Raw genomic sequence first — 41,224 nt, 5'->3', positions numbered from 1 at the left:
TTCTTTGCACAGCAATATCGCATGTCACCTCCGGTGGTTTCTTACAAGGCAGGTGTTTTGTTGGACATGGTGGGCGATCGAGAGTTGCAGTTGCTCTATGAACGCAACAGTCTGCGGTACGCACGCGATGTAACGAAGTCGATTTGGCGTACCGCACGTCGTTTGGGCGTGCGTGCGTTTGTGCCTCGGACTCGGATGCAAGACATTCGCGACGATCATTTGCCGCTCAATCAGATTGCGGGGATTCCGACAACGGACTTGATCGACTTTGATTACCCACGACCGGGGTTCCGCGCACCGCAGTATTGGCACACGACCAAGGATGTCCCCGAAAATTGTAGCGGGACGAGTCTCGCTGCGGTAACTTGGACGGTGCACGAGTGGATTCTGGAGCAGTCGGAAAAGTAGACACTGTCGCTGATATCGGGGTCGATAAGTTTTGCGACTGGCTCTTTTGCAGAAGGATTATTGGCATGTTTGCCGGCGGACTGATTATTGCGGCGACCCTTATGTTCTTCTCGGTTTGGTTGTTTCGAACCGAGCAAATCGGTTGGCCCAACGATTCTTTTGATGATCCTGTCGATGAGATCTATCTGCGTCGGCGTACCCGTTCGCGTCGCCGAGTCAATGCACTGTTCTTTCTGTGCGGTCTGTTGATTCTAGTGGCGACGCTGGCCACCCCGGAGCGTCGGGTGTGGTGGATTGCGTGTTGGATGAGTGCGATGTTGGTGCTGTGCACGATCGTCGCGCTCGCGGGAATCGATGTGGTGCGGACGATGTTGCATCATCGCCGGCGGTTGGAGCAGATGCGGAAGAGGTGACCGGCGACAGGTTGCGGATTGCCAATGCGTTATGCGGACGGTTCTTCTGTCCAGCAACGGACGTAGAAGCCCGCGTCGAGTTTTCTGCCGTCGAGATCGGTGAGTGTCATGCGTCCGGTTTTGAGTTGCGGTTGCATTCGGCCGAGACGACTGTTGGCTAGCTTTCGTCGCATCCATTGCCGGACGTCGGATTCATCCATCTCGGCGGAGTGGCCCGTGACGAGGATGCGGAACGACTTGCCAGAGATAAGGTCGAAGCAGTTGTCGAGCAGGAGAGGTAGGTCGCGTTGGATCCGCCACGCTTTGGCTTGCCGGGCGGGGCGTTTTCCTGATGAGCGATTTTTTTCCGATGAACGTGGGGCCCGTTTGCTTTTGGGGCCGTGTCCGTACGCAGGCGGGTCTAACACGATGGTGTGATAGCGATTGCCGCGGCGGATCTCGCGCTGAACAAACGCCGCCGCATCGTCGACCAGATAGCGAATCGGTGCTTCATCCAAACCGTTTGCGGCGGCGACTCGTTTAGCTGCTTCCACGTTGGGTTTGGCCGCGTCGACGTGGGCGACCTTCATTCCATCGCCGGCAATGGTCATCGTCGAAGCGCCGGTATAGGCGAAAAGGTTCAGAGCCTGGCCGGATTTCAAACGTGTTATTGAATCCGCATCGGGGGCGGTCCGGTGCAGCCACCGCCAGTTTCCGATCTGTTCGGGAAAAATCCCAATGTGTCCGAATGGAGTCGGCTGAACAGGGACACGCAATAGAACGTTGTCGGTCGAGGAGTTGGGGGCAGGCTCGGGCGATGATGGATGGCGAGCTTTCGGAATTTCGACTTGCAGTTGTTCAGGCCACGGTGTGCGATGCGTCCAGGTTTTCGATTCCAGGTCGAAGTAGCTGTCTGGGTTTCGCCAAAGGGATCGGTTGTGGGGCGGAATATTGTCAGCCGCGGGGCAAGGCCGATCGACGACTCTGCCCGCTAGCGACTCGAGTTTGCGTCCGTTGCCGAAGTCGAGAAGTTGGTAACGGCGAGACAAAACAGAACCGAATGATGAGGCGGAATGAAAGGGAACGCAGTCGCATGTTATCTCGCAAAGCCGTCGATTGGTAGCGGCACGTGATGCCGTTTCGTGTGATGCCGATGCGGTCTCGTGCGGGAAATTGTCGCAGAGTGCAAAAGGAAAAGACTATAAAAAGTCCGCGGCGCGCAGAATCTACCGCCGAGGGGCACTATGAAGGTTACGTTGATTCAATCGTACCTGCGTGTCTCCACCGAGGCGGTTCAGATGTCTGCACTCTTTTTCATCCTAGTGGTTTGGGCGTTCGTTACCGCGTTTGGACACCTTTCGTGGGTGGTTGCTCGAGCGGTTTTGCGATTTCTCACGGGGCATTCGGACCCCGTAGCGAACCTGTTGGACACGTCGGGGCACCGAGAAGCGGACGAAAGAACGCGACCGACGGGACAGCAACCGCAGCCGACGGGTGAGAGCATGACGCGACTCCCTGATCCTGCGGACGACATCGCGGCGTTCGAACGGATGATGGATGCACTCGCCTCGACCGACAAGGTGTCGGTGGAGACTGCGAAGTCGCTGAAGGTGGAGGCTCGCGACTTTGCGGGTATCGCTGCGGCGACTGAGAGCGGTGCTGATAGGTCTGCGTTTGCGGAGCTCGACGAGCTTACGCCGTTCGCAAACGAGGAGCCGCTCGCGGTAAAGGATGTGATTGCCGAGAAAGACGCAGTGGCCGGATCGGTTGTCGGCAGTGAGGTTGGGAAGGGGGCAGCGGCGGATGTGGCGGCAAGCGACGTTGCCACGAGCGAGTCGGCGGCATCGGGGCAACGGGTGACTCTTGGGGAGACGGATGGCGAGTCGATCGCGCCGCGTGAGGCTTCGTTAGCCGCAAAGGTCGAAGCGGCGGTTCCGCCGGCAGGGCCCAAGCGTGCGTTGTCGGACGTCATTTCCTCGTTCTTGGCCGACCACAATATTCGGTGGGGCGAATTGGTGGCCGGGTTAATGATCGTAATTTGTTCGATCGGGTTGGTTGTCAGTTTGTGGAGCACACTCACGTCGACGCACCGGGTGGTTCCATCGATTATTTTCATGTCCGCCGATGCCGCAATTTTTGCCGCGGGCTTGTACACGATGCGTCGTTGGAAGTTGGAGCATACGTCGCGAGCCATTTTGATTATCGCAACCCTGTTGGTACCGCTCTCGGTGTTGGCGGGGATGTCGGCGGCGGGAGCGAATGTGGATACGGTTTCTCTCGCCTCGCCGATGAATCTCGGTGTGATTGCATTGGCATCGGTCGGTGTTGGTTGGCTGTTGTGGCAATCATCGATTGCCTTGGTGGGACCGAGCGGGGCGACCGCATTGACCGCGAGTGTGATGGCGCCGTCGATCTGTTTGCCGCTATTGCCCGCGGTGGGGAGATGGTTGGAAGGAAACGCGGGAGGTTTCCTGATCGTTCCGGCGCTCGTCAGCGCGTTGTCGCTGCTCATTCCGGCGCGGAGGCAATTTCGATCGCGGGAGATCGGAAAGCCGGTGCGTGTGAAAGGTGGCGTCCGGTTTGGGGAGAACCATTGGTTGCGTTTGGGAGTGGCGGTAGCTGCTCTTGCTAGTGTCATCGCGTACGCCGCGTTCTTGTATCGAGCCGATGGAAGGGAGGCGTGGATTCAAATTGCGATCGTGATCGTGCCTGTTTGGGTTGCGATCGCGATGCTGCACGCTGGATTCGCGGGGCTGTTATCGGGGCGGACTACGTTTTCGGGGCAGGCTACGCACGCGACCAATCGCTTTCTATGCGTCGTCTTTGGTGTGATCGCTCTGGGGTGCGCTTTGTTGGTGTTGCCTGCATCGATCGAGCGTGTGAGTTGGGTTTGGGCGCATGCAGCCGCGATCGCGGGGGCCGTCTCGATCACGGGCTTTGTTTTGCACAGACGCTCGCGATTCGCCGAGGCGAGCGTGCCTCTTGGGATCGCGGCGTTGCTGACCGCGCCGGTTTGGATCAGCGGTGCGAGTTGGAGTGGTGTATCAATTTGGCACGCATTGATCGGTGGTGATCAGTTGATTGTGGCAATTGGTTTGATGGTCGTTTCGGGCATCGTTTGGGCGGTTCAGTCTTGGCGGGCAGGCGATGGATTTTGGTTGAGCAAGCGGGAGGGTGGGCAAACGAGCACTGTCAGTTGGATGATGGTTGGTGCGATTTGGGCAACCGTGGTGTGCGTTCAATCGGTCGTGCTCAGCGTGGCACCGCTGAGTTGGCTGGGATGGGTTCCTGTGTGGGTGTTGGCGTTTGTGTTGCTGAGCATGATGTTGGTCGCCTTCCGGATCGCGATCACGTACCCGCGGTTTGGTTGGAGTGTGGCGGGGGCAGGCGTGTTTTTCTGGACGGTGTGTTTTGGCCTGGTGCGTTGGGAGGCTGGTCGGCCTTTCATCGCGTACGAGTCCGGTGGTTTCGCGTTGATCGGCTTGGCGGGATCGCTGTTGGTTTTGGCGATAGTGGGGGCGTTGATCTGGCAGAAAGAGGCTCGGCAAACTGTCGCGTTGTTGCTGGATCACTCTGCCGGAGCAGCGTGCGGAATCGTTGCCTTCCTCTGCGTCCAGTATTCGGTGGCTCGTTGGAATGAGGCTGTTGCATTTCCGACGTGGGGGATGGCCGGTTGGCAAGCGGCCGTGGCAAGTGGGGTGATTGCGGGCGGGGTATTGGTCGTGCCAAGGCGGTGGTATCTGCAAATTGCGATGTTGATGTCGTGCGTTGCGGTTCTCGGCGGGGTAACACACTACGGTGGAGTCGAACTGTGGCAGCGTTCCGACTCGTCGAATTCCATCCTTTTGTGGAACGCGGCGATGGTGTTGATCGGGACAGCTTTCGTTTGGTCGGTTGCGCGAGAAGCAGTGCGTTGGCTGCCTAGGCGACGTCACATTTTGCTCAGCGACGATCGCGAATGGTCTCGTATCGCGATGCCAGATGGTTGGTTTGTGTTGTTGGCAACGGTGCTTTTGTTCGTCGGTGTGCTGTGGCAATACCTCGATGTGCTGCGTGCTCCGTTGATGCATCCTGATGCGTTGGTCGATTTTTCTGAAGACACAGCCAAGGTGGCAGAGCGATGGATCCGGCGGGGTTTGCTGCTCATTGGGCTAGCCGGATTGGTCGGTGCGAATTGCGTTCGAGAGCCGAATCGTACGTGGCAGATTGCTTGCCAGGCGATCGGTGTGGCGATCGCGAGCTTTTTGGCAGTGGTCGTTTCTAATGAATGGTTTGTGTCCCCTTCGACACGTTTAATCAGCGCGACCTCGATGGCAAGCGTCGGTGTTCTTGGTTTTTGGTTGCTGAGTTCGCGTTATCAGCGCCGGTTCAAAGACACGATGCAGTGGAACGCGGATGTCGATCAGTGGAGTGAACTGACGCTCGGTGTGTTGTTGTTGCTCGCCTCCGTTGTGCTCGTGCGAGCCGATTGGTGGTACCCGCTAATGCATCGTTCGCAACCGGTGATGTTGAGCACCCTGGCGGTTGCAATTTGGTGGGTGTTGGCGTCGATGGGGTTGCTTTACCGCAGCGGACAAAGTCGTGTCCATCGGATCGATGAATCGAGGGCAGACTCCTGTTACAGGTCTGGCTCATCTAGGCGGTCTGATGATGGAGTCGGTTGGGCTGATCCACGCCGGATTCTGTCGGCGATGTTGCTTCCTGCAGCGGTGGGACTGTGCGTGTCGGTGCTGTTTGAGACGCCGGTTGTGGTTTGGTGGCAGGCATCTGTTTTAGGGTCGTTGGCGTGGTTGGGTATCGTTGTGTTTTCGCGGAAGGGGGACTCGCAGGCGAGGCGCGAGCAAACGATCCGAACCAACGATATGGACCGGGGTGCCTTGTTTTCGTGGGGCTGGGTGACGCTCGTTGGGCTCGTTTCGGCCGGGGCGGTTTTCGTGGGCGTGTTGAACCGTTCGGGCTGGGTGGCGGAGTGGAGTTTGCCGATCGGCGCGGCAACCTCGATGCTCGCGGTTTGGGTTGGATCGCGGAAGGACTCATTCCTGTCGCCACGTTGGCGGGGTGAGGGAACGTTCGCATCGCGGTTCGGGCCGTTTGTCTTGCCGATGATGAGCGGCCATGTCGCTGTGGTGGCAATCTTCATGGGCTGGATTGATGCGAGCAGCGCGTTGTTGGTCGTCATGCTTTGTGGCGTCGTCGGTTGCCTCGCGTCTGCGATCCTGGTTTGGCGCCAGACCAGTTCGTTGCAGACCAGTTCGTTGCAGACCAGTCCGTTGCAGACCAGTCCGTTGCAGGCTTGGCATGTGGCGGTGCAGGCGGTAGCGATCTTCGTGCTCGGGTTGATGGGCCTCGAGGGAGATCTGTCATTGTCGACGAGTGAGGAATACGGGGTGCTGTGGTTGATGCTGATTGCACTTGCGATTTCCGCGGTGGGACTGATGCGTTTTGTGAAGTCCGATTCGGTTCAGCCGATGCATCCGGTCACTGTGTTGCCGTATCTGCTCGGTTGGTTTGTCGCCTTGGGAGGAGCGTTCGTGCTTCTTGTTCATCCGCAGATTTGGGAGCGAGATCTCGTTCGCGTCACCACTACCGTCGTTTGGATAGGGGCTTGTGTGGTGTTATGGAGAAGTGATCGGCTGGCGACAGAAGGATTCCAGCAAGCGTTCCGAGCGGATGTTGGCGTGTCCGTTTTTCTAATGCCTCTCTTGGTGTACAGCATCATTCTGTTGGATGCCGACGTGGGGAGGGGGGCAGTAACCGGAGTTCCGCTGGCTGCGTCGATGGGAGCGTTGCAGTTGGTGGTGGCATGGGTTGTTGCGTGTTCCTGTTTGTTGCGCCCATCGGTGCGGTATTCTCGGGGCGCGTCCATTTGGAACGTCTCGGTTGGCTTGTTTGCCTTGGGGGCTGCCGTTGGTGCCGCGAGTCTATCTCGCATCTGCGAGTTGGAGAGCGGGCCGCACTGGGTGTTGCTTGTTTTCGCACCGACGTTCGCGACGACCGTTCTCGTGTGGGGGCTGCCGTCAATCGAGCGTTGGAGGACGAAATTGGAGGGAGTCGTTGCGCCGGATCAGGTCAATGGCCTCGTTAGGGCAGATCGTTTCGGGACCGCGGCGGTTCAGGTGATCGTTGGATTGTTTGGGGTGGGGAGTTTCGTCTCGGCTGGTTTGGCGTTAGCGGTTCAGTCGCGAGAGGGAACGAACTGGGGCATTGTCTGTCTATTCTCACTCGCCATGTTGGTCTGGGCGTTGTTCATGCTCGCCGAGCAGACTCGCCCGAGTGATTCGGAGTCTGCAAATCGTCGACGGAAACTGAGTGTCCTCGGCGGATTGTGGACGCTGGCTTTGATGGCGGTGCTGGGGCAACCGGGAGGCGACTGCTGGCTGCTGACTGCGACGATGCGATTGTTGATCGCGTTTGTTCTTACGACGGGGGTGATTGCTCTCGCCTTGCCACGATTGTTGGCTGGCCCTTTCTTTGATCGTTGGAAAGGGGCAATGAGAATCGGGAGTCTCGTCTCGGCGTGTGCCTCGGTTGGTTCTCTGGCCGCGATGCTGATCACCGAAATGGCTGTTCGTCAGACGGGCGTGGGAATTCCAGATGTCGCGACGTCGTTGGTCGTGGTCGTGGCGATCACTTTGGGTGGCCTCGCAGTGATGTTCGCGGTGGTGGTTGTCGTCAGCGGTCGCGCTTCGGCGCAGCCGGGGATGCTGACGCTAGCAGCGACGGATGATCTCGGTTCGGGTGAGGGGCCTGGGACGCGATCGCACTGGTTAGGGTTGGATGATGCGATGCGGAGGAGTTTGCTCTATGCCGCCCAGGTGATCGCCGCCGTCGCGTGGTTGCACTTGTATCTGTGTCGCAACGAGATCGCCTTTATGGGGCTTCGGGAGGTTTGGCCATACATCGTGATGGGGATCGCGTTCGTCAGTGTTGGAGTGACACAGTGGGCGATTCGCCGTGGCGACAATGTGGTGGCAGGCACGATGCGTAAGACGGCAATGTTTCTGCCGATGATTCCGATCGTCGGGTTCTGGTTGAGCGGTTCGTTCGCTACGAAGTGGCAGTCAGGTGTTGGGGGCTGGTCGTTCGGTGATGGAACGGTTCCGTATGAGGTGCTGCTGGTGATTGGGGCGATGTATTACGGTCTGATGTCGGTGATGTGGAAGCAGGGGCTGCCGCGAGTTGCGACCGTTGTGCTCGCCAACGCGGCGTTGTGGGTGACGTTGACTCAACTGCCCGGTTGGGATTTTCTGGCTCATCCGCAGGCCTGGCTGATTCCACCGGCGGCTTGCGTGCTCGCGGTCGCTCATTGGCAGCGTGGCAGTTTGGATCCGGCTTTGGGAGCGGCAATTCGATACGGTGCTACGTTGACGATCTATCTTAGTAGTACAGCCGACATGTTGCTCAGTGAGATCGGTACGTCATTGTGGGGGCCGATTGTTTTGGTCTGTTTGGCACTGCTTGGAATGCTCGCCGGTGTTGTGCTGCGGGTGAAACCGTTCTTGTTTCTCGGGGCGGTGTTTGTGTTCGTGGGCGTGACAAGCATGGTTTGGCACGCCGCTCAGTCGATCGACGCGGTGTGGCCGTGGTGGGTCTTCGGTATCACGACCGGAATGCTGCTGTTGACTGCCCTGGCGGGGATTGAGAGGCATCGCGAGCGGTTGCAGCAACTGGCGACGGAGTTGGCGAGGTGGGAGAGTTAGATGTTTGTTGATTTGGCGGCGGTGGTATTGGATCGTTGGAGACTCTGGTGCACGAGGATCTTTGACAAGTCCACTGCTTGAGAGTTGGGGTGGCAATGAAGGTGCTGGGAGCGCATAAAAAACGCCTCGACGGAATCGAGGCGTTTGGGTGAACTGTTTTTTCGAGGCAATCGCCTCACCGCGACCGGTTTAGGTGGTTGCGGTTTCTTCTTTTTGTTCTGGTGCTGCTTCGTTCGACTCGCTGTCTTCTGGAGTCGACTCGAAGGCAGGTTTCGACGAAGTGCGTTTGACTTTGTCGTTTTCGTTACCGACGAATTCGAGGACCGCACGAGTGCCGCCGTCACCGAGTCGTGGGGTGGCCAATCGCATGATGCGGGTGTACCCGCCAGGACGGTCAGCAAAACGAGGGGCGACTGTGTCGAAGAGGATCGCGACAGCTTCGCGGTCACCGATCAGTTGAACGGCGCGACGTTGAGCGTTCACGAACGGGGCGCGGGCGTTGGCCCATTTTTGCCACTGATCGCTCTTGCGCCATTGCTTGTAAGCATCCGTACCGCGTTCGGCATCGGTTGCGTATTGTTGAGATTCTTCGCGAGCGAGGTTGGCTTTCTTCGCCAAAGTGATGCACTTTTCAACCAGCGGGCGAACTTCTTTGGCCTTTTGCAAGGTCGTGATAATTCGGCCTGGAACTTTCGGTGCGTTATCGTCCAAGCTGGCGTCTCGTTCCGTCAGGAACAACGCGGCGGACAGATTCTTAAGCATTGCCTTGCGGTGTGCTGGAGATCGACCAAGCACGCGGCCTTTGCGACGGTGACGCATATCAGATGTCTATAAAACGGGTGGAATGAATTGGTACAGTTAATTTGGGCCGTACTCGTTCGTGTCCGGCCCGTTGTATTCGGTTGGCTCTCTTAGAAGAGAGGCTGGTTTGGCACTCGCATGCCGAGGTGAAGACCGTACTGGGAAAGTTTTTCGCGGACTTCGTTGAGCGTGGTGTCGCCGAAGTTGCGGACTTCCAAAAGGGAGTCTTCGTTGCGTTGAACGAGATCGCGAACGGTCATGATGTTCTCGCTCTCGAGGCAATTGTTGGCACGCACGGACAGACGCAAATCGGCGAGCGTCATGTTGAGCTTCGCTTCGAGTTGAGCTTCCGGAGACCCGGCACCACCACGGGCGGCCGAGAAGATGCTCGGTCCGAGTTCGCGGTATTGGACGAACGGGTTGAGGTGTTTGCGGAAGATCTTGGCCGATTCGGTCAACGCCATTTCTGGGTTGATCGTGCCGTCGGTCCAAATTTCGAGGTTCAGACGGTCGTAGTTTGTCTTTTGACCCACACGAGTGGCTTCGACTTCGTAGCGAACGCGAACGATCGGGCTGAAGACGGCATCGATCGGGATGATTCCGATTTCGTGGTCGACGCTGCTGTGTTCGGTGCTTGGGACGTAGCCGCGTCCGTTCTCGACAACCATTTCCATCATGAATGGTTTGTCGTCGGTCAGGGTTGCGATGACGTGGTCTTTGTTGATGACTTCCACATCGGCATCGGTTTCGATGTCGCCACCGGTGATCACGCCGGCGGAGTTGCTTTCGACAGTGATGACACGGGTGGCGTCACTGTTGTTGCGAACGATGAGTGCCTTCACGTTAAGCACGATGTCGGTGACATCTTCGAGAACACCAGGGATTGAGGTGAACTCATGCTGAGCGCCCCGAATTTTGATCTGGGTAACGGCGCTGCCCATAAGGCTGCTCAGGAGCACGCGACGCATGCTGTTTCCGATGCTCGCACCGAACCCGCGTTCGAACGGTTCGGCAGAGAATTTGCCATAGGTCTGAGTCAGCGTGTCGCGATCGACTTCGAGCGTGCTGGGCAGTTCCATGCCACGCCAACGGATATGCATCGACATGTTGAGGTGCTTTCGGCGTTGTGAGGTTGCGGGATTGAATTCGTTGAAGACAACGGGCGGCGGGAAGGATGCGGCGAATTAGACGCGGCGTTTCTTCCGTGGGCGGCAGCCGTTATGCGGGATCGGGGTCACTTCCTCGATCAATTTGACGTTCAAGCCAGCAGCCTGGAGGGCGGTGATCGCACTTTCGCGGCCCGAACCGGGGCCTTTAACACGGACTTCGACATCACGCATGCCGAACTTGGTTGCTTTTTCAGCAGCCTGTTGGGCGGCACATTGTCCGGCGAATGGGGTGCTCTTACGGCTGCCCTTAAATCCGCTGGTTCCGGCACTGGCCCAGCAAAGCGTGTCGCCTTTGGTGTCGGTGATGGTTACCGTGGTGTTGTTGAAGGTTGCGTGCACGTGCGCGACGCCATTGCTGACATTGCGACGGACTCGTTTTTTCTTGTTGGTCTTTGCCACCGGTGGGTCTCAAACGAACAGAGGTGAAAATAAATGGGAATGGGAACTGCGTGAGAAATTAGCGCAGATCCTTGACGCCCTTCTTACCGGCGACGGTCTTACGTGGACCTTTGCGGGTGCGGGCATTTGTTTTGGTGCGTTGACCGCGGACGGGGAGCCCGACGCGGTGCCGAATGCCGCGGTAAGCTTTGATCTCGCGCAGACGGCTGATGTTTTGGGTGACTTGGCGGCGAAGGGGCCCTTCGACCAAGTAGTCACGCTCGAGCAATGCGGCGATCTGACCGACTTCCTCGTCGCTGATTTCGCTCGCCGGCGTGGCCGGATCGATTCCTAGCTTTTCACATACTTCTCGCGCACGAAACAGGCCGAGTCCGTAGAGATAGGTCAGGGAATACTGAATCTGTTTGTCGTTGGGGATGTCAACGCCCATCAAGCGGGGCATGGCAAAACTCCGAGAGCAGCTGCGTGATTTTGAAATTTGAATCGCGGACTATAGCAGTCCAATCCCGTTTTACTCAAGTGGAAGCTTCATAAGGAATTTGGATTTTTTTCTCGAAGGCCCCAAATGTGCTCTCAGACGTTGACGAAATAGGCGATGGCTGTTTATTCTTCGCGATTGCTCGAAACAAAAACGGCATTTTCCCCCTCACATATCCCTATCCTGGACCCCTGTCATGGCAGTCCCTAAACGCAAACACAGTAACAGCCGCACCGGCAAACGGCGTAGTCACGACCGATTGAAGAAACGTTCGATCGGATATTGCCCACAGTGCAGTTCGGCTGTTCCGACCCATCACATTTGCCCAAAATGTGGTTATTACCAAGGCCGCACGGTCGTCCAGCAGGAAGAGTCCTGAATTGTCTTTTGATGTTGCCAGCCCCGGGATCCTGTTTCCCGGCCAAGGAGCTCAGGTGCCTGGAATGGGCACGTGGTTGTGCGAGAACTATCCGGTGGCGAACGATTTGTTCGAACGTGCCGGTGAAGTCCTCGGGTATGACCTGAAGCAGCTTTGTGCCGAAGGGCCTGCGGAAAAACTGAACGAGACGGTGCATTGCCAGCCTGCGTTGTTTGTCACGGGAGTGGCGGCGGCGGAGGTCTACGCGCAGTTGCATGAAGACGTGGCATCGAAAATTCGTGCTGCGGCGGGCCTGAGTCTTGGCGAGTACACGGCGGTGTGTTTCGCGGGCGGTCTGTCGTTCGAGGACGGCGTGCGCTTGGTGCAAAAACGCGGCGAGGCGATGCAGGCGTGTGCCGACGCGATCCCTTCGGGGATGTCGAGCGTTTTGGGCCTCGATCTGGAAAAGCTCGACGAGGTTTGTGCGGAATGCCGCCAAGACGATGAAATTCTGAAGCCGGCCAACCTTCTGTGCCCAGGCAATATTGCGGTTTCAGGACATCAGACTGCACTCGATCGGTTGGAACCGATTGCGACGGCTGCGGGGGCGATGAAGGTCGTGCCGCTGAGCGTTGCGGGCGCGTTCCACACGCCGCTCATGCAGGACGCGGTAGCGACGCTTTCGGAAGCCTTGGAGACGGTGGAGATCAAGTCGACCCGCATTCCGGTCTACAGCAACGTCGATGCGTTGCCACACACCGAGCCCGGCGAGATTCGCGATTTGCTGTCACGTCAGGTGGTGAACCCGGTTTTGTGGGAGGCATCGATTCGTGGCATGCTCGAGGACGGCGTGGAGGGCTTCCTTGAAGCCGGAACCGGCCGCGTTCTTCGTGGCACGATCAAGCGGATCGCTCGGAAGACTCCCACGGATGGTTTTGGCGACCAGCCTTAGAGTTGGCGTCAGTGATGCGAATGAGCCTGTTCTCGGTTGGCTCTCGCCTGTTTTCATCCGCGGCCAGTCGGCTGTGTTTCAACCTCGACGCGGCGGACGGTTTGCTCTGCCGGAATCAGAAAAATTTTCGCTCGGAATGGTCGGGCGAGTTCATTGCCGGCGTGGTGGTCACCCCGAGGTAGAACAGCCCGTGTTGTGATACCTTTTTCGGCTGCTGGTTGTTTCTTAGTTTTCTTTAGCCCCACATATATCTGAAATGAATTTATCTCTATCGGTCGACCTCAAGGGCCAAGTTGCGATTGTTACCGGTGCGAGTCAGGGGCTCGGCCAGGCGGTGGCGGTTGCATTGGGGCAAAACGGTGCTCACGTGGTGTGTTTGGCTCGGAATGCGGAAAAGTTGGCCAAGACGGTAGCGGAAATCGAAGCAGTCGGCGGTTCGGCCGAGGCAATGCCATGCGACGTCACCGATCGTACCGCTGCGGCGGAAGCGATTGAGAAGACGAACAAGACCCATGGCCGGTTGGATATCCTGGTAAATAACGCAGGAATCACCCGCGACAAATTGATGCGTGGGATGTCCGATGAAGAGTGGGATTCGGTAATTGCGACGAACCTGACGAGTTGTTTCGTTTGCTGCCGTGCAGCGGCCGGCGTGATGCGGCGTAAGAAATATGGCCGGATCATCAACATGGCCAGCATCTCCGGGCTGATCGGCAATCCCGGCCAAGCCAACTACTCCGCCAGCAAGGCGGGGATGATCGGAATGACGCGGACGATGAGCAAGGAACTGGTCTCTCGCGGCGTGACGGTCAACGCGGTCGCTCCTGGGTTTATTGCCAGCGAAATGACTGCTGAACTCGGCGACGTCGTGATGGAAGAAGTCAAGAAACGGATTCCCGCCAAGCGTGTGGGGCAGCCCGAGGACGTTGCCGCTGCGGTTCTGTTCTTGGCTAGCAAAGACGCGAGTTACATCTCCGGTCAGACCCTGGTCGTCGACGGCGGCATGGTCGGCTAGATGGCTGTTTGGGTCGGCGGGGAGTTTGGTCTCGTCCGTCGGCTGCAATCGGTGCCGTGTTTCGGGTAGATTTTCGAATGTATCTGATGTCACGGGATATTGACGGGTTTTAGCCGTTTCCCCTATCTTCACGCCCCGGCGAGAAGGGAATCTCGGCAATACCTGTTGTGAGGAGCCTGGGCCACCACGCTTTCGCGAAACAACACCAAGTTCATCGAAGCTTTCGATCCTGGCGTTTTTCCCGTCCTATCGACCAACACAAGTTTACTCTCAACCCCCATCCATTTTGGAGTTACGCCCGTGGCGTCTATTGAAGAACGCGTTATCGACATTGTTTCAGAACAACTCGGTGTCGACAAAGATAAAATCACACGCGAAACCTCTTTTGTGAACGATCTCGGTGCCGACTCGCTCGACACGGTCGAGTTGGTCATGGAGCTCGAAGAAGAGTTCGATATCAGCATCCCAGACGATTCCGCTGAGAAGATCCAGAAGGTTGGTGAAGCGGTTGACTTCATCGAGAAGGAAAAAGGCGACGACGCTTAGTTTTCTAAGCTGTCTGCTTTTTCAGTAACCGATTCTTAGGCGTCAGTCACCGTCCCCTGCAATGCGCACGGTGGTTGACACCCTTTTGCGAAGATAAACCGGCCCACGTATGACGGTCTCAACGGAACCTTTTCGACTCGTTCCCAACAACGGAAATCCACGACGTGTGGTGATCACTGGAATCGGTGTCGTTACATCGTTAGCAAACGACGTCGATTTGTTTTGGGAACGATTGACCGCCGGCCAAAGCGGTGTCCACGAACTGTCGATCATGGACACGAGCCGCTACAAAGTTCACTTTGGCGGCGATATCCCTGACTTCGACGTGACTGAACACGTGGAGGCGAAAGAGGCCAAACGGCTCGATCGCTTCACACAGTTCGCAGTTCACGCCGGTGCGCAAGCGGTCGCCGACAGTGGTATCGATTTCGACCAAGTCGATCGTCATCGCTGTGGCGTTGTGCTCGGGTCCGGGATTGGCGGCCTCAACGAGATTGAGGACCAGATCGAACGGATGCTCAATAAGGGCCCGGCGCGTGTCAGTCCGTTCACCGTTCCGAAAATGATGGTCAACGCGGCGGGCGGAAACCTGTCGATCCGTTATGGTCTGAAAGGACCGAACTTTGCCGTTGCAACGGCTTGTGCCAGTGCGACCAATGCGATGGGAGATGCCGTTCGGAGCATTCGTAGCGGCGAGACGGATTTGATGATCACCGGCGGCAGTGAAGCCGCGATCACTCGCATGGGCCTCGCTGCGTTCCAAAACATGAAGGCGTTGTCGACTCGCAATGACGAGCCGCAGCGTGCCAGTCGCCCGTTCGACACCGATCGCGATGGCTTCGTTCTCGCTGAGGGTGCGGGGTTGATGATTTTCGAAGAATACGAGCAAGCGAAGGCTCGTGGAGCGAAGATCTACGCCGAGGTGCTCGGGTACGGGACCACGAGCGATGCCGGGCACATCACCGCACCGGACCCCGAAGGCAACGGTGCTGCCCAAGCGATGCGGCTCGCAATTTCTGATTCAGGCCACGCGGTCGAAGAAATCGACTACATTAATGCTCACGGAACCAGTACGCCGCTCGGCGACAAAGCGGAAACCCGGGCGATCAAAGCAGTGCTCGGCGATCACGCAAAGAACGTCGCGATCAGCAGCACGAAGAGTGCTCTGGGGCACTCGCTCGGAGCGAGCGGTGGGATTGAGGCCGTGATTTTGTGCAAGACGATTCAGACTGGAACGATTGCTCCGACAATCAACCTCGAGTCGCCTGATCCAGAATGTGATCTTGATTACGTGCCCCTCAAGGCGCGCAGTCAAAAGGTCGATATCGCCATGAGTAACAGTTTTGGGTTTGGCGGCCACAACGCTTGTGTTGTGCTAGGACGTATTTAGCGGTTCGAGCGACACGCAAGATTGTTGCGGATCGGGAGCGCGTCGTCCGGCAAGTCCCGAGGTAAGTTTCGATACCTAACCTCTTCTACTTGGAAGAAACAGCATGCAACCGCAGTCCACCACTAGCTCGGACGAAGCAACTCAAGAGGAAGGTCCCGAACCTACCGTCTTTTTGGTCGACGATCACGAAGTCGAGCTCGATCTCATGCAGCGTTGGTGCCAGCGAGCTGGGCTGGCGACGCAAACGTTTGACGATCCGCTGCGACTGCTCGAAACCCTCGACGTTGATACGGTCGGTTGCGTCGTCGCCGATTTGCGGATGCCGCGAATCAGCGGGTTGGAATTGCAGGCTGAGATGGCCAAACGGGATTTGATCGTCCCGGTCGTTTTGGTCACCGGTCACGGCGATGCCGAGAACTGCCGTACCGCGTTCCAGCAAGGTGTGTTCGACTTCATCGAAAAGGGCTTTGACTCGGTCCAGTTCATCGACTCGGTGGAAAGAGCGATTCGGAAGAACCAACGCGAGCGTTTCCGCCATCAAGTGCGTCGCGACGCACGCAGTTTGCTCGAGACGGTTTCCAAACGCGAGCGAGAAGTCGTCATGTTGCTGGCCAACGGGATGCCTCTCAAGGGGATCGCTCACGAACTGAAGATCAGCGTTCAAACGGCATCGAAGCACCGCAGCAGTATCTTCACGAAATTGCACATCGATAACGAAGTCGATCTCTACAAACTGTTGCTCGCCGCCGAGGTCAGCCTCGAAGACACGCCGGCGGAATGAGCCGGCAAAGCGGGCGGTTTTCAGACCAGGGGCACCGTCCGGTCGCAAGCGTTGAAGTTGCCAGCCTCACGAGCGCCGTGCCCCTGATTGTGTCATCTCGCTAGCGTCTCTAGCCATTCATGAACCACTTCATCGCCCCGTATGCGTGAGGTGGTTTCGTCGAGATGGATCAGATCACCGTGTTCGTTGATCGGGCCGAGTGGAGACACGGTTTGGTCCAGTAGCGAGAACCGTACTCGGATGCCAATTGCTGCACCGGAGTGAACCAGCGGGTGGATCGATTCCTTGCCACTTCGCGGCGGTAGCAGCACCACGTCCTTGCCGATGAGGTTAGAGACGGAGATCGTTCTGCTCTGCAGTTGATCGGTCGACGCGGATCGCAGGTCGAGGCCGTCGAGTTGCGAAGGCATGGATGGCGAGAAGTTGCACGCGGCGAGTAACGTCGGCAACAAGTCCGCGTGTGTTGTCCGGGCGCTGATGGATCGGGCCGCGATCCCCGGGCCGGACAGAAATCCTGCGACACGGGTTTGTACCGAGGAAAGCTTGGTTCCGTGACCCACGGTGCCGTCATCCAAAAACGCTTCGCCGTGATCTCCCGTGAGGATCGTGACTCGATCCGGACGCAGAAGACGGGCGATTGCGTCATCCAACGTTCTCGCTGCGTTGCGGTAGCGATTCCAAACACGGCCGCGCCACGATGGCGTGAACGGAATCGGGTAGTTAGCCGTCGCCTTGGGAAGGTCGGTCGCATGCCGGGCTTCGACTGCGAAGGGAGCATGTGTGCTGTAGAGGAATAGAATCGCGAGTCGCGGAGGACGAGGCGAATCGTGAGAACGGGTGAGGAACGACTCGGTTGCCGCGATGGCTCGCCGGTCGGATTCGAGCCAGTCCATCGGTTCGATCTCGAATCGTTCGAACTGCTGCGGGGATAGAAACGCGTCCATTTGAAACGTGCCCCAATCGTCGTGGCCGGCGAAGAAACCGAGTTCGTATCCCGCCTGATGAAAGAGTCGGTTGAGCGATGGTGCGAACCGCACGTCGGACTTGTAAAACCAGATCGCCTCCATGCCGCTGACGATGGAGAACATCCCCAAACTCGTTGCGTTCCCGCCGGAATAGTGCTTCCGCAGAATCAGCCCGCCGGATGCTGCGCGAAACGCGTTGGGCATGACTTCAGGCGAGAGCATCTCTGGTCGCAGCGACTCACAAACGATGATTAGTACATCAGGAGGCTGCGTCGTTTGCCGATCGGATGTCGGCGGTTCCGGGATCGGCAGCGCGACATTCATTCGCATCTGTGCGATCCGAGTTTGTGTTCTTTCGGCGAGTTGTTTTGCGTCGTACTGGAACGTCGGGATCTCGCGTGGTGGGTGTGGTTGCGGAATGAATGCCGCCCACGGATGGCGAGTCGGATGCTCGCGCATGGATCGCTGCAGTCGATCGCTCGTTTGGATGACGAGTGCCATCCAAATGGCGATTACGAACCCGCCTGCGACGATCATCGCGACGGTTGCGTGTTGGTAGCGTGTCCGACGTGGCGAGGTGTTCGTGTCACCGCGAGATCCGATGGCACGTGCGGCGAGGCGTGCTGATATGCCGCCTGCGAGCAAGGCGACCAGAAGGATGCCGATCGGGCGTAGCATGCCCCACGAGAAGAACGGTGTCACACGAAGGAGATGTTCGGTCAATATCGTCCAGGATTCGAATGACACCAGATGCAGGCCAGTCCATCGGTAAGCGACAACGTCGATCGCGTACCAAGTCGGTGCGAGCGCGAAGAGCCAAGGAGCGATCCGGACGGCAAATCGGGACCGCCACCGATAGCAACCCAGCACGACGAGCAACGAGATGAGTTGCAGCGATACACATTGGAGGGTGATGGCTGCGACGCGGAAAAGGATGTTTTCATCGGCTGCAGGGCGTTGTGCCGAAGTGGCGATTTCGGTTCCCAGAAGTCCGTTTCCTGGGAGATCGAACGGATGCCAAACTGCGAACAGAAGCATCCAAACGCACCAAACGCACCAGATGCACCACTGCGAAATGAGGATGCGGTGCTCGGTCGTACGATTCAAAGAATGCTCCTTTCGCGTTCTGCCCAAGGACGCAGCGGCACGTGCGGTCTGATTGCCTCTCGATCAATTCTCGTCAGATGGTACAACGGACCGTTGGGTGAAACGAAGTCCCGGGTAGAATTGTTTTCATGAATGCACGTTTGAATGTTCCGGATCGCTGTGATGTTGGTTCCTCGGGATCGAGCCCCGAGGGGCTGCGTCCGCTGACAATTGGAAATGTCGAAATCGGGTTTCCCGTTGTTCAGGCGGCGCTGTCCGGCTACAGCGATTTGCCCATGCGTGTGATTGCCCGGCGGCACGGTGCGAGCTACAGCGTTTGCGAAGTCATGCTCGACCAGTTTTTATTGTCGCTCACCAAACGGCAGAAGACGAAGCATTTTCTCGACATCGCGGAGGAAGAGCATCCTGTCGGGGGGCAACTGATGGGGGCCGAGCCCGAGCAGTTTTCTCTCGGTGCGATGAAGTTAGTCGAAGCCGGATTCGACGTGATCGATGTCAACTTTGGCTGTCCGGTAAAAAAGGTGCTCGGGCGATGTCGCGGAGGTTTTCATCTGTCCCAGCCTTCTGTTGCGATCGATATCCTCAAACGAACACGCGATATCGTCCCTGACGAGATTCCGGTAACGGTGAAGATGCGACGTGGTATCGACGACAGCGACGAGGCACGCGACCAGTTCTTTGAAATCCTCGATGGTGCGATGGACGCCGGGCTCGCGGCTGCCACGGTACACGGCCGGACGGTGGTCCAACGATACATCGGGCCGAGTCGGTGGGAGTTCTTGAGCGAGGTGACTCGGCATGTCGAGGGACGTGGCTTCAAGATTCTCGGTAGCGGTGATTTGTTTACTGCCGAGGATTGTTTAAACATGATTCGGAAAACCGGGGTCGACGGTGTTACCGTGGCCCGCGGAGCGATCGGAAACCCGTGGATTTTCCAGCAGGCACGCCGTTTGGCCGATGGGCTGGAGCTGTCACCTCCTCCGACGCTGCATGAACAGGCGGACGTGATGCGAACGCATTTTGACCTCTGCGAGGAGACCTACACGGTGGAGCGTGCTCCGTTGCTGATGCGGAAATTCTGCATCAAATACTCGCAAAACCATCCTCGCTACGAGCAGGTGAGGTTGTCGTTCTCGCGCCTCAAGACACGTTCCGATTTCGAGAACGCGGTAGCCGAGCATTACTCCGTGGATGGTCCGGGGCGGTACATCCCGCGAGAGCTGCATGGCTCTCAAGAGGAAGGGTAGCTGTTCTCGCGAACTCAGGCGGCGTCGTGGCGTAATGCGGCGCGCCAGCGTTTTCTGATTGCGAGGCCATGTGCTGCGGCTTGTGTGCCGCAACCAAGTCGCGGGTGGAGAGTGGTAACGGGGCGAAATGTCCCGTGAAGTCTGTCTTTGGTTTGCCAGGAACACTTCGCTGTGCGCGGGGCGTCTCGTTGATGCGTTTTTGAGGATACTCGGGGTATAACGTTATCCGCACGGGAGGTCCTCTGTTGTCGTGCAGTACGTGCGTTTTGTTTCCTTTTTGGGAATGAATTGGTTTGGTTCGCAGTGGCGAATCACGTGGTAACCCCCACCGATTTGAGATCGTAGACTATGCCTGAATCCAACACCGTCCACTCGTCAACTCCCGCTGTGATGTCGGCGTACCGACACACCAAGATCATTGCAACGATCGGACCGGCGACCGAATCCGAAGAGATGCTGACGGAGTTGATACGCAGCGGTGTGGATGTGATGCGGTTGAACATGGCCCACGGCACAGGCGAATGGGTGAAGGATGTTGTCGGACGAGTTCGACGTGTGTCAGAGAAGATCGGTCGGCACGTCGCGATGATGATCGACGTGAAGGGACCTGAAATTCGAACCGGTCCAGTCGAATCACCAATTCCTCTGGCGAAAGGGGATATCCTCCGTTTGTGTGTCCGCGAGGAAGACGTTGCTACGGAAGAATGCGCGAGCGTCACGGTCAACTACCCGCTGTTGCCTCAGGACGTGGAGGTCGGCGCGACGGTGTTGGTGGACAGCGGTTTGATGAGGCTGCGGATTCTCGATACCGATGAGCACACCGTTCGCTGTGAGGCGCTCACGCCGGGAACGTTGGGCTCTCGGCGGCATATCAATTTGCCGGGTGTGGAGGTCCGTCTGCCTGCGTTGACCGAGAAGGATCAGAGCGATTTGCGAGCGGGCATCGAGGCCGGTATCGACTTCGTTGCCTTGTCGTTTGTACGTCGTGCGGACGATGTGGAAGCACTGCGAACGTTTTTGCAAGAGCATGACTCACCAGCCCGCATCATCGCCAAGATCGAAGAGCAAGCCGGTGTTCGGAACATGAAAGACATTATCCGCGCGGCTGATTCAATCATGGTCGCGCGAGGAGATCTCGGAATCGAAATTGACTATCACCGTTTGCCGTTGGTGCAGACGGAGTTGGTGCAGGCGTGTCAGGCCGAAGGAAAGCCGGTCATCATTGCGACTCACTTGTTGGAGTCGATGATCGAGTCGCCGATTCCAACGCGGGCGGAAATATCAGACGTTTGCAACGCGGTCCGCGAGCAAGCAGACGCGGTCATGCTGTCGGGGGAAACGACCACAGGGAATTATCCTGTGGAATCGGTGGAGGTGCTCAAAAGTATTTTGTTGAGCATCGAGCCCTCGGTGAGTAGTCAGCTCAACGGACGGATTGAGTTGCGTGCACCGAAGGACAAGATGCTCCGTTCGTCGGCAATCCTGGCACAGGATCTCGGGCAGTCAGGGATTGTTGTGTTCACGCGAAGCGGTTTTTTGGCGTATGTCCTCGGCGCGCTGCGTCCGCGTGGGATTCCGATTTTCGCGTTCACGGACGTTGAATCGACCTTCCGGCAGATGTTGTTGCCATGGGGAGTGGAGCCGTTCTACATGCCGTTTTCGGATGACCCTGAGATCACAATACGAAACGCTTTAGAACGACTGCGCAACAACAAATGGTGTCCGTCCGGCGTGTGGCTCGGCGTGATCACCAACGCGTTAGCGGACGACAAAATTATCGACACGCTGCAACTCCGTCAGGTGCCGTAACACCTACAATGATTCGATGTTCCAAGAGGTATCGAATCGATGAAGGTTGTTTTCCGGTGGCTCGGCTATTTTTGGGCGGGGCCAAACACGTTGCTAGGGATCGCGGTCGGGTTGTTGCTCGGCGGCCGTTTTGAACGTGTCGATGGCGTGCTCGAAATCCACGGACCTCGCGTTGCCGCAGCGTTGGCAAAGATGTTTGTCCCCGCGGCGGCGATGACACTTGGGCACGTGGTCCTCGGCCGAGATCGCGAGATGCTCGAGGTCACCCGGGCTCATGAACGTGTCCACGTGCATCAATATGCGTGTTGGGGACCATTCTTTTTGCCTGCTTATCTCGGGGCTTCGTTGTTTCTCTACGTACTTGGACGCGACGGGTATCGCGGCAATCCGTTTGAGGTGGCCGCCTACGCGGTGGACGATCCATCGGTGCGGCGTCCGAAGCGGAGCTGAGTCGAGGGCGATCGCAGGATTGAATTCCGACGATCGCGCGTTTCATTAAACGTGTTGCCGAACGCCTGGTATCAGGTGTCGATCAGGTCTTCTGGAGCAAGGATCGGCAGTTGGTTTTCTTCCGTCTCTTGTTTTTCTCGCCACGGTTCGTTGCGGCGGTACGAATCGAGTTCTTTTTTGAGTTGATCGAGTTGCTCGTTGTCTTCGGCGGCACCTTGTTCGACCGCCTTTTCGCTCCAGAGAATCGCGTTTTCGAAGTCACCGCTTTCGGCGTACCCGGCGGCCAGTGTGCTGAGGATATGGGCTTCTTGCTCTTCGGTCAGTTCGACGGCTCGTTTGCCCAGTTCGACGGCACGCTCGCCGTTGCGAACATCGTCTTGTGGGGAAGTTGCCAAAACCCATGCCAGGTTATTGAGGATTCCGGACAAAATTCGTTGGTTCTCTTCATTGTCGTCGTTGTCGATCGAGCTGAGTGCTTTTTCGTAGTCTGCGATTGCGTTGATGTGTTCACCAACAGCCAGGTAAGCGTCGGCGCGGGATCTCAATACGGATGCGTTGTTCGGTTCCGAAGCCAGCACGCCAGTCAGGGTTTCGATCGCCTTGCGAGGTCGGTCGTCTTGGAGGTAGAGGCTCGCGAGTTGGATCTGACGGAACGTGTCGTTCGGGTTGCGTTCGATCAGGATTTGCATGTCGTTGATCGCGTCTGCCATGCGTCCTTCTTCGATTGCGATAAAGCAACGGACGACGATGGCTTGATCGATTTGTTCCACCTGCGGTGCGATGTCGGTGGCTGCCTTGAGGTCTCGTTTGGCTGACTTCACGTCGTCGCGGCCGAGTGCGATTTCAGCACGTTGCAGTAGCGAAATCGGATCGCGGGGCTGCATCGCGAGAGCTTTGTTCAGATCCGCGAACGCGTCGTCTTCTTTGCCGAGCATGCGATACAGGATGGCACGCAATCGGTAGAGACCTTCGCTCGGGCTGGCGGCGATCGTTTTGCCAAGCAGTTCAACGGCTTCATCGGCTCGGTCGAGGTCGACCAATTGTTGAACGGTCGCTTGAGCGATTTGTTGGTTGGTGGGGTCGAGTTCGAGGACGGCTTGCAGGTCTTTCACTGCGCCGTCAACGTCGCCTTTTTGAAGGAGGGCACCGGCGCGTTCGCGTAGTGCGCCGGTGTTTTTGGGGTCGGCTTCGATTGCCGATTTCAGGTCCTTGAGTTTCTCTTCGACATCGGTGTGGGTGACCGCCCGCAGCAGATACGCTTTGCTTTGTTCCTGCGGGTTGTCTTCGTAGAGTTTGATCGCGGCGGTGGTCGATTTTCTAATTTGATCGGTATCGCCATCGGGCAGCAGGTTGAGCTGCGCGATCAGCATATGAGCTTCGGCGAGTTCCGGATCGTGTTTGACCGCTTCGCTGAGTGCCTCGGCGGCTTCGGTTTTGGCTTGGAGTTGCTGTCGGCCGCGTAAACGGATGATGGCGGCGGCGAGGCCTTGTCCACGTTGCAGTTGGACGCTGCCTAGCATCTTTCGGGCGAACGCATCGTTCTCTTCGCTGAGTCCCTTTGCGAGTGCGGATTCAATGAGCGCGGCGACCGCTTCGAGATCGCGGTTGGTTTCTGCGTCGATCCGTTTAAGAACGGCTTCATCGAGGTCGGCTTGGCCCGGGTCGATCTCAGCGTTGATCGGCGGTGGTGAGGGGACGGGGGTCTCTTGTGCCTGCAACGACGATAGGGCGATGAATCCGCAGCATGCGAATCCACAACCGATGGCGACGATTCTAGAAATTCGATGAAAATGCGATGAACCAACCGGGATAAATGCGAATCGATGTGAATCCGAGGACTCCATTCGGTCGTGGGTTGGGGAGGACTCCGTTATGATGTTTTCTCGATTCATCCTGTATTCTCGCATAGTGGTTCGTGTTGTGTCCGTCTGAGAAGGCCGACGCAGTGCCGCATCGTATCATCTTACCGTCGATGAGAACTCCACGTTGTAATTATGGCGGTGTCGGCAACCGTAGCGAAGGCCAAACCTACCTAAATTTCGCGGTTTCAGCCAAAGGCAAAGTCGAGGAGTCAACGAATCAGCTTTGTGCCAAAATGAAAATAGATTTGAAAAAATGAGCGAAACATCCCGAAGTCGAATTTTTGTCACGCGTCAGATCCCCGGTAGGGCTTTAGATCGGCTCTGCGAATTACATGACGTTTTGGTTTGGCCCGAGGAGTTGCCTCCGACGCCGGAACAGTTGCTCGAGAATGTTGTCGGTTGCGATGGGCTCCTGACGATGTTGAGCGACCGGATTGATGCAAAGGTGATGGACGCCGCCGGCGAGCAACTGCGGGTGGTCAGTAACTACGCGGTGGGATTCAACAACATCGATCTGTCGGCCGCGAAAGAACATGGTGTGCGTGTCGGCAACACTCCCGATGTGTTGACCGGATCGACGGCTGATCTCGCGGTAACGTTGTTGCTCGCGGCGGCCCGGCGTGTTGAAGAAGGTTCTGCGGAGGTGCGCGAGGGACGATGGGGAGCTTGGAAGCCGGCGGCATTGCTCGGCGTCGAACCCGAAGGCAAGACCGTTGGTGTGGTCGGCATGGGACGAATCGGGAAAGCGTTCGCCGAAAGGATGGTTCGAGGATGGAACATGAGACTCTTGTATACGTCGCGCTCCGAACAGGAGGACGTGAACGAATCGCTCGGCGGTCGCCGCGTCGAGCTCGATCAATTGTTGGCCGAGAGTGATTTCATTTCGGTTCACGTTGCTCTCACGGACGATACTCGGAATCTTCTGGATGCGGCGGCTTTTGAAAAGATGAAACCCAACGCGGTCTTGGTGAACACGGCTCGAGGTGAAGTGATCGATCAAGACGCGTTGGTGGAGGCGATCTCGAGCAAACAAATCTTTGCCGCCGGGTTGGACGTTACCACGCCGGAACCTTTGCCGCCTTCGCATCCGTTGGTCGGTTTGCCTGGCGTGATCATCTTGCCTCACATTGGCAGCGCAACCGACACGAGTCGTTGTGGCATGGCTGAGATTGCGGTGGACAATATTCTGGCTGGGATCGAAGGTCGGCCGCTGCGATGCGAGGTGCCCCTTGGCTAACTGGATTACGTATTTGCGTGATGCGATCCGCAGGCCACGTGAAGAACTCTCCAAACGCCAGCATCAGCTTCGCTATACATGGGAGTTGGTCGTCTACTGCGGCAGGCAACTCGAACGACACCGTGCCGAAGGAATGGCAGCGGAACTGACCTATCGGACAATCTTCTCGCTGATTCCTGTTGTGGTGTTGGGGTTGGTGATGTTTCGGGTCGTCGGCGGGCTCGAAGATGTTCAAACGCGAGTCGAGAATCAGCTCTACTCGTTCTTTGGGGTCCCGGAAATTCCGATCGAGTATCTCGCCGATGAAGCCACTGAGATCGAAAGAGAAGAGAGGCTCGCGGAGGAGGAGACCGAACGTCAAATCGCCGAGACGCTCGCCCGAGGTGAGCAGGCAATCAACGGCGGCGAGCCGTTTGAGGGATCGCGAGGCGAGGATCAAGAGTCCGACGGTGTCGGGTTGGAGGGGCCGGAGCTAAACCCGTCCGGCGACGATTCATCGATTGTCAGTCAAAGCCAACTCGCGGGGGAAGGCACTGCTGCGGCTGATGAATCTGTTGCCGGTGGAAGCACTGACGCCAATGAAAATCCTGCGGTTGACGATGCATTGGTGGATGCTGTCGAGAAAAAGGCGGGAGAAGCCGCGACGGCGATGGAGGCACGGGCGAGCATTCGCAGGACGCTGCACGATGTGACGTCGCAAATCGCGTCGCTTGATTTCGCATCGATCGGTGTGTTCGGTTTGTTGTTGTTTTTGTACGCCGCGGTCGCGCTCGCGGATGCGACTGAGAACCTGTTCAACATTATCTACGACGCCCCGAGCCAGCGACCGATTCACATTCGTCTCGCGATTCATTGGTCGATCATTACACTCGGCAGCGGGTTGCTCGCGCTGAGCCTCTACATGTCGGGCCAAGTCGTCGATTGGTTCAACACGATCGGGGCGGGGTCTCGCCCGACGTGGATTTTGCAGCATGCCTTGTCACTGCTCGCCGGATGGGTGTTGTTGTTTTTACTTTACGCCCTGATGCCCAATACGCATGTTTCTCTCAGGGCGGCAGCGATTGGCGCTGCCGTGGGTGCCGTACTCTGGGAATTTGCAAAATACGGGTTTCAAATCTACGTCAGTAAGGCGGTTCCGTATTCGGCGTTGTACGGATCCTTGGGATTAATACCTCTGTTCCTATTTTGGATTTATGTAACATGGTTGATTGTGTTGTTCGGTTTGATCCTGACCTACACGACGCAAACGATGCGCGGCCGACGGCTCAACGGAAAACTTGATGACGGCGAGTCGCTGCCGGCGGGCGATCCCGATTGGATGTTGCCGATCATGACGGAGGTTGCCAGCGCGTTCAGCGAAGGCAAGGCGATCGGCCGACAGGAATTGGCAGAGCAATTGGGGCTCAGTAGCCGTGTTATCCATGAAATGGAGAATCACCTGATCAGTGGTGGGTGCCTATGGCGAGTTCCTGGCAGCGCAGGTGAAGAAGACCGACTGACGTTGGCGCGGCCGGCAGAACGGATCTTGATCTCCGACGTGTTGAAGCTGGCTCATCAAGCGCGGCCGACCAACAGCCATCGGGCATGGAAAACACTCGCTAACTTAAAACTCGCCGAGCGAAACGCGGCCGGTGAGCAAACGTTGGCGGATGTGATCGCTTAGAACCTTCGTAGGCCTTTGACCCCGCAGGAATAACCCCTACCGATGTATGACAAACTGGATTCCATAGCGGTCGGAATGAGTCGATGCCTATTGAAGGTGGTCTCGGCACTTGCGTTGTTCGCGTCTGTAAACACGACCACAGTGGCCGATGAGCCGTCGGCAGCAAAATGGCGCAGCAGCCAGTTGGAAGTGATCAACGAAAAGCTTCAAAGCGTCGATTCCGAGGAGACGCGATTGGAGTTGCTCGCGCAGCGAACTTGGCTGCGCCGGTGGGAACCCGGCGAGATGTCTAAGATGCCGACGAGCTCTTCTGCTACGGAGGACGACGATGAGAAGGGCGATAGGGAACTCGTCGAGGAACCGTTGCTGGCTAATTTGAAGCGTCCGGAGGGAGTTGCCAAGCAGGAGTGGCAACGTTTGATCGCTCTTCAAGCGGGCTTGCGTCAGATCGATACGAATGAGGAGCGCAAGGAGAACTTGAGAGAGATCATTCCTGCTTCACAGCGTTTCGTGGATGCTTTGTCCGAGGCGTTGGTGCCGTCAGCACGGCCTCATGCAACACCAGTCGAGCAATTGAATACCGATAGGGATTGGGTGCTCGCGTACGCTCGCTATCGGCTCGGTCGGGCGTTGGCCTATCGAGAGATTCCTGTCGTGCGAGAGCGATGGCCGATTGAAGATCCAGTCGCCTATCAACGCAGGCTCTACGAGGTCTATCGCCAACTCAATGAACAAACCGGAGGCCCGAGAGCGGAGTTCATTTTGTTGGAAGATCGGATGCTGCGACGTTCGGGAGAAAAGGGCCTCGCACTCGAGTTGCTCGAGAAGCATCAAGGTTCGATCGACGTGAAATGGTATCTCAAGAAACGTCGCGATCTGTTGCAGGAACTCGGGTGGGAGCCACCTTATCGAGAGGCTGCGAAGATTTATTTCGATGCCGGCTACCGAGACGATCCATAAAGAAACGCCGCAGTGTTTGGCTGTGATTTGGCGTGAGTTTTTGGATGCTACGACCGAAGGCCAAATGCCGGTGGATCGGCTCCAAATGTATGCAGGGTATTTTTCAGATGACGTAGCCGATGTCGCCAGGCTTCGGTGGTTTGAGTTCGAGCGAATTCAGCTACGGGGATTGGGTGTGTCCAATCTCAAGATGGTCGGCGCGGTTTCATGGGCGTCGGCGATACCTCGGCGCACGAAAAAAGCACCCGGGTCGTGTGACTCGGGTGCTTGATCGTCAATCAGTAGGGCCGACAGGAATCGAACCTGCACTCCAGTAAAGGAACTGGATCCTAAATCCAGCGCGTCTGCCAGTTCCGCCACGGCCCCGTGGCAGGCTGCTCGAAAGCAGGCCTGTGTTTTTTTGAATGGATTTTTTTTCGGTTTGGGAGGTGGTTTGAGGGATCTTTAACAAGATCCACTACGGGCCACCTGGTAGCCGACTGAGGGTCGGAGCCTAGGCTCCGGGTTCGCCGGTTTCCGAAGCGACGGTTGGCACGACCCAAACCTTGAGGCTCGCTTCCACTTCGCTGTGCAGGTGCACTTTGACGGTGTAGAGACCGAGTTCTTTGAGTGGTCCGTCGAGACGAATTTGGTCTTGGGCCAAGTGGATTCCGACGCTCTTGAGCGAGTCGACGATTTCGTGAGGTCCGACGCTGCCGTAGAGGTGACCTTCGTCGTTCGCGTTGGCTTCGATCGTGATCGATTGCTTGGCGAGTTCGTCGGCTTGGTCTTGGTAGCTTTTGAGCTTTTGGATTTCGATTTCGCGAAGTTTCTCGCGGTGCTTCTCGACCATTCGTTTGTGGTGGTCGGTCGCGATGGTGGCGAGGCCTTGCGGCAACAGGTAGTTCAGTGCGAAGCCGGGCTTCACTTCCACCAAGTCACCTTGTTTTCCGAGGTGTTCGACGTTGTGAATCAATAGCAACTGAATCCCGCCGTTATTTCCTTTGGGAAGTCGTTTGAAATGGCTGTTGGCTCGACGAGTGGCAGCTTTGGACATAGCGGATTAACTATAAAACGGGGGTGACTGCGAATGGGTTGTAAGAAATAGTGTTTCGGAATTTGCGGAGCGGGTGGTTGCCCGGGGGATCCGTGTTGGGCGTTTCGGTGTTAGGCCGACGCCGGTTGGTTTTTTAGAACGGAATTTCCGGTTCGTCGTATCCCGGTCCGCCTCCGGTCGGTTGTGCGTCGCGGGCGGGCGGTGGTGCGTTGTCGTTTGTATTGACATAGCGTTGCGGTGGGGGAGTCGATTCGCGGACCGAGCTGCCTCCGGGGTTTCCGCCACCGTCACTTCGTCCGCCGATCATTTGCATTCGCTCGCCGATCACCTTGACCTTGGAGCGTTTTTGGCCGTCTTTTTCCCAGGAATCGTATTTCAGGCGTCCTTCGATGAAGATCGGGGAACCTTTGGAAAGGTACTCGCTGGCGACTTCCGCGGTCCGTCCGAACAGAGTGATGTCGAAGAAGTTGACATCGTCGACCCATTGGCCTTCGCTGTTTTTGCGTTTGTCATTAACGGCCAATCCGAATTCTGAAACCGCCATGCCGCTAGGCAAGTAGCGCAGCTCGATGTCGCGGGTTAGGTTACCCATCAACATTACGCGGTTAAAGCTTGCCATGGTTTCGTGATTCCTCTTGTCGTCGGCTTGCGGGCGTCGGCTATCGGTTCGTCGGCGTTACGCGACGTCGCGTTTAGGCGTCGGCAACCGCTGGTTCGTCGGATGCTTCCGCGGCACCGTCTTCTGCTTCACCGCCGGCAGGGCCGTTGAAGTGTTCGCCACGGGCGTTCGCCAGGATTGGTTCGACCAAGCGTGGGTCGAGGCGGATGGTCAGTTCACGGATGACCGGTTCACACAACTGGAAGGAGCGTGCGAGTTTCGGCAGGTTTGGTCCATCCATGCTGAAGTAGATGAGGTAGTACGTACCTTTTTGGTGCTTGTCGATTGGATAGGCAAGCTTTTGCTCCATCCACATCCGGCTGACGAGGACTTCGCCGCCGGCTTCAGCGATGAGTTCCTCGAGTTGTTTGCTCACGCCACCGGGATCGCGGGCATAGTGATTGCTGTCGAGGATGAACAGTGTTTCGTAGGTTTTGACGTTAGCCACGGGACAGATCGCGGGGAAATCGGAAGATGGTTGGAATGGAAAAGACGAAAAATTGAGATTGGATGAGGAATGCTTTAGGCGGCGTTGGAGTTGAAGCGACTCATGGCTTCGGTGATTCCTTCGGTCGCCCAGCAACGGATTGCGTCGCAGGATCGCATGATGGCCAATTCGATTTCTGGCCGTTCCTCTTCGTTAAAGTTTCCGAGGACGTAATCGACAACTTGCCATTTCGCGGGCGGGCGATCGATCCCGATTCGCAGTCTCGGGTACTGGTCTGTACCGAGGTGAGCGATGGTATCGGCGAGGCCTTTTTGGCCACCGGCTGAGCCGCCGCGGCGGATTCGGATTCGGCCAGTCGCCAAATTCAAATCGTCGCAAATTACGATCAGATCCTCGAGGTTAAGTTTGTAAAAATCGAACGCTTTGCGGATACTTTTTCCGCTGGCGTTCATGAAGGTGTGGGGACAAAGTACCAGCCCTTTTTCGGAGCCGATACGAATTTCACTAATTTCGCCATCAAATTTTTTGCTCGGGGACGAACCCGAGAATTCGCGGCACAGTTGTTCCGCGACCATAAATCCGACGTTATGGCGTGTTTGTTCGTACTTCCGACCGGGATTCCCCAGCCCGACGATCAGCTTCACGCCTCTTCGTCGTCTCCGCCACCGCCTTTGCTGATGACTTCCGGTTCAGCCCCGATGCTGTCACCGGCATCTTCGGTGGGCTCTTCGGTGCGGGCGGCTTCGACGTGCACGATGACGGTTTCGCCATCGGTGACCAGTTCAACGCCTTCAGGCAATTGCAGGTCATTGGCGGTCGCGTGTTGGCCGACGTGAAGGTCGTTGACATCCAAAACGAGGCTTTCCGGGATCGCTCCGGCGGAGCATCGCACGTCAACTTCGTGGAGGTTTTCGAGCAGGATTCCGCCTTCGCGGGTACCAGCGGCTTCGCCGTGGGTTTCGATCGAAACCGTCACTTCGACTTTTTCTTTGAGGTTCACGCGGATCAAGTCGAGGTGCAGGACTTCGATACCGAGTGCGTCCCACTGCATTTCGCTGACCAAGGCGTTTTCGTTCACGTCGCCCGTCAGTTTGATCATTTTGGAGTGGTGACGCAGCAAACCCTTGACCTGAACGGCAGGGATCGCCAAGTGTTCGTTGGATTCGCCGTGGCCGTAGAGAACGGCGGGAACTAGTCCATTTCGACGCAGGCGGTTGGTCGCTGCGGTTCCGGTGGAGTCTCGTTTGGTAGCTTGGATGACATCCGTCATGGCGGGAACCGGTCCGACAAAAGTAGAGGGTGGATTGGTGGAATTTTTTTGAAGCACGGCAGTATGGCGATTTTGCTCTTTGCTGCAAGCCCAAACTGGGGTGACTCGGCATTGACAGATGAAGTCCGCCTCTACAGGCTTTTGGAGCATTTGGCAGCGCAACCACCTATCGCCCCCGAGGGCGGTGCGGTGACTTCAGCCGACCGGCTCCCCACGCCGCCGCCCCTGCTCGCGTTCAGAACTGCGTCGGGGCTCACGTCCGCGTCGGTGTACGTTCCGCGGGTGTGTCTCTCGAATGTGGGCAACCGTCCGGGTGGTAAGTTAGGCGTCCGGGCGGCGATTAGGCCACCTCACGATCCAGTTCGACCATTTCAGTAGCCTTCCACACATTAATGTCGGGATTTCCCATGGCAACGATTGTTTACACGATTACCGACGAAGCACCCGCACTGGCGACTCACTCGTTGTTGCCGATTCTGCGAGCATTCACCGCCGCCTCAGGGCTCGAGATCGAGGCGAAGGATATCTCACTCGCAGCCCGCGTTTTGGCGAGTTTTCCCGAACGGCTCAAAGACGACCAGCGAGTGCCCGACGCGCTCGCGGAGTTGGGCCGTCTGGTCAAAGAGCCCGGGGCCAACATCATCAAATTGCCCAACATCAGTGCCTCGGTGCCACAGCTCACCGCCGCGATCAAAGAATTGCAGGCGAAGGGTTACGACGTTCCGGATTTCCCGGCCGATCCGCAAACGGATGAGGAAAAGGAAATCCGTGCGGCTTATGCCAAAGTGCTCGGAAGTGCCGTCAATCCGGTTCTGCGTGAAGGCAACTCGGACCGCCGTGTTGCCGCCCCGGTAAAGAAATACGCTCAGAAAAATCCGCACTCGATGGGCGAGTGGACCGCCGATTCGAAGACCCGCGTGGCTCACATGAGCGACGGGGATTTCTACGGCAGCGAAAAATCCGTCGTCATGCCCGCCGCCGATACGCTCAAGGTGGAGCACGTTGACGAATCGGGCAACGTCACGGTTCTGCGTGAGTCGATCCCGGTTGAGGAAGGCGAAGTTTTCGACGCGGCCGTCATGAGCTGCCAACTACTGCGGAAGTTCTACGCCGAGACCGCAGCGGTTGCGAAGGAAGGCAATGTTCTTTTGTCGCTGCACCTGAAGGCGACGATGATGAAGGTGTCCGATCCGATTCTGTTCGGGCACGCGGTCAGCGTTTTGTACTCCGAGGTGTTTGAAAAATACGCTGGCGTGCTGGCGCGAGTCGGCGTCGATCCGAACCAAGGCCTCGGTCAGGTCTTCAACAAAATCGAATCGCTCGAACCGGATGAGCGTGCCTTGGTGGAGTCGACCATGGCCAAGATCGAACAGGAACTGCCGCCGCTCGCGATGGTGGATTCAGACCGTGGGATCACGAACCTACACGTCCCCAGCGACGTGATCATCGATGCATCCATGCCCGCCGCGATTCGTGCCGGTGGCAAAATGTGGGGCAAAGACGGGAAAACCCATGACATGATCGCGATGATCCCCGATCGTTCTTACGCGGGCGTCTATCAGGCGGTGATCGAAGACTGCATCGCTAACGGAAAGTTCGATGTTTCCACGATGGGAAGCGTTTCAAATGTCGGTTTGATGGCCAAGAAAGCGGAAGAATACGGTTCGCACGACAAGACTTTCGAAATCGCCGCGTCGGGAGAAGTCCGTGTCGTCAACGGTGCCGGTGAAGTCCTGCTGAAACATTCGGTGGATGCCGGGGACATCTGGCGCGCGTGCCAAACCAAGGATGTCGCGATTGTGGATTGGGTCCGTTTGGCCGTGGCACGGGCACGGGCGACCGGTGCAGCAGCCGTGTTCTGGCTCGATTCGGCTCGCGCTCACGATCGCAACCTGATCGCCAAGGTCGAGAAGTACCTCAAGGATCACGACACCGAGGGACTCGATATCCAGGTCCTCTCTCCTGTCGAAGCGACGCTTCACGCATGCGGTCGATGCCGAAAAGGGCTCGATTCGATTTCCGTCACGGGGAACGTGCTGCGAGACTACCTCACCGATTTGTTCCCGATCTTGGAACTCGGCACGAGTGCGAAGATGCTGTCGATTGTCCCGCTTCTCGCCGGCGGTGGGATGTTCGAAACCGGTGCGGGCGGTTCGGCGCCGAAGCACGTGCAGCAATTCCAAGCTGAAAACCATCTGCGTTGGGATTCGCTCGGCGAGTTTCTCGCGATTGCCGTTTCGCTCGAGGACCTGGCCGAAAAATCGGGTGACGAGTCGCTGGCCGTGTTGGCCTCCACGCTCGACGAAGCGACCGGTCGTTTTCTCGATGAAGACAAATCGCCCTCGCGAAAGGTGAATGAGCTCGACAACCGCGGCAGCCATTTCTATCTGGCGATGTACTGGGCCGAAGCACTCGCATCGCAGGACAAAAACGCAACCCTGAAAGAGCGATTTGCTCCTATCGCCAAAACGATGGCGGAGAACGAAGCGAAGATTGTCGAGGAGCTCAACGGGGCACAAGGCGTCGCGATGGACATCGGCGGTTACTACTTCCCCGATCCTGCGGCGGCGTCCAAAGCGATGCGTCCGAGCCCGACGTTGAACCAGATCGTCGAATCGTTGGCATAGACTCGCTGGCGTAGACAATTGTTCCCATCGACTCGGCCGCTCGGTTTGCGGCTGCTCGGTCTGCGGCCGGGCCGGAACGCGAGGTCGCGTCGGATTGTGAAATCTCGGCGCGAAAGGTGGGACTATGCGGGGTCTGTGACACGTTGACGCGTCACGGGGGCTCAATCCCCCGAAAACGCCTGCGTGGGTGGGGATTGCGGCAGCAATGGCGTGAAAGTGTGCGCCCCTTGCGAATCCGGCCTTGGGGGCGATAATTGCCCCTGAATTCGCGGCTATTTGTTCCTGTGGGGCACTCGCGCGGCGGATCGTTTCAACCTAACGTTTCCCCATCTTCTTTCAGAGGAACTATCCACCATGGCACTCGTACCCCTTCGTGTTGTTCTCGATCACGCAGCCGAAAACAACTATGGCGTTGCTGCTTTCAACGTCAACAACATGGAACAGATTCAGGCGATCATGGAAGCCGCCGAAGAAACCGATTCTCCGGTCATCATCCAAGCGTCTCGCGGTGCCCGCTCTTACACGCAAGACAACTACCTTCGCCACCTGATGATGGCAGCAACGGAATTGTATCCACACATTCCGACCGTCATGCACCAAGACCACGGCAACAGCCCTGAGACTTGCCTGTCGGCAATCGAAAACGGCTTCACCAGCGTCATGATGGACGGTTCGCTCGAAGCCGACGGCAAGACCCCTGCCGATTACGATTACAACGTTCGCGTTACCGCCGAAGTCGTCAAAGCCGCTCACGCTCGTGGCGTCAGCGTCGAAGGCGAACTCGGTTGCCTCGGATCGCTCGAAAGCGGTGAAGGCGAACAAGAAGACGGCCACGGTGCAGTCGGCGAATTGACCCATGACCAACTCTTGACCGATCCCGATGAAGCCAAACGCTTCGTTGAAGAAACCGGCGTCGACGCACTCGCAGTCGCGATCGGAACCAGCCACGGCGCGTACAAGTTCACCTCGAAGCCGACCGGTGAAGTGCTCGCGATGGATCGTATCGAAGAGATCCACGCTAAATTGCCAAACACTCACTTGGTCATGCACGGCAGCAGCAGCGTGCCACAGGAATTGCAAGACATCATCAACAAGTATGGTGGCGAAATGAAGCAAACCTACGGCGTGCCTGTTGAAGAAATTCAACGTGGTATCAAGAGCGGTGTTCGCAAGATCAACGTCGACACCGATTGCCGGATGGCCATCACCGGTGCGATCCGCAAGGTCTTCTCCGAAGACCCATCGGCATTCGACCCACGTGCTTACCTGAAACCAGCACGTGCCGCAATGAAAGACGTTTGTGTCGCTCGCATGACCGCGTTCGGCCAAGCCGGAAACGCTGCGAAACTTCGTGCTTCGCTCGGCGCTGCTGTTTAATTATCAGCGCTCCTTTTATTGAATCCATCGCACGCGGCGAGGCATTTGTTGTCTCGCCGCGTTTGCGTTGAGACCCCGCCTTTGCGATCGAGACACGTTGTCTAGCCAGCATCCCTCCGAGAACCCGTTGGACATTGTGTGCCGTCGCGACCGGCAAGTTGACGCCGTTCGCAAGAAGGTCGGCGAACCTCTCCCGTGGACGCGTCCGCCCACGTTTGCCACGCTCACCCGGATTATCCTCGAGCAGCAAGTTTCTTTAGCGTCGGCTAAATCAACGTTTGATCGTTTGAAAACGCAGTGCGGCGGCCTGGTCAATGCGAAGCGCATTCTCCGGCTCACCGACGAGGATCTACGCGGCTGCGGGTTGAGTCGACAGAAGGCCCGGTATGTGAATCTGTTGGCGGAAGATGTTCGCCTGCGAAAGTTCTCGATCTCTGCGCTAGCCAGGATGAACAACGAAGCGGTTCGAGAATCGATTACCGCGAGGATGGGGCTCGGGAATTGGACTGCCGATATCTTTTTGTTGATGGCATTGCGTCGCGAGGATATTTTGCCGATCGGCGATCTCGCGCTCGTCAAAGGGATCCAGGAGCTCGATCCAGCAGTAGGTTCTTCGGTCGAGGAAATCGTGGAGCGGGCGGAGATATGGCGACCGTATCGGTCTGCGGCGACGAAGATGATTTGGACGTTGTATCTGTTTAACCGAAAAAGATGATCCTCGATGGCTGGTCGATGAATTCCACGAATAAGCAACCCGATCGCGCCGAATTGGTTTCTCGCTATTGGAGTGGTGCGCTGGCACTGCTGCTCGGCGTGTCGTACCGACTTTGGCTGCCCGGGGCTTGGACGCAGAGCGAATTCTATCCCGCCGTTCCGCTCTTCGGCGTTCCAAGTTGGCTAGGAACGTTCGTCACGGTCTCGTTAATGCCGTTGCTGATGGTTGGTTGTGGTGTTGTTTTCTTCAGCGGCCGGAATGGGATGCTCCGGCGCACAGGATGGTTGGCAATCGCGGTGATGTTGTTGCTCGGTTTTGCTACCGATCAGCATCGACTGCAACCATGGGCATACCAGTCGTTCCTTTACGCGTGTTTGTTTGTGTTGTTGCCGTCAAGTCTTTGGCTGACCGCGCTTCGCGTGTTAATGATCAGTGTTTACCTTTACAGCTCGATCGGAAAATTCGACTTTCAGTTCTTGCACACCGTTGGGCAAGACTTTCTCGGTACGGTGACTCGTTGGACGCCGGTTGATATCAGCCAGTGGGATCATCGCACGCGTTTGATTGCCGCAGGAGGTTTTCCGGCGGTGGAGTTGTTGCTTGCGATCCTGCTGGTTTTCCCGCGTACGCGTCGAGGAGGCGGTGTGCTCGCGATCACGATGCACTTTGGGTTGATCGTGATTCTGTCACCATGGGGAATGCATCACAGCCTCGGGGTGCTTTGTTGGAACGCGGTCCTCGCCGGGCAAGCGTATCTGCTGTTCGTCATGCCAGAGCACGCCAAACCGGACGAAGTGCACGGGACGACACAAAGGGACGAATCGATGGCAGGTCGTTCTGTTCGCGTCATGTTGGCCTCGGTGATTGTGCTGGCCGCCGTTGTGTTGCCTCTGACCGAGCGTCGTGGTCGATACGATCAAGCGAATTGGCGCTGGGATCACTGGCTGTCGTGGGCTTTGTACTCGCCGCACAACAGTCGTGTTTCGGTAGAAGTGCACCGCAGAGTTATCGCGGAGATGCCGCTCGGACTACGCGACGCCCTCCGAGACGGGGACGATCAGGATGCATGGCGAGAGTTCGATCTCGGTGCGTTGTCGTTGCAGGCTCGGGGTGTGCCGGTGCTGCCTCAGGCACGTTATCAGTTGAAGCTCGCGATAGCGATCGCGGAACAGCAGGGATGGAGCCATGAAATCCGCGGTGTGTTGCGTTCATGCTCGGATCGCTGGGACGGGACACGCGAAGAAGAATGGATGAATCAGCTCGACGCGATGCGAAACGTCGTCGCGAAGTACTGGTGATGCCAGATGCCCGTTGGCTGATCAACTTGCCGAGCGTTTCGGGCGAGAGGTTAGTATTCGGTTCCCATCATCGCACCGTCTTCGCGGTTGCCGAGATTGTGAAACAGAATAGGGTCGATTGAGTGAGTCAGGAATCGGATGGATCCGTCAGCAAAGCAAAACTGCGCGCCTCCTTGGTGCTTGCTCGCGAAGCCGCCGACGTATTCCTTGTTGTCTTCCCCGTCGGTCGCATTTGTTTCGGTGGCGTTGTTGATGTTTGCTGCATTGCCGTTTGTCATCCTTCCTTCCGCTGACATGATGGATCCACCGAATGTGCCTGTATTGCGCAGCGACGCTCGGGTGCCTGATGCCCAGCCGAGGCTCGATCGTTCGGGGAGCATTTCACCGATCAGGATCGTGTGCGAACTGCCGTCGGTGATGTCGCCGTAGCGTACCTTGCTGTTGAGAAACAGGAGTCCTTGATTGTCCTCCGCAATGGGAGCTTCAGTGTCGTGGTGGCATCCCGCGTAGTTGGTTAGTCCTGACGAGCCATCATCATTTTCGCCGTAGGGAAACGAAGGGCACAGGAAACTCGAGATTGTTTGTTTTCGTGCGGGCGCGTTTTCGGGGGCGTATGTGCCCAGGGACATGTCAAACTGATTAGCGATTCCCTGTTGTTCAATGTAGGGGCATAGCTGAACGAGATAGCCGACGTGCTGGCCGATGGGTTCGTTCAAGATGGGGCCGTCCGGGTTGATTGAGCCCGAAGGCAGGTGCTCCATCGAGAACTCGTAGTTGTGTGTTGCCAACCCGAGTTGTGCGAGATTGTTGGCACAGGAACAGCGACGGGCCGCTTCCCGGGCGGCCTGCACAGCCGGCAGCAACAGTCCGACGAGAACACCGATGATCGCAATCACCACTAGCAATTCCACCAAGGTGAAGGCGTTCGGTTTGCGATAAGAGGGACGTGTCATGATGAGCTCCTAGGGATTGATGAGCGGGGTGGCTGTTGGTTTGCGGTGGATTCGAATGATTTGAGAACGTTTCGTTTGCACCGGGATACGGTCGCGGTTTTGGATCAAAGCCGTGACGCGATAAAGTCGCAAGTTGCTGTTTTCGGAGGCGTCGTCTTGGGTTGGGCGAATCTCAACGTTCGCCACCGGAAACGCCTCCAGTGCATCATCAACACTCCATGATTCACCTTCGTAATCAGGGTTGTCTGCACCGCGGGTCATGGCACGTCGAATCCCGGCATCCAGAAGCAAACGAGTTTGCTCGAGTTGCCATTGGACGTTCATGTGACGCCGCGAGCGTAGGCTCGACTGCAACGCAACACCCGTGATGGCTGACGCAACGGTCAAGCAGACCAACACGGCAATCAGGACTGTTCCGCGATCGCTTCGCGAATGCGTGCGATGTTGATTTGTCACGGCAGAGAATCCTCACGCGGTGGGGCTTTGTTGTCAGATCGCTCATCGGACCAACGTCCAACCGCGGCGCGAACGACGAGGTCGGTCGGTAGGCTAACCTTTTCGGATTCACGTGGTGTTGAATCGGCGGACGCATCGGGGTTGCTTGTGTGTGGTTCTGCTGCTGCGTGTGGTGGACGGCGGCGACGTACGGTAAGAACGACCCAATCGGAATCAGGAAGCAAATCGAACGAAGCTTCAGAACGAACAGCGAGTTGATAGCTTTCACGATGTGGTGGTGCATCGTCGGATGGCGTCTGGTGAATCCGAGTGACCGTCAAATCGTCGATCTGATATCGGATTTCTGAGTTTTCTGCCAAAAAGCGAATCTCGTTCTCATTCTGAATCACCTGAGCGGCTAGGTGTGCGTCGTCACGGAATTGTCTCGACAACCGCAGCACGCTTTGGTGGTGACGTTCGTGGCTTCGCAGGATTGAGGCGAGCCGGATTGACTGATGGATCCATCCGACCGCGAGGACCAGAAGGGTCGATGAGACTGACAGCACCACCATGATTTCGATCAGAGAAGAGCCTCGCCGTGCTGTTAAACTCAATGTCATGGTGTCGACTCCTTCGAGTTGATCCAGCCTACCAATCGAACCGGAGGAATCGGGTTGGTTGATCGCCAACGCAGCGTAACGGTAATCCGGTCGCCAAATTTATCTTGAGTGCGTGTGGCGGAAAGCTCCGGATGGTCCAGGCTGATTGCGGCGATCGCGGAAGGTGTGATGCCGGCGATCGCGTCATCGATTTCTTCGACCGGCAGTTGTGTGATGAATTCGATTTGGTTGGTCAGTTCGTTCATCGCGATGCGTTGATCGGCAACATCCATCCATAGGCGATGAACGCGATACGCGAACGTAGCGACGGTGCTCATCGCCACCATTAGGATCGACGCCGCAACGACGCATTCCAGCATCGTGAACCCCTTGCGGGGCCTGTTCCAGCGATCATGATTGATTCTGGGTTTGGTGTGTTTCATCCGATAAAGCCCACACAAGCGAGTCCACTCACCAAACCGTATACCGACGTGAAAACTGCCACGGAGGCTAGTAGGACAACCGCGGCGAGCAACAGGAGCGTCGCAAGCGAGATGCATCGAGCAAGAAAGTTGCTGCGGAGTTCGATCCAGATGTTGGTTCGGCGAGCTTCAAAGCGTAGCAGCCATGCCTGTGCTGTTTGGTCCTGCGTCGTTTGGAACGCGTGCATCTGGGCGTTGCCAATGAATTTTTGTGCCGAGAGGGCTCGCCAAGTATCTTCACCCTGATCGATCGACTTGGATACTTTGACCAGACGCGTGCGTATTCGACTGACCGGATGAATGCGAGACAACGTGTCGATCCCGGATGCGAGCGGGCGGCCCGACTGAAGGATTGTTGCGAGTAGCGATAGCAGGTCGGCACGGGCGTGCAAACGTCTGCGCCCAAATTCCATTGCCCATCGCGGTCGTCCGATAACGAGCGGACCGAAGATTAAGATGGTGAATAGCAACACGAGGGAGAGCAACATTAAGACCGGCCAATAATCGCCAATTGCGATCAGCAACAACATCGAACCGGGTAGGTCGATTCCGAATTCCTCGAACATCTTTTGGAATGTTGGGACGATGAACGTCAGCAAAAACGCAATGAGCAGCCACGCCATCAAGAACCCGACTGCGACTTGATAGAGTTGGTTCTCGATCGAGGCTGTGCGAACTTCATTGGCGGCGTCGGTTTGTTCGTCTTCCGCGATCAATGAATCCAGTGTTTCGGAGAACGTCCCGGTTTGGGAGGCAAGCCGCAGTAGCAACACCGCAGTCGGATCGAGCGCTCGCGGGGTTTGTTCGAGTGCGTCAACAATCGGTGTGCCTTCAGCCAACAGTCGGGCGACTTGATTCAAGGCTCGTGCGGGGCGTCGTTTGAACTCGCACGCTAACCGTTCCACCATCCTCGCGGCATGGAGACGTCGCCGCGTTGCCATGGATAGAACACGAACCAGAGCACGTTCGTGCGGTAGAGTGACTTGGAAAAAGAAGGGTTCGCTGCTGCTCATGTTAACCCCGAAATGAGACTCACCAGCGGAGCGAACAAGGCGATCACCACGAACCAAATGATGAAACCGACACAGAAAACGATCAGTGGCGACACCCAACCTAAACGCCAAATGGTGACATGTCGGTCCCGATCCCAATACAGTTCCGCGATTTCACGAAGGATGTTGGCTTGGTATTGATTCAGCGTCTCCTGAGTACCCGGAGTTGGAGGTGTTTTGCTGGGGTCCGGTTGCCGTTGCGGTGCAAGGGCAACATCGATCGAGAGAGCGTCCGCGAGCATGTGGCACGGCACCCGACGGAAATGAGTGACACCGTGAAAAGGATCGTCTCCCATGCGGATCGCATCGGCCCAAAACTGACTGCCTCGACACAACCACTTTTGTGCGGACGCGACGCCGGCAACTTCGATGGCATCCGCCTTCGAAAGTCCAGTTCGCATCAACAGCGACAGGTGCCACGCCCAATCGGCGCACGTGCCGCGTGTTGAGCGAGGTGCGGTTGGCCGAAATTGCACACGGGTTCCTCGTCGAGGGGACCGGGCGTACAAAGGCGAGTTGGTTCCCCAACGCAGCCAGGCTGCCAATGCAACGATCGCTGTTAACCCAAACAGCACAACGTAAGTG

The 41,224-nt window shown here is 57.1% G+C and carries 37 protein-coding genes and 1 tRNA gene (1 of these 38 running past the window's edge); 19 read left to right on the top strand and 19 right to left on the bottom strand.

The genetic code is table 11. From position 1 onward, the window contains the following. The coding region (locus RSSM_RS17735; protein ID WP_044302896.1) for a M28 family peptidase at positions 1–408 on the top strand (408 nt) is incomplete at its 5' end. Positions 409–473: 65 nt separating this feature from the next. After that, positions 474–821: a hypothetical protein gene (locus RSSM_RS17730; protein ID WP_008681685.1), complete on the top strand. Its 348-nt coding sequence runs from the start codon at positions 474–476 to the stop codon at positions 819–821. A gap of 29 nt (positions 822–850) precedes the next feature. Here RSSM_RS17730 and RSSM_RS17725 read toward each other — a convergent pair whose 3' ends face one another. Then, entirely contained in the window at positions 851–1,849 is a 999-nt protein-coding gene (locus RSSM_RS17725; protein ID WP_008681684.1) for a class I SAM-dependent methyltransferase, read from the bottom strand. Between the two features lie 195 nt (positions 1,850–2,044). Here RSSM_RS17725 and RSSM_RS17720 point away from each other — a divergent pair, with 195 nt between their 5' ends. Continuing rightward, on the top strand, positions 2,045–8,500 hold the full coding sequence (locus RSSM_RS17720; protein WP_008681683.1) for a hypothetical protein: 6,456 nt from the start codon (positions 2,045–2,047) through the stop codon (positions 8,498–8,500). 189 nt (positions 8,501–8,689) lie between these two features. On the opposite strand, the gene RSSM_RS17715 is transcribed toward RSSM_RS17720, so the two are convergent. The 4 genes from RSSM_RS17715 to rpsM form a co-directional block, all read right to left on the bottom strand. Next, positions 8,690–9,319 carry a bL17 family ribosomal protein gene (locus tag RSSM_RS17715; protein ID WP_008681682.1) on the bottom strand — a complete coding sequence of 210 codons (630 nt, stop codon included), beginning with the start codon at positions 9,317–9,319 and terminating at the stop codon, positions 8,690–8,692. A gap of 92 nt (positions 9,320–9,411) precedes the next feature. After that, a complete protein-coding gene (locus RSSM_RS17710; RefSeq protein ID WP_008681681.1) occupies positions 9,412–10,407 on the bottom strand; it encodes a DNA-directed RNA polymerase subunit alpha in 996 nt (331 codons plus the stop codon). A 78-nt stretch (positions 10,408–10,485) separates the two neighbouring features. Continuing rightward, the gene (gene rpsK / locus RSSM_RS17705) at positions 10,486–10,869 is read right to left on the bottom strand and encodes a 30S ribosomal protein S11 (RefSeq protein WP_008681679.1); all 384 of its coding nucleotides are present in this window, start codon (positions 10,867–10,869) and stop codon (positions 10,486–10,488) included. Between the two features lie 58 nt (positions 10,870–10,927). Continuing rightward, on the bottom strand, positions 10,928–11,299 hold the full coding sequence (rpsM, locus tag RSSM_RS17700; RefSeq protein ID WP_008681678.1) for a 30S ribosomal protein S13: 372 nt from the start codon (positions 11,297–11,299) through the stop codon (positions 10,928–10,930). A gap of 244 nt (positions 11,300–11,543) precedes the next feature. On the opposite strand from rpsM, the gene rpmF reads away from it, so the two are divergent. The 6 genes from rpmF to RSSM_RS17675 all read left to right on the top strand — a co-directional run bounded on the left by rpmF (position 11,544) and on the right by RSSM_RS17675 (position 16,389). Beyond that, entirely contained in the window at positions 11,544–11,726 is a 183-nt protein-coding gene (gene rpmF, locus RSSM_RS32550) for a 50S ribosomal protein L32 (protein ID WP_008681676.1), read from the top strand. A 1-nt stretch (position 11,727) separates the two neighbouring features. After that, on the top strand, positions 11,728–12,657 hold the full coding sequence (gene fabD, locus RSSM_RS17695; RefSeq protein ID WP_008681673.1) for an ACP S-malonyltransferase: 930 nt from the start codon (positions 11,728–11,730) through the stop codon (positions 12,655–12,657). Between the two features lie 256 nt (positions 12,658–12,913). Next, positions 12,914–13,672, top strand: coding sequence for a 3-oxoacyl-[acyl-carrier-protein] reductase (gene fabG / locus RSSM_RS17690; protein WP_008681668.1), 759 nt, complete (start codon positions 12,914–12,916; stop codon positions 13,670–13,672). Between the two features lie 300 nt (positions 13,673–13,972). Next, positions 13,973–14,218, top strand: coding sequence for an acyl carrier protein (locus RSSM_RS17685; RefSeq protein WP_008681663.1), 246 nt, complete (start codon positions 13,973–13,975; stop codon positions 14,216–14,218). Positions 14,219–14,327: 109 nt separating this feature from the next. Further along, the gene (gene fabF, locus RSSM_RS17680; RefSeq protein WP_008681659.1) at positions 14,328–15,608 is read left to right on the top strand and encodes a beta-ketoacyl-ACP synthase II; all 1,281 of its coding nucleotides are present in this window, start codon (positions 14,328–14,330) and stop codon (positions 15,606–15,608) included. 103 nt (positions 15,609–15,711) lie between these two features. Continuing rightward, on the top strand, positions 15,712–16,389 hold the full coding sequence (locus RSSM_RS17675) for a response regulator transcription factor (RefSeq protein WP_008681657.1): 678 nt from the start codon (positions 15,712–15,714) through the stop codon (positions 16,387–16,389). Between the two features lie 92 nt (positions 16,390–16,481). Here RSSM_RS17675 and RSSM_RS17670 read toward each other — a convergent pair whose 3' ends face one another. Continuing rightward, complete coding sequence (locus tag RSSM_RS17670; RefSeq protein WP_008681655.1) at positions 16,482–18,461, bottom strand: sulfatase-like hydrolase/transferase; 1,980 nt, start codon at positions 18,459–18,461, stop codon at positions 16,482–16,484. Between the two features lie 128 nt (positions 18,462–18,589). On the opposite strand from RSSM_RS17670, the gene RSSM_RS17665 reads away from it, so the two are divergent. The 3 genes from RSSM_RS17665 to RSSM_RS17655 all read left to right on the top strand — a co-directional run bounded on the left by RSSM_RS17665 (position 18,590) and on the right by RSSM_RS17655 (position 21,967). After that, positions 18,590–19,708: a tRNA dihydrouridine synthase gene (locus RSSM_RS17665; protein ID WP_008681653.1), complete on the top strand. Its 1,119-nt coding sequence runs from the start codon at positions 18,590–18,592 to the stop codon at positions 19,706–19,708. A 348-nt stretch (positions 19,709–20,056) separates the two neighbouring features. After that, positions 20,057–21,517: a pyruvate kinase gene (pyk, locus tag RSSM_RS17660; protein ID WP_008681651.1), complete on the top strand. Its 1,461-nt coding sequence runs from the start codon at positions 20,057–20,059 to the stop codon at positions 21,515–21,517. 39 nt (positions 21,518–21,556) lie between these two features. Continuing rightward, positions 21,557–21,967, top strand: a complete 411-nt coding sequence (locus RSSM_RS17655; RefSeq protein WP_008681649.1) for a hypothetical protein — start codon at positions 21,557–21,559, stop codon at positions 21,965–21,967. A gap of 71 nt (positions 21,968–22,038) precedes the next feature. Here RSSM_RS17655 and RSSM_RS17650 read toward each other — a convergent pair whose 3' ends face one another. Beyond that, positions 22,039–23,811 carry a tetratricopeptide repeat protein gene (locus tag RSSM_RS17650; protein WP_008681646.1) on the bottom strand — a complete coding sequence of 591 codons (1,773 nt, stop codon included), beginning with the start codon at positions 23,809–23,811 and terminating at the stop codon, positions 22,039–22,041. Positions 23,812–24,082: 271 nt separating this feature from the next. Here RSSM_RS17650 and RSSM_RS17640 point away from each other — a divergent pair, with 271 nt between their 5' ends. Genes RSSM_RS17640 through RSSM_RS17630 form a run of 3 tightly spaced genes read left to right on the top strand, consistent with a single transcriptional unit; the run spans position 24,083 to position 27,689 of the window. Then, positions 24,083–25,066: a 2-hydroxyacid dehydrogenase gene (locus RSSM_RS17640; RefSeq protein WP_044302882.1), complete on the top strand. Its 984-nt coding sequence runs from the start codon at positions 24,083–24,085 to the stop codon at positions 25,064–25,066. Continuing rightward, the gene (locus RSSM_RS17635) at positions 25,059–26,729 is read left to right on the top strand and encodes a YihY/virulence factor BrkB family protein (RefSeq protein WP_144059908.1); all 1,671 of its coding nucleotides are present in this window, start codon (positions 25,059–25,061) and stop codon (positions 26,727–26,729) included. The genes RSSM_RS17640 and RSSM_RS17635 overlap by 8 nt, the downstream gene beginning before the upstream one ends. 42 nt (positions 26,730–26,771) lie before the next feature. Then, positions 26,772–27,689 carry a hypothetical protein gene (locus RSSM_RS17630; protein WP_008681638.1) on the top strand — a complete coding sequence of 306 codons (918 nt, stop codon included), beginning with the start codon at positions 26,772–26,774 and terminating at the stop codon, positions 27,687–27,689. A 282-nt stretch (positions 27,690–27,971) separates the two neighbouring features. Here RSSM_RS17630 and RSSM_RS17620 read toward each other — a convergent pair. The 6 genes from RSSM_RS17620 to RSSM_RS17595 all read right to left on the bottom strand — a co-directional run bounded on the left by RSSM_RS17620 (position 27,972) and on the right by RSSM_RS17595 (position 31,101). Beyond that, positions 27,972–28,055: transfer RNA gene (locus RSSM_RS17620), tRNA-Leu, on the bottom strand. Between the two features lie 127 nt (positions 28,056–28,182). Continuing rightward, entirely contained in the window at positions 28,183–28,725 is a 543-nt protein-coding gene (rplI, locus tag RSSM_RS17615; protein ID WP_008681634.1) for a 50S ribosomal protein L9, read from the bottom strand. A 133-nt stretch (positions 28,726–28,858) separates the two neighbouring features. Next, the gene (locus RSSM_RS17610; RefSeq protein WP_044302881.1) at positions 28,859–29,344 is read right to left on the bottom strand and encodes a single-stranded DNA-binding protein; all 486 of its coding nucleotides are present in this window, start codon (positions 29,342–29,344) and stop codon (positions 28,859–28,861) included. Positions 29,345–29,417: 73 nt separating this feature from the next. Then, positions 29,418–29,831, bottom strand: coding sequence for a 30S ribosomal protein S6 (gene rpsF / locus RSSM_RS17605; RefSeq protein ID WP_008681630.1), 414 nt, complete (start codon positions 29,829–29,831; stop codon positions 29,418–29,420). Between the two features lie 74 nt (positions 29,832–29,905). Continuing rightward, positions 29,906–30,475 carry an aminoacyl-tRNA hydrolase gene (gene pth, locus RSSM_RS17600; protein ID WP_008681628.1) on the bottom strand — a complete coding sequence of 190 codons (570 nt, stop codon included), beginning with the start codon at positions 30,473–30,475 and terminating at the stop codon, positions 29,906–29,908. After that, on the bottom strand, positions 30,472–31,101 hold the full coding sequence (locus tag RSSM_RS17595; protein WP_008681627.1) for a 50S ribosomal protein L25: 630 nt from the start codon (positions 31,099–31,101) through the stop codon (positions 30,472–30,474). Before RSSM_RS17595 ends, pth begins: the two co-directional genes overlap by 4 nt. Positions 31,102–31,508: 407 nt before the next feature. On the opposite strand from RSSM_RS17595, the gene RSSM_RS17590 reads away from it, so the two are divergent. From RSSM_RS17590 to RSSM_RS17575, 4 genes are all read left to right on the top strand, one after another. Further along, entirely contained in the window at positions 31,509–33,728 is a 2,220-nt protein-coding gene (locus RSSM_RS17590) for an NADP-dependent isocitrate dehydrogenase (protein WP_008681626.1), read from the top strand. Positions 33,729–34,082: 354 nt separating this feature from the next. Further along, entirely contained in the window at positions 34,083–35,105 is a 1,023-nt protein-coding gene (gene fba, locus RSSM_RS17585; RefSeq protein WP_044302879.1) for a class II fructose-bisphosphate aldolase, read from the top strand. Positions 35,106–35,202: 97 nt separating this feature from the next. Next, positions 35,203–35,820 carry a DNA-3-methyladenine glycosylase family protein gene (locus tag RSSM_RS17580; protein ID WP_144059907.1) on the top strand — a complete coding sequence of 206 codons (618 nt, stop codon included), beginning with the start codon at positions 35,203–35,205 and terminating at the stop codon, positions 35,818–35,820. Between the two features lie 17 nt (positions 35,821–35,837). Beyond that, positions 35,838–37,118 carry a MauE/DoxX family redox-associated membrane protein gene (locus RSSM_RS17575; protein ID WP_044302892.1) on the top strand — a complete coding sequence of 427 codons (1,281 nt, stop codon included), beginning with the start codon at positions 35,838–35,840 and terminating at the stop codon, positions 37,116–37,118. A gap of 50 nt (positions 37,119–37,168) precedes the next feature. On the opposite strand, the gene RSSM_RS17570 is transcribed toward RSSM_RS17575, so the two are convergent. The 6 genes in view from RSSM_RS17570 to RSSM_RS17545 are tightly spaced (at most 9 nt apart) and all read right to left on the bottom strand, a layout consistent with a single transcriptional unit that may run on beyond the window. Next, the gene (locus tag RSSM_RS17570; protein WP_008681617.1) at positions 37,169–38,071 is read right to left on the bottom strand and encodes a DUF1559 domain-containing protein; all 903 of its coding nucleotides are present in this window, start codon (positions 38,069–38,071) and stop codon (positions 37,169–37,171) included. Positions 38,072–38,080: 9 nt separating this feature from the next. Then, positions 38,081–38,527: a hypothetical protein gene (locus RSSM_RS17565; protein ID WP_008681616.1), complete on the bottom strand. Its 447-nt coding sequence runs from the start codon at positions 38,525–38,527 to the stop codon at positions 38,081–38,083. Then, positions 38,524–39,126, bottom strand: coding sequence for a PulJ/GspJ family protein (locus RSSM_RS17560; protein WP_044302878.1), 603 nt, complete (start codon positions 39,124–39,126; stop codon positions 38,524–38,526). Before RSSM_RS17560 ends, RSSM_RS17565 begins: the two co-directional genes overlap by 4 nt. Next, on the bottom strand, positions 39,123–39,548 hold the full coding sequence (locus RSSM_RS17555; protein WP_144059906.1) for a type IV pilus modification PilV family protein: 426 nt from the start codon (positions 39,546–39,548) through the stop codon (positions 39,123–39,125). Before RSSM_RS17555 ends, RSSM_RS17560 begins: the two co-directional genes overlap by 4 nt. Next, positions 39,545–40,600: a type II secretion system F family protein gene (locus tag RSSM_RS17550; protein WP_044302877.1), complete on the bottom strand. Its 1,056-nt coding sequence runs from the start codon at positions 40,598–40,600 to the stop codon at positions 39,545–39,547. Before RSSM_RS17550 ends, RSSM_RS17555 begins: the two co-directional genes overlap by 4 nt. Further along, positions 40,597–41,224, bottom strand: partial view of a type II secretion system F family protein gene (locus RSSM_RS17545; protein WP_008681609.1) — the 3' portion only. The gene runs 584 nt beyond the window's last position; the window shows 628 of its 1,212 coding nt (coding positions 585–1,212); the start codon falls outside the window, past its right edge; it ends in the stop codon at positions 40,597–40,599. The genes RSSM_RS17550 and RSSM_RS17545 overlap by 4 nt, the downstream gene beginning before the upstream one ends.

Source organism: Aporhodopirellula sallentina SM41, assembly GCF_000346505.1.
Taxonomy (GTDB): Bacteria; Planctomycetota; Planctomycetia; order Pirellulales; family Pirellulaceae; genus Rhodopirellula; species Rhodopirellula sallentina.
This window is presented reverse-complemented; position numbering and strand designations above follow the sequence as displayed.

Bases quoted from the DNA above. Each gene is read 5' to 3' on its own strand.
- RSSM_RS17730 (WP_008681685.1), top strand. From the start codon at position 474: ATGTTTGCCGGCGGACTGATTATTGCGGCGACCCTTATGTTCTTCTCG.
- RSSM_RS17720 (WP_008681683.1), top strand. From the start codon at position 2,045: ATGAAGGTTACGTTGATTCAATCGTACCTGCGTGTCTCCACCGAGGCG.
- RSSM_RS17715 (WP_008681682.1), bottom strand. From the start codon at position 9,319: ATGCGTCACCGTCGCAAAGGCCGCGTGCTTGGTCGATCTCCAGCACAC.
- RSSM_RS17710 (WP_008681681.1), bottom strand. From the start codon at position 10,407: ATGTCGATGCATATCCGTTGGCGTGGCATGGAACTGCCCAGCACGCTC.
- rpsM (WP_008681678.1), bottom strand. From the start codon at position 11,299: ATGGGCGTTGACATCCCCAACGACAAACAGATTCAGTATTCCCTGACC.
- rpmF (WP_008681676.1), top strand. From the start codon at position 11,544: ATGGCAGTCCCTAAACGCAAACACAGTAACAGCCGCACCGGCAAACGG.
- fabG (WP_008681668.1), top strand. From the start codon at position 12,914: ATGAATTTATCTCTATCGGTCGACCTCAAGGGCCAAGTTGCGATTGTT.
- fabF (WP_008681659.1), top strand. From the start codon at position 14,328: ATGACGGTCTCAACGGAACCTTTTCGACTCGTTCCCAACAACGGAAAT.
- RSSM_RS17675 (WP_008681657.1), top strand. From the start codon at position 15,712: ATGCAACCGCAGTCCACCACTAGCTCGGACGAAGCAACTCAAGAGGAA.
- RSSM_RS17665 (WP_008681653.1), top strand. From the start codon at position 18,590: ATGAATGCACGTTTGAATGTTCCGGATCGCTGTGATGTTGGTTCCTCG.
- pyk (WP_008681651.1), top strand. From the start codon at position 20,057: ATGCCTGAATCCAACACCGTCCACTCGTCAACTCCCGCTGTGATGTCG.
- RSSM_RS17655 (WP_008681649.1), top strand. From the start codon at position 21,557: ATGAAGGTTGTTTTCCGGTGGCTCGGCTATTTTTGGGCGGGGCCAAAC.
- RSSM_RS17650 (WP_008681646.1), bottom strand. From the start codon at position 23,811: ATGGAGTCCTCGGATTCACATCGATTCGCATTTATCCCGGTTGGTTCA.
- RSSM_RS17640 (WP_044302882.1), top strand. From the start codon at position 24,083: ATGAGCGAAACATCCCGAAGTCGAATTTTTGTCACGCGTCAGATCCCC.
- RSSM_RS17630 (WP_008681638.1), top strand. From the start codon at position 26,772: ATGTATGACAAACTGGATTCCATAGCGGTCGGAATGAGTCGATGCCTA.
- rplI (WP_008681634.1), bottom strand. From the start codon at position 28,725: ATGTCCAAAGCTGCCACTCGTCGAGCCAACAGCCATTTCAAACGACTT.
- RSSM_RS17610 (WP_044302881.1), bottom strand. From the start codon at position 29,344: ATGGCAAGCTTTAACCGCGTAATGTTGATGGGTAACCTAACCCGCGAC.
- RSSM_RS17595 (WP_008681627.1), bottom strand. From the start codon at position 31,101: ATGACGGATGTCATCCAAGCTACCAAACGAGACTCCACCGGAACCGCA.
- RSSM_RS17590 (WP_008681626.1), top strand. From the start codon at position 31,509: ATGGCAACGATTGTTTACACGATTACCGACGAAGCACCCGCACTGGCG.
- fba (WP_044302879.1), top strand. From the start codon at position 34,083: ATGGCACTCGTACCCCTTCGTGTTGTTCTCGATCACGCAGCCGAAAAC.
- RSSM_RS17575 (WP_044302892.1), top strand. From the start codon at position 35,838: ATGAATTCCACGAATAAGCAACCCGATCGCGCCGAATTGGTTTCTCGC.
- RSSM_RS17570 (WP_008681617.1), bottom strand. From the start codon at position 38,071: ATGACACGTCCCTCTTATCGCAAACCGAACGCCTTCACCTTGGTGGAA.
- RSSM_RS17560 (WP_044302878.1), bottom strand. From the start codon at position 39,126: ATGACATTGAGTTTAACAGCACGGCGAGGCTCTTCTCTGATCGAAATC.
- RSSM_RS17555 (WP_144059906.1), bottom strand. From the start codon at position 39,548: ATGAAACACACCAAACCCAGAATCAATCATGATCGCTGGAACAGGCCC.
- RSSM_RS17550 (WP_044302877.1), bottom strand. From the start codon at position 40,600: ATGAGCAGCAGCGAACCCTTCTTTTTCCAAGTCACTCTACCGCACGAA.